This is a genomic window from Luteitalea sp. TBR-22, from assembly GCF_016865485.1.
GTDB lineage: Bacteria > Acidobacteriota > Vicinamibacteria > Vicinamibacterales > Vicinamibacteraceae > Luteitalea.
Genome location: NZ_AP024452.1, coordinates 1,622,918 through 1,680,588, shown reverse-complemented (window position 1 = coordinate 1,680,588; position 57,671 = coordinate 1,622,918). Strand labels below are relative to the sequence as shown.

The window sequence follows — 57,671 nt, the reverse complement described above, 5'->3', positions numbered from 1 at the left end:
GGGGGTGCTCAGGAGGTCGTCGAGTCGGGCCTCGTCGACGATCGAGGTGGGCCATGATGTACTTGAGGAAGACGCGTCGGGCATGTGGGGCGCATTCTAGATCGCCCACGGCCCCACCACTTGCCATGCCATTCAGATCCATGACCCAGGCCGACATCGACGCCGGCCTGCGCCTGTGCCGGCTGAGCCGGTGGAACCAGACCGCCCGTGACTGGGCCCGCTTCCTCGATGGCACCTCCGGTCGCGCGATCGTCGCGACGACCGCCGACGGCCATGTGACCGGCTCGGTGGCCACGACCCGATTCCGCAGGTGGCGGGACGATGCTGGCGTCGACTTCGGCGCCCGCCCGCCGATCCTCGTCCCGGATGCCGACGTCGCCTGGCTGTCGATGGTGCTGGTCGAGCCGGAGTCCCGCGGGCAGGGTCTCGGCACGGCGCTGCTCGAACGCGGCCTGGCCTCGGTGGCCGACGTGCCCGTCGTCGGCCTGGATGCGACGCCGCTCGGCCGTCCTCTTTACGAGAAGCTCGGCTTCGTCGAGGCGGGCACGCTCACGCGCCTCGAACGGCTGTCGCACGCGCCCGTGCCGGCCGGAAGCGTGACGGGCGTCCGGCCCGCGACGCCCGGCGACCTTGCCGCCATCGCCGTCGTCGACGCGAGGGCGACCGGGCTCGACAGGCGCGCCCTCCTCGCGTGGCTGATCGAAGGCGCCCCGGATCTGGCGTGGGTGCACGAAGGTCCGGCGGGCATCGACGGCGTGCTGCTGGGCCGACCCGGTCACCAGTTCACGCACCTCGGGCCGGTGGTGGCGCCATCGACGGGCGTGGCCCTCGGCCTGCTCCGCTCGTGCCTGGCATCAGCGGCTCCACCGGCGATCGTCATCGACATCGTCGGCGGCCGTGCCAGTTGGCGCGACGGGCTCGAGGCCCTGGGTTTTACCGCCCAGCGCCCGTTCACCCGCATGTACCGCGGCGATGGTCGTCCGGTGGCCGACCCTGCCCGACTCTTCGCGATCGTGGGACCGGAGTTCGGGTGACGTGTGACCCGCCAGGGTCCACCGGTGACCTCACGCGCTCACCGTCGAACGTCAACCGCCAACCGTCAGGCGCCGAACGTCAACCGTCAACCGTCAGCCGTCAACCGTCAAACGTCAAACGTTAAGCGTTAAGATCCCCCCCGTGATCGACGCTGCCCAATGTCCGTCTGCCATCGCCGCGCCCGGCACGGCCGTCTCGGTCGATGAGGTCGCCGCCGTCCTGGCGCGCACCTGCCCGGTCGACGAGTGGCGCGGCCAGCGCGTGCTGGCCATCGTGCCCGACGGCACGCGAACGGCCCCGGTGGGCCTGGTCTTCCGTCAGCTCTTCGATCAACTCGCCGGCGCCGTCGCCCGCATCGACGTGATGATCGCCCTGGGCACCCACCAGCCGATGTCCGAGGAGGCCATCTGTCGTCGCCTCGACATGACGATGGAGGCGCGGCAGACGCGGTATCGCGACGTGGCGTTCTACAACCACGAGTGGGACAACCCCGCGGCGCTCCAGCGCGTCGGCGTGCTCTCGGCCGCGCGCATCCACGAGCTCACCGATGGCGCGTTCGACATCGACGTGCCCGTCGAGATCAACAGGCGCGTCCTCGACTACGACCGCATCGTCATCATCGGGCCGGTGTTCCCGCACGAGGTGGTCGGCTTCTCGGGCGGCAACAAGTACCTGTTTCCCGGCGTCAGCGGGCCCGACATCCTGAACTTCTTCCACTGGCTGGGCGCCGTGGTGACCAACCCGATGATCATCGGCAGCAAGTGGACGCCGGTGCGCAAGGTTGTCGATGCGGCTGGCGCGCTGGTGCCGGTGCCCAAGGCGTGCGTGTGCCTGGTGGTGCGGCCCGACGGCAGCCTCGCGGGCATCGTGGGCGGCACGCCCGAGGCCGCCTGGACCGAGGCCAGCGAGGTCTCGCGGCGGACACACATCGTCTACAAGGACCGCCCGTTCCACACGGTGCTGTCGTGCGTGCCGCCGATGTACGAGGACCTCTGGACCGGTGGCAAGGGCATGTACAAGCTCGAGCCCGTCGTCGCCGACGGCGGGGAGTTGATCATCTACGCCCCGCACATCTCGGAGGTGTCGGTCACGCACGGGCGCTTGCTGCTCGAGGTGGGCTATCACTGCCGGGACTACTTCCGCGGCCAGTGGGATCGATTCAAGGGCAAGCCCTGGGGCGTGCTCGCGCACTCGACGCACGTGCGCGGCGTGGGCACCTACGAGGACGGCGTCGAGCGCTGCCGCATCACGGTGACGGTGGCCAGCCGGATCCCCGAGCACATCTGCCGGCAGATCAACCTGGGCTACCGCGACCCGGCGACGATCGACAAGGAAGCCTTCGCCGATCGCGAGGATGAAGGCGTGCTGCTGGTGCGCAAGGCCGGCGAGATGCTCTACCGCCTCAGCAACCCGCCGGAGTGGGCGCGAGGGTCGTAGGATGCGGCACTGCCGCGGTTGCCGGGATGCCGACCGGCCGTCGCAGGCCGGAGGCCGACCGACGCAGGCCGTCGCGGCTCACTTCACGCCAATCAACCGTTCGGCGTTCTTCCAGTAGAACTTCTCCAGCACCTCGCGCGGCAGCGCCAGCGCCTGGGTCTTCGTGGTGCCGTACTCCATCGGCCCCGTCCCTGCGTAGTACGCCCAGTCGCGCCGGTACTGCGCCTCGAGCGAGGCGGCAAAGGCGGCGCGCTCGGCGTCGGTCGGGACGACGGCCGGCGTCCGGTAGGGGCGCCACGACTGGTCGGTGCCGTAGAGGATCCGGTCCTGGTACTTCAGGAAGAATGCCCGCACCTTGGCAGACGACTGGCGCGCCAGAGATCGCGTCCGAGCCGACACCTCGACGTGGAAGTTCGGATAGCGATCGAGCCGCCGTGCGACCTCGTCCACGTCGTGCTCCATCGACCCGAGGTGCGCACCGATGACGACCAGCCCGGGGTGCTTCACCAGGATGTGGTCGCGCGAGTCCATCAGGGCCTGGTGGCTCGGGAACCCGCCCTTCCGGTACAGATGCCACTGGGGGTTCTTCGAGTAGTAGGCGTGATACGCGCCGCCGGGATCGAGCGGCAGCCACGCCTCGAGCGGCTCGGCCAGGTGCGCGAGCAGTGGCTTCCGTCGGTCGGCGAGATGGCGATAGACGGGGTCGAGCAGCGGGTCGTCCGGCAGGAGGAACGTCCCGTCGGGTCGCTTCAGCTCGAGCCCGACCTCCTTCCAGATCTTCACCATGACCGCGCCCTGCGCGAACGACTCGTCGAGTGCGGCCGCGACGCGCGCGCCGTACTGCGGCTGATCGCGCGTGGTGAGGTCGAAGGTCGACGCCCAGGAGAACTCGCGGGGGTGCGCCTGCACCAGTGAGGCGTTGAAGCGGTGCATCAGGTCGAGGAACCCGTCGGTCCCCGGGTTGCTGATGTTGACCAGGCGCAGGTTGATGCGCGCCAGCATCACCGTGACGGCCGGAATGTCCTCGTAGACGTGCGCATGCACGTCGATCTTGCGGATGGCTTCGAAACCGCCGGGCGCCGCCGGAGCCTGAGCCGACGGAGACGCCAGCCCGATCGACACCAGGACGAGGGCCAGGCAGGCAACGGCGGTGGGAAGCGGGAGTCGCGACATGGAGGCCTTGTAACGAAAACGGCCGCAGGACGAGTCCTGCGGCCGTGAGTGCTGAGGCCCGCCCAGGACTCAGGATGGCCCTGAGCCCTGAGCCTCGAGCCTGACCAGAACTCGCGAGGCGGCGTGACGCCGCCTCGCGAGAGCGTTGTCGACCGAGCTCGCGCGAGCGAGCGGAGGTCGACTAGAACTGGAAGCGGAGCCCCAGCTGCACCGTGCGCGGGCTGCGCGCCAGGGTGCGGATGCGCATGAAGTTGGGGTCGGTCAGCCCGGTCACCGGATTGGCCCACTGCGCGTGGTTGAAGACGTTGGCGGCTTCGGCGCGGAACTCGAGGCGGTAGCGGCCGAACGGGAAGGCCCGGAAGAGCGAGAAGTCGAGGTTCCAGTTCGACGGCCCGCGGAACGCGTTGCGCCCGCTGTTGCCCCACGCGTTGCCCGGCTGGCTGAACTGCGACGGGTCGTACCAGGGCTCGTCGGGGCCGGCCTCGCCGAAGCCGCCCTTCAGTTCGCCGGTGACGTTGGCCGACTGGAAGCCGCCCTGCTGCTGCAGCAGGCCGTTGTCGCCCCCGACCGAGAACGGCGTGCCCGACAGCCATGAGCCGATGCCGTTGATCTGCCAGTTCTTGATGAGGAGCGGCAGCACGCCGGAGGCCTCGCGCGCGAACGGCAGCTCGTAGACGAAGCCGAGCTGCAGCATGTGCGGGCGGTCGTAGCCCGCGTAGGCGTAGTTGCGCTCGAACTGCGACGGCTGGCTCCAGGTCACCACCGCGCGGCCGTCATCGTCGACCTGGTTGAGCGCCTTGCTCCAGGTGTAGGCGCCCTTGAGGAGCAGGCCGTTCTTGAAGGGACGGTTCAGCGCCACCTGCAGCGAGTGGTAGTTGGCGATCGCAAACGAGCCCCAGTCGAGGATGTTGGCGTTGTTGGCACGCGCGAAGTACTGGCGCGCTGCGTTGCCGCCCGACTCGGCGTAGTTCTGGTTGATGTCGGCGTAGCCGCCGCGGGTGGCCGTGCCGACGTAGCCGGCGCTCACCGCCAGGTCGAGCGGCAAGCGACGCTCGACGAACACGTTCCAGGAGTCGATGGTGCCGCGGTCGATGTTGTTCGGGTTGGGCGAGCGCATCGCGACGCCGCGCGGCAGCAGCACGTTGCCGCTCGCGATGTCGGGGTTGGGCGCTCCGGGGATGCCCGTGGCGAGGTTCCCTGCCGAGACGAACCCGTTGGCGCCGGCGCCGCTGTAGGCGATCACGAGCGGGTACGGGTCGCGGATCGGGCGCGACCACGGCATCGGGTTGAACGTCCGGCCGAAGCCGCCGCGCACCACGGTGTCGTCGTTGACGCGATAGGCGACGCCGAGGCGCGGCGCGAACAGCGTGTTGCTGGTCTTGAGGCCGAGGTCGGTCGGGTTGCCGCCGAGGCCGCCGAGCGCGACGTTGAACGTGTTGAAGTCGAGCAGTTCGAGTCCGCGATTGGCGCGGTGGAACAGCGGGTAGTTCTCGTAGCGCAGGCCGAGGTTCAGCGTCAGCTTCTCGTTGACCTGCCAGCGATCGGACACGTACACGCCGAACTGGTTCTCGCGCCCCGTCATCTCCTCGAACTGGACGCTCTTGCTGTAGCTGCCGAACTCGCCGAGCAGGAACGCCGCGTACGAGTTCCAGCCGCCGACGCCGGCGTAGCCCGGCGTGCCGGTGTAGCCGCCGGCGAAGGTCAGCGCGCCGCGCGGGTTGCCGATCTCGGGCTGCCAGTGCGTCAGCTCGAGGCGCACGAAGTCGAAGCCGGTGCGGATCTCGTGGCGACCGGCCACCTTGGTGAGGTTGACCGACGCGGTGTAGCTGCGTTCGTCACGCACCACGGGCGTCCACGTGGCGTTGTTGCCGAGGATGCCGAGGCCCGTCTCGAAGACCGGCATGCCGCTGTGGCGCTCGGGAACCGTGGCGCTGTTGCCGGTCAGGCCCTGCTGGTTCAGCCCGGGGATGCCGAACACGTCGGTGCCGTAGTTGGTGCCGTAGTCGGGCCCCTGCGACGCGTGCTTCATGATGTTGAAGCCGGCGTTGCCGTCGAGGATGAGGGTCGGGCTGAGCGTCCAGGTGTTGCCGACCGTGCCGAGGTACACCTGCGTGTCGCCGCCGCCGGCCTGCTCGAAGGGCAGGTAGAACAGATCCTGCACCGAGGCGTCCATCATCGAGTACTTGGCCCAGATCTGGTGCGCGGACGTGCGGTTCCAGTTGACCTTCACGTCGTAGTTGTCGCGCGTCGCCTCGGGGGATCGGGCGGCGAAGTAGTTGTTCTGCAGGCCGTTGTTGGTGCCCGCATTGTTGGGCGCCGGGTACAGTGCCTGGATCTGCCGCGAGATCGCGCTGATCCGGTCGGCCGGGATCACCGCTCCCGGGAACACCTCACGGCCGGCGCCGGTGGCGAGGTTGCCGGTCCTGGGATCGTAGATGCGGAAGTTCGGGTTGAACGCCAGCACTTCGCTGAAGTCGCCCTGCCGCATCTTCGCCGTCGGCACGGTGAACTGGTCGAAGCGGCTCTGGTTCTGGAGGTTGCGCTCCCAGCCGCCGAAGTAGAACAGGCGGTTCTTCACCACGGGGCCGCCGACCGTGCCGCCCATGATCGAGGTGCTGGCATCGAGCTTGACCGGATCGAAGTACCCCTGGCGCGCGTTGAACTCGTCCTGGTTGCGGAAGTAGAACGCCGAGCCACGCAGCTGGTTGGTGCCCGACTTGGTGGCCACCGACATCGCCGCGCCGCCGGTCATGCCCGAGGCCGCATCGAAGCTGTTGGTCGAGATGTTGACGTTCTCGATCGTCTCGGCGGGGGCGATGTAGCCGGCGTGGTGCGGCAGCCAGACGTTGATCGAGGCGGCGCCGTCGATGCGCGTCGTGTTGGTGTTGCGCGCCGTGCCGTTGACGTTGGTGGTGAGCGCGCGGCCCGGCGTGTCGGTCTGCGCGTTCTGCAGCGCCGGCGGTGTCGCGCCCGGCACCAGGTTCATCAGCGCCTGGTAGTTGCGGTACTGGTTCAACGGGAGGTTGACCACCTCCTCGGGACGCAGGTCGACGCTGACGTCGGCCTTGTCGGTCTTGAGCAGCGCCGCCTCGGTGGTCACGGTCACCGACTCGGTCAGCGCGCCCACCTCGAGCTTGGGCTCGACGCGGACGATCCCGCCGGGCGTCACCGGGATGCCCGTCTGCACGTACTCCTTGAAGCCCTGGAGCGAGGCGCGCAGCGTGTACGGCCCGGCCGTGACGTTGCGCACGGTGTACGCGCCGGTCTCGTCGCTGACGGCCTCGAGGCGCAGCCCTGTGGCTTCGTTGACCAGCGCGATGGTCGCGCCGGGAATCGCCGCCCCGGAGTCGTCGATCACCTGCCCGGTGACGGTGCCGTAGATGGCCTGTGCCTCGACGGGATGGGGAGCGATGCCTAGGACAGCCAGGAGCAGCAGGCCCACGATGGGCCTCAGCCAGGCAACGACGCGGAACATGAGCGCCTCCGGACGGGGGGGACTTCGACGCGGCGACGTGCCGCGTCGATCACTTGGAGTTGTCGCGCTCAAGGTACGGAGGAGCGACCGGCCTGTCAACGTGAAACGCGGCGCAGCGCGCCGTCGTTACTGATCGATCGTGCGGCCCCGCGTTTGTCACAACGTGGGGCGTGCGGGATCACCGCCGGTATTCGGCCTTCGGCCTCCGAGCCTCCGGCGTCGACCTCCACCTGCCGCCTGCCAGCCGCCTTGCGACATTCCGGCATTCCCGGCATTCCCGGCATTCCCGGCATTCGGCATTATTCTTCAGGCCGGCATCCGGAACGTCTTGCGCACGTAGGCGATGTTGGCCTTCGTGTCGGCCACGAAGTCCCCCGTCGGCGATCCGGTTTCCAGCACGTACCAGCCCCGGTAACCGATGTCGACGTACTCCTGCGCGAGGCGCGGCCAGTCGATCTCCTCGGGCTCGTGCATCAACCTGTCGCCGTTCTTCACGTGCACCTGGTCGATCCGCTTCCCGAGCTTCGCCGGCTCCCCGTACGGGTTGTGCCCGCGCCGCTTCAGGTTGCGCGTGTCGTGGTACACGCCCACGAAGTCAGACCCGATCCCGTCGAGGAGCCGCAGGTTGTCCTCGGCCGAAATCCAGTCCTCCAGCGCGATGACGACCCCGGCCTTCTCCGCGTAGCGCGCCACCTCACGCATCATCGCGATGAAGGTGTCCACCTGCGCCTGGCTGGTCATGTCGATGTGGCTGTCGCCGAGGATCGGCAGGAGGATGTTGGTGGTCCCGATGTTGCGCGCCACCTCGACGGCCTCCACGAGCAGCACCGCCGAGGCCGGATTGGTGTGGAACGGCAGCCGCGACTTGCCCGGATTGCCGATGGCCAGCGAGCAGATCTGCACCCCGTGCTGGAGCGCCGCGCGCCGGAAGGCCAGCTGCGTCTCCGGTTGCCGCAGGTGCGGCGAGCCGTCGGTGGGGAACGTCAGGCTCACCTGGATGCCATCGAGGCCCAGTTCGCGCGCCAGCGCGATCTTGGTGATGTCCCCGCGCTTGCCGAGGTTCCAGTCGGTCATGCCGACACGCACCGTGAGCGGCAGGCCGGCGGGCGACGGATTGGGCTCGGGCCGCGGGGCCGGACGCGGCGGCGCGCCGGCGGCGGGCGCCGGGGCCTGGGCGGAGACGAGTGATGGCACGGCCGCCGCGCCGAGCGCGGCTGCACGGGAGAGGAAGTCGCGACGTTGCATGGGTGCGACTGTATCGCACGGCCCGGGGGCTGGGGGCAGGAGGACAGGGGGGCTCGGGGCTGGCGACCGGGTGTCGGGCGGGTGTCGGGGGGCCGGGTACCTGCCGATACCGTGGGCCCGGCACCAACGCGGGCGGCGTGTGCGCTGAGGACCCGGCGGCCCTCCGCCTGACCGACGCGGCCGACTGCCGACCGCCGACTGCCGACTGCCGACTGCCGACTGCCGCTACTTCAGCTTGAGCAGCACCTTGTACGTGTCCACGTACAGGCCACCGTCGAACGGCGTCACGCGGTGGAACGACCACGGCTCCTCGGTCCGATAGGTGAAGTCCCACAGGAACTCACGCGTCGCCACGTCGATCGCGTGCAGGATGCCGTTGGCCTCGCCACGCGCCGCGTCGCGCGCCGGCAGGAACCCCTGGAAATAGAGCACGCCATCTGCAGCGGCCATGGCCGCGAAGCCGTCGCGGAAGGCGCCGTCGAGCTGCCAGGCGACGCGGCCGCTGCGCGGGTCGAAGGCCGAGATCTGCCCGCGACTCATGCCGAACACGTAGGCACCAGCTGACACGAGACCGAACAACGGCTCGCGGCGACCGTGGTCGCGCGGCTCGGCCCGGTACTTGTGCCGCCCGGTCTGTCGATCGATGCCATAGAGGTAGGCGTCGCCGGTGGCCACGATGGTGTCGCCCACCGGGACGATGGCGGTGAGGCACGTGCCGGCGTTGGGGTACTCCGGTTGCGGGTTGTAGCGCCAACGCTCCTGGCCTGTCTGCAGGTCGATCGCGTGCAGGAAGTAGTCCTTCTTCGCGTCGGCGGGCGTCTGCACGCCGCTGGCGACGTAGATCGTGCCATCGGCAATCACCGGCGCCGCGCCGCAGGCCCAGAACCGGGTCGTGATCTTCAGCGTCCACCGCTCGGCGCCGGTTGCGACGTCGAACGCGTGGAGCGATCCGTCGGTGCCGTTCTGCGCGATCACCAGGCCGTCTGCGAGCGCGATCGGGTTGGTCCGCACGAACCGGAACGGCACGCGCCACATCGGCTTGCCCGTCGTCACCGCGTACGCGGCGATCGCCTCGGCCTGCCACCACGGCATCACCACCACCCGGCCGTCGCTGACCGGCGCCTCCGAGCCATGCTCGGTGCCGACCCTCCACTTCACCTTGCCCGTCGCGTCGTCGACGGCGTACAGCCCGCCGCGGCCGTTGACGTTGGCGCCGATCACGAGGTCGCCGACCTTCACGACGGCTCCCCAGTCACGGAAGCCGGCCGTCGCCGCCCACGCGACCGTCGGGGCGGTGCGCAGCGGCGCCTGCGCCGCTGCGGGCGCCACGGCCCCGATCAGGACGAGGGACAACAGGCGGGCGACGTGGATACGCGGCATGCACGAGAGAACCATGGAGCACATTGTGCAGGTGGGATACCCGGCACGGGCCGGCCGCCCCTCCGGGCGGCGGACGGCCTCACACGGTAGCGAGGGGCGCGGGGACCGCGCTGCACACCGCAAGGGCGCGCGACGCCACGTCCGCTGCATCGGCGATGCAGGCGTTGATGGCCACGCCGCGATAGGCGTTGCCGGCCAGCAGCAGACCGGGCAGGGCGGCCAGCCGCGCCTCCGCCGCATCGAGCCGCGCGAGGTGGCCGACGGTGTACTGCGGGATGCCGAGCGCGTGCCGGAACACCTTGACGAACGTCGGCGCGACCTCGATGCGCATGATCCGGCGCAGGTCGCCGCGCACCACGTCGAGCAGTGCCTGGTCGTCGAGGTCGATCGCGCCGGGATCGGTCGCGCCGCCGAGCATCGCGCGCATCAGCACGTGCCCCTGCGGGGCGCGGCCCGGGTACACCGACGAGTCCCACAACACGCCCAGCGTCCTGATGCCCTCGCTGCGCGGCACCAGGTAGCCGAAGCCGTCGAGCGGCGCCGGCAGTTGGTCCTCGCGGAACCCCACGCACGCCACCACCATCGTCGCGCTGGGGATCGCGGCGAGCGTGTCGGCCAGCCCCGCGTCGAGGCCCCGCACCATGCGGGCGGTCGTCGCCGACCCGCTGGCCAGGACGACCGCATCGGCATGCAGCGGCGCGTCGCCTTCGATGGCGATGGTGTAGCCCTGCGGGTTCCTGGACACCGCCTGCACGTCCACGCCCGTCCGCACGACGTCGCCGAGGCGCGTGGCGAGTCCGCGCACCAGGTCTTCCGAGCCGCCGACGAACGACGTCAGCCGGCCGAGCGGCGATCCGATCGCCTCGCCGTTGCGGCGGGGATGCTGCCGTCGCCGTGCCAGAAGCGCCCGGAACAGCCCGCCGTGGTCGGTCTCGAGCTGCCACATCTTCGGGAAGCAGGCGCGCAGCGACAGGGCGCGCGCGTCGCCCCCGAACACGCCCGACACCATGGAGTCGATCAGCACGTCGGCGGCCTCGCGCCCGATGCGACGCGACGCGAAGGCGTGGATCGACTCGTCGCCGTCGGGACGACGGCTCGCGAAGGGTTCCATCGCGATGCGGAGCTTGCCGGGCCACGACAGCAGGCTGCTGGCGAGGAAGTCGATCGGACCGCCGGGCAGCGGGTGCAGGCGGCCGTTGCGCCAGATGAAGCGACGACGCGCCCGGTCGTCGCTCGGCTGCAGCCGTGGCCGCAGGCCGAGATCGTCGACGAGAGCGAGCGTGGCTGGCGCGTTGTCCAGGAAGCCGTTCGGCCCCCACTCGCAGGTGAAGCCGTCGATCACGTCGGTCCTGATGTTGCCGCCGGGTCGCTGGCCGCGCTCGAGCACGACCACCTCGACGCCCCGCGCGCCGGCCCCCTGTTGCCGCAGCGCGTGTGCCACCGCCAGCCCGGCGATGCCGCCGCCGACGATCGCGACGCGGGCCGGGCGCCCGGGGACGAGCGTGGTGCTCACGCCGTGACCAGCTGACGCGACACCAGGTCGGCCAGCGCCTCGATGAACAGCGGGTGCGTGTTGAGCGCCTCGCTGCGCCGATAGTCGACGATCCCGGCCGCCAGCGCGTCGTCGCGGAACAGCTGGTCGACCTCGTAGAGCGTCTCGATGTGGTCCGACACGAACGAGACCGGCACCATGAGCACGTCCTTCACGCCCTTGCCGGCCAGTTCGCGCAGCACGTCCTCGGTGCCCGGCCCGATCCACGTCACGGGCCCGGTCCGCGACTGGAAGCCGATGACGTGTGGATTGGGCACCTGCAGGCGGTCCAGGATGCCCTGCACGGTGCGATGGGTGTGCTCCACGTAGGGATCGCCCTCATCGATGAACTTCTGCGGCAGGCCGTGCGCGCTGAACAGGATCGTGGCGCCGTCGCGACGCGCCTCCGGGAACCCGGCCAGCGCGCGGCGCACCGTGTCGGCCATCGCGTCGAGGTAGCGCGGATGATCGGGATAGGCCTCCACGTGGCTGACCTCGAAGCGATCACGCCACTTCGGCTGCGCCAGCACGCGCTCGAACTCCTTGCGAGAGGACCCGGTGGTCGCCCGCGAGTAGTGCGGATAGAGGGTCAGCGTGACGATGCGCGACACGCCCGCCGCCGCGAGCCGCTCGAGCGCCTCCTCGGTGCCCGGCTGCCAGTACCGCATGGCCACCTCGACGACATGGCGGCGATCGCCGTCGCGATCGAGGCGGGCCTCGAGGGCCTGCGCCTGCGCACGCGTCAGCCGGAGCTGCGGCGAGCCGCCGCCGATCGAGGCGTAGTTGCGTCGCACGCCGTTGCCGCGCGCCTTGGCGATGATGCGCGCGACCAGGGGCTGCAGCAGAGCGCCCATCGGCAGCTCGATGATGTCGCGGTCGGAGAACAGGTTGACGAGGAACGGCTCGACGTCGGCCAGCGTGCCGGGGCCGCCCATGTTGAACAGCAGCACGCCCACCGGAGGAGCGTCGAACGCGTGCGGGACGACGGGCGCGTGGAGCGCGGGGGAGACGCCCGTGGCTTCGAGGAGTGCGGACATGCCTAGACGGTCCTGGAGAAGACCGGCGTGGCGGCGCGCTTCTCGCGCAGGTGCCGGTCGAAGATCATGCAGATGTTGCGGACGAACAGGCGGCCCCGCGGCGTGACGCGCAGACGCCCTCCCTCGTCGACGAGGAAGCCGTGGGCCATCGGGCCCTCGGCCAGCTCGCCGCGTTCCCTGGCGAAGTACCCGTCGAAGTCGACGCCGAAGCGACGCTCCACCTCTCGGGTGTCGAGGTGCAGGTTGCACATCAGCTGCGTGACCACGTGGCGACGGAGATGGTCGTCCTCGTCGAGGGCGTAGCCGCGCTCGACCGGGAAGCGCCCCTCGGTGATGGCCGCGTAGTAGGCACTGAGCTTCTTGGTGTTCTGGGCGAACGCCCCGGCCACGTCGCCGATGGCCGACACGCCCAGGCCGATCATGTCGGCCGCCGGGCGGGTCGTGTAGCCCATGAAGTTGCGGTGCAGCCGGCCGGCCGCCGCGGCATGCGCGAGTTCGTCGCCGGGCAGCGCGAAGTGGTCCATGCCGATCGGCACGTACCCGGCCGCGAGGAAGCGGGCGCGCGCGTCGACGAACAACTGCAGCTTGCGGTCGGCCGAGGGCAGCTCCTCCACCTTGAGCAGCTTCTGGTGGGCGCGAATCCACGGCACGTGCGCGAACGAGTACGCCGCCACGCGGTCGGGACGCAGGCCGATGACGGTGTCCACCGTGCGCGCGAACGAATCGAGTTCCTGCCTCGGCAGGCCGTAGATCAGATCGACGTTGATCGAGCCGAACCCGAGGTCACGGGCGCGCTCGACCAACGCGCGAGTCGCCTCGACGCCCTGGATGCGGTTGACCGCTTCCTGCACGCCCGGGTCGAAGTCCTGGACGCCGAGCGACAGGCGGTTGAAGCCGAGGGCCCGCAGGGTCTCGAGCTGCTCGAAGGAGGTGACGCGCGGGTCGACCTCGAGGGCGAGCTCCCCCGACAGGTCCAGGTCGAAGTGCTCGCGGACGGCCTCGTGCAGGACGCGCATCTGCGAGGGCAACAGGTAGCTCGGCGTGCCGCCGCCCCAGTGGTACTGCACGACGCGACGACGGCCGCGCAGAGCGGCCGCGACCATCCCGATCTCGCGCACCAGGTACCCGAGGTACTGCTCGGCGACGTGGCGCTTCTTGGTGACGATCACCGAGCAGCCGCAGAACGCACAGCGCGACTCGCAGAACGGCAGGTGCACGTACAGCGAGAGCGGCGCGTCGGGCTGCGCCGCGGCGCGCGCCAGGTGCGTGGCGTAGGCGTCGGCGCCGAAGCCTTCGTGGAACTCGACCGCCGTCGGGTACGACGTGTACCGGGGCCCCGGTCGGTCGTACCGACGAAGGAGGTCGAGCGTGACGGCCTGTCCATCGAGGTCGCCGGGCACGGGGAGCGTGCCCGGCGTGGACAGGGAGGAGACACCGTGCTGGATCAGGCCTGGCACGACCTCCCTTCGTGCAAGGCACGGGCCACAGGCCGAATGCCGGGAATCCGGCAGATCCAGCCGCTGTCGTGGCCCCGGCGCGGGGGATTCTCCGCGCGCGCCGCGAGGTTCCCCGCGCCTGTGCGTGATGCAGTTCGGCGCCGCTCCGCCGATAACCCGGGGGTGGAGACCTCGCCCAGCGCCGCCGCGCCGATGACCGATGGCGAGCGCCTCGAAACCCTGGGCCTGCTCGCCGCGGGCCTGGCGCACGAGGTCGCCTCGCCGCTGCAGGCCCTCGTTCACAACCTTCGCTACCTCGAGGACGGCCTGGCCGTGGTGAGCGAACTGTGCGCGCAGGCCGAGCGCCTGTCGCCCGAGGCCGCACCGGCCGACCTCGCCGCCCTCCAGCAGGCCCTGTCGGCCCTGAAGGATCGGTACCCACCCGACGAACTGCAGGCCGCCCTGGCCGACTCGGCTGACGCAGCCCAGCGCGCATCCGCCGTCGTGCGGGCCATCGCGGAATTCAGCCAGGCGGGCACCGCCGAGCAAGCCGTCGACCTGGGCACGCTGGTCCCCTCGGTGACGACGCTCACCCGAAACGCGTGGAAGTACATCGCCGAGGTCGACACGGTGCTGCCCCCGGACCTTCCCCGGGTGAAAGGCAACCCGCGAGCAATCGGCGTGGCGTTCGCTCGCGCGATGCTCGAGGCCGCTCGTCGCCTCGCAGAGCGTCGTGGCGGCATGACCGTCGAGGCAAGCCGCATCCTCGTCGACGCGGTGGTTCGCGGTCCGGTCGTGGAACTCGGGGTCACGGCCGAGGGCCAGCGCGAGTCGCTGGCGCTGTCGGTGGCGGAGGCCTGAGCGATGGTGGCGCGAGCCGGACGGCGCGGCCGGCCCCGGCAGTCCGGCACGTCCGGCATCCATGTGCTGCTGCAGGCAGCGTCGCCGGCCCGGCGCGACGCGCTCGGCCGCGAACTGGCGCGCGTGCCAGGGTGGCAGGTGTCGGTGGTCGACAGCGTGGACGAGGCGCTCTACGCCCTGGAGACGCTCGAGATCGACGCGGCCGTGTGCGAGGTGGTGCCCGGGGAGCCGCCCACGGTGCTCGCGCACGCCCAGGCCCACCATCCCGAGGTGCTCCGCGTGGCGCTGGCCCTGGCCGACGCGCCACGGGCCGTCGACGCGCTCCGCCATGCGCACACCTGCCTGCCCCGCGACACCCGAGCCGGGGCCGTCGCCCTGGCGCTCCAGCAGTCGCTGCGGGTGCGGGGCCTGCTGTGCGACGAGACGCTGAAGACGCTGGTCCTCGGCCTCGAGGTCCTGCCCAGCGTGCCGCAGGTGCTGCAGCAGTTGCTCGCGGAACTCCGCGGCCCCGATCCGTCGGTCGCGCGAGTCGGGGCGCTCGTCGAGCAGGATGCCGGGGCGACCGCGGAACTGCTGCATGTCGTCAACAGTCCGCTCCTCGGGCTGCGGCAACCGGTGAGCGACGCAGCGCTGGCGGTCACGCTGCTCGGGCTCGACACTGTGGGCGCCGTGCTCGTGCAACAGCAGTGGCTCTCGCAGGCCGACGCGCAGACGCTCGAGCGCCTCGGCCTGGCCCGCCTGTTCTCGCACGGCCTGCGGACGGCGCGGCGCGCCGCCGCGCTGGGCCACCACTTCCGCCTCGGGCACGACGCGATCGGCGCCGCACGCGCCGCGGGCCTGCTGCACGACGTCGGCAAGCTGGTGCTGGCGATCAACTTCCCCGACAAGTACCGCCAGGCCCAGGACCTGGTCGAGTCCGGCGAGGTGCCGCTGCGCGTCGCCGAGACGATCCTCATCGGCGCGCCGCACGACTGGGTCGGCGGGCACCTGCTCGCCCTCTGGGGCCTGCCCGACGCCATCGTCGAGGCCGTGGCCTTCCATCACGATCCGCGATACGGCGGCGCGTCGGCGTCGGTGGCGCTCGGGCTCGTCCACCTCGCCAACCGGCTCGAGCACGCCCGCGACGCGGCGACGCCGAACGAGCTCGATGGCGACTACCTGGCGGCCATCGGGTGCCCCATCGACGGCGCCACGTGGCCGCGCCTGCTGGAGCTCGAGTCGTGACCGCCCCGTGGCTGGTCCGCCCGCGCGTGCTGCTGGTCGACGACGACCGGCTGGTCCGCACGGCCTACCATCGACAGTTGAAGGCGCAGCTCGACGTGTCGGTGGCCGCCACGGCCAGCGAGGCACTCGCGCTGGTGGAAGCCGGCCCGCCATTCACCGCGGTCTTCACCGACTACCACATGCCGGGCATGAACGGCCTCGACCTGCTGGTCCGCATCAAGGCCCTCGCCCCCCGCACGGTCCGCATCCTCTTCACCGGCAAGGCCGACCTGCTGGAACTGGTCGCGGCGGTCAACGAGGCCGAGATCTTCCGGGTGCTGCTCAAGCCCTGCGCGACGCCGGCGCTGTGGGCGTGCATCGAGGCCGCCATCGCCAGGTACAACGCCACGTCGACGACCGCCACGCCCGCGGACGCCTCGCTGGCGACCGCCCTGCAGGCGCTCGTGACGAGGACCAATCCGCCGCTCGAGCACTGGCTGCGCCGGCTGCAACGGGCGGTGCGTCACATGTGCGACACGCTGTCGATCCCCGGCGCCGATCGCTACGAGCTGGCGGCGGCCCTGGCCGGCCTGGGCGCGATCGGCTTCGACAAGGCGACCATCGATCGCTTCGTCGCCGGTCACCCGGCCGATGCGGCCGAGCGCCAGCAGTTCGAGGACGTGACACACACGACCGCGATGCTGCTGGCGACGCTGCCGGGACTGCAGGACGTGGGGGCGATGATCACCGGGGCGACCGACGCCGGGCCGGTGGCCACGCCCCTCGACGCGATGCGCCCGGAACAGCTCGGGGCGCAACTGCTGCGCGCCGCGATGCTGCTCGACACGGCGGTGGCGCGTGGCGAGGACCGCGACCAGGCGATCGACGCCCTGCGGGCCCGCCAGCTCGCGCCGGCGCGACTGCTCGACGCGCTGCTGACCTACCGGCTGACCGGCGCGGGGTCGCACGTCGTGAGCGTGAACGTCGCCGACCTCGAGGCAGGGATGGTGCTCGAGGAGCCGGTGCGCGCCCACGGCGGCCTCACCCTGGCGCCCGCCGGCCAGGTGATCTCGCCGGCCCTGCTCGAGATCCTGTGCGGGTACGTGCGCACCATCGGCATCGCCGAGCCGCTGCTCGTGCGGGTGCCGGGCACGCATGACGTTTGACGTTTGACGTTTGACGTTTGACGTTTGACGTTAGACGTTAGGAGCTTGCTGAAGAACTGGCCATGAGGGCTATCTTCCACGTGCTGACCGCGGCCGACACGGCCGATCCGCGCCCGCACGCGGCCTCGTCGCGACCGGCGCGGCGGGTCGCCGCGCGGTCGGCGGCCGCGTCACGCGGTCGCCGGCACGCCGGCCATCAGCTTCGGCAGCCGCCGCAGGTTGAAGGCGGCGCAGGCAAACACGAACAGGCTGTCGACCTTCTCAAGCCCCCGGAGTTTCACCTTGCGCAAGCCGGCCAGCGGTTTCAGCCAGCCGAAGACGCGCTCGATGCGCGGCCGACACGCCTGACTCCTGGTGTAGCCGTCATGGCGGGTGGTGCGGCCATCGATGGCGCTGCCGCCGCGTCGCTTCACGTTCTGGCTGATATGCGGCGTGTACCCGAGCTGCCGCGTGAGGCCCACGAAATCGTGCGTGTCGTACTGCTTGTCGGCGCCGACGGTCCGCGCGCGACCGGCGCGCGCGTGCCGGTGCAGCAGGAGCAACGCGGCATCGCGCTCGGCGTGGCCATCGGCGGTGGTGGCCATGCCGTCCACGATCAGGCCGTGCCGGTTCTCCATGAGCACATGCCCGAGGTACGCCAAGCGCGCCTCGCCCTGAAACGTCTTGCGGTACAGCCGCGCATCAGGGTCTGTCTTGGACGCGTGCGTGTCGTTGGTGCGCGTCTGGCCGCGGAAATCGCGCCCGTCGCCGCCGCCCGGCGGCCCGTCCTTCGGCTGAAAGCTCTTGTGGCTGGCCCACGCCTCCAGCAGCGTGCCATCGACCGAGAAGTGCTCGTCGGACATCCAGGCCGACGCGCGCTCGACGACGCGCCCCAGGAACTGGCGCGCGACCTCCTGATTCAGCACGCGGTCGCGATTCTTGGTGAACACCGTCGGCACCCAGATCGGCTCGTCCATCTCGAGGCCGACGAACCAGCGAAACAGGATGTTGTAGTCGAGCTGCTCCATGAGCAGCCGCTCGCTGCGGATGGAGTAGAACAGCTGGAGCAACTGCGCCCGCAGCAGGCGCTCCGGCGGAATCGACGGGCGGCCAACACGGGCATACAGCCCGTCGAAGTCGCGCGACATGTCACGGAGGATCTCGTCCACCAGCGCGCGGATCGGCCGCAGCGGATGGTCTTTGGGCACGCGGTCCTCGGCCGACACATAGCTGAACATCGACGTGGGCTGACGGTCGTCTCCGCGCATGTCCGCCATCGTAGTACCCGGGATCGACGGTGTCGATCCCTCGGGCTTAGTTTTTCAGCAAGCTCTTAGACGTTAGACGTTACTCAGACGTCACACAGCCGGCCGACGGCCGCGAGGAGTGCGTCGGGGTCGAACGGCTTGCTGAGCACCACGTCGGGCGCCTGGCCGCGTGGGGTCGCGCGATCGAGCAGGCCGCTCATCAGGATGAACTTGACGTCCGGTCGGATCGCGCGAATCGCGGCCAGCATCGCCAGCCCGTCCATCGCCGGCATCATCATGTCGCTGATCACCACGCGGACCTCGGCGGCCCGCAGCGCGAACAGCTCTGCCCCCTCGCGCCCGTGGCCTGCCACGGCCACCTTGTATCCGTGCGACACCAGGCAGCGGCGCACACTGCTGCGCACCGTCGCCTCGTCGTCGACCACCAGCAGCAGCTCGCCGCGTCCGCGGCGCGGCGCCGCCGACTCGGACGCGGCCGTGGCCTGCGGCGCGACGGCCGGCGGGAAGTGGACGGCGAACGCGGTGCCGACGCCGGGCGTGCTCGCCACGGTGACGAAGCCGCCATGGCTGCGCACGATGCCCCGCACCGTCGCCAGGCCGAGCCCGGAGCCCTTGCCGATCGGCTTGGTGGTGTAGAAGGGTTCGAAGATGCGCTCGATCTGGGCGGCGCTCATGCCGGCGCCGGTGTCGCGCACGCAGACGCGGACGAAGGGGCCCGGGGCCGGGGAGGAGGCGCCGTCCTGCGGCGGATCGACCACCGTGACGTTGGCGGCGTCGAGGGTGAGCGTTCCGCCCTCCGGCATCGCGTCGCGCGCGTTGACGCAGAGGTTCATCAGCACCTGATGGACCTGCGTGAGGTCGCCCTGGATGGCCCAGACGTCGTCTGGCACCTCCACGTGCACGGCGATGTTGCGCGCGAAGGTCTCGCGCGCGATCTTGGCCATGTCGCGGCAGACGTCGGCCACGCTCACGGGCTTGCGTTCGCCAGGGACGCCGCGCGCGAACATCAGCAGACGGCGGATGATGTCGGCGCCGCGCCGCGCGCACTGCTCGGTCGTGTCGAGCAGTTCCCTCGCCGCGGCGTCGGTGACCGCAGCGCGCACCTGGGGCGTGTTGATGAGGATGGGCGTGAGCACGTTGTTGAGGTCGTGCGCCAGCCCACCGGCCAGTTGGCCGAGGGCCTCGAGCTTCTGCGAGTGCCGCAGCTGCGCCTCGAGGTGCGCGCGCTCGGCCTCGGCGGCCCGCGCCGCCGTCACGTCGCGGACGACGGCGATGAACCTCGGCCCCTCGCCCTCGGTGACCCGCTTGCGGGCAATCGACATGTCGAACCACCGCGCACCGCCGGCCAGTTGCAGTTCGTAGCAGGTGCCCGACGAGTAGCCAGTGCGGTGCGCTTCGTCGAGGGCCGCCTCGATCTTGCCGACCACGGCGGGCGGCATCGTCTCCTGCATGGTGCGCCCGAGGAACGCCTCGGGGGGCACCGCCAGCAGGTCGACCCGCGGCGAGTGGTAGTTGTAGAAGCGGCCGTCGAGCCCGATCTCGAAGATCAGGTCGGGCATGGCGTCGATGGTCGCCTCGAGCTGGGCACGCGTGGCGTCGGCCTCGCGTTGCATCCGTCGCCCGGCGGCCTCGCGCGCGAAATGGTCGAGCGCGAAGTTCACGTCGTTGACCATCATGGTCAGCAGGCGTTGCGTGTCCTCGTCGAACGCGCCGGTCTGGCGCATGTAGAGCGTGAGCGCGCCGACCGCCTCGCCGTTGCGGCGCAGCGGCAGCGCGGCGGCCGAGCCCCATGGCGGGCCGTCAGGGCAGCGATCGCGCCAGGGGAGCGTGCCGGGGTCCTCCATGAACTGCTGGCACCAGTACGGCCGGTTCTCGCGGATGGCGGTGCCGGTCGGCCCGTGGCCGTACGGCGTGTCGGCCGACGCCGACACATGGATGCCCTCGAGGTAGCCCCACTCGTCGCCGTAGGCCGCCTGCGGCTCCACGGCGCCCGACACCTCGTTGATCATCGCCACGAACGCCATCGTGAACCCGCCCGACACGACAGCCGCCTGGCAGAGCCGCAACAGCAGTTCCTCCTCTGATCTCGCGTGGACGATGGCGTGGTTCAGTTCGCTGAGCGTGGCGTACGAGGCGGCCAGGTGCCGCAGGCGCGCCTGCTCGGCACGCGCCTCGGTGACGTCGGCGATGATCACCGTCATGTGACGGCCGCGCCCGTCCTTGTCGACGGTCAGCGTGCGGCCGATCGCCCGGAACGTCCCCCACGACCCGTCGACGCGCCGCAGGCGGAAGTCCTGCGCGGGCTCCATGAGCCGGCCCGCCGCCACCGTGGCCCGCAGCACCTCGAAGTACCGGCGGTCCTCTTCGTGGACCAGCGCGCACCACTGCGTCCAGTGGCCGATGGTCTGCCCGGGTGGCAGGCTCAGCCTGCCGAGGAACTCGGGCGACAGCGACACTTCGTCGGTGACCAGGTCGTGGTCGAGAATTCCCTGCGCCGCAGCGCCGAGCGCTTCGTGGAGGCGGGAATGAGCGAGGGAGCTGGCGTCGAGGGTGGGCATGCGCGGCGCCGGCGCGCGGAGGACGACGGCCTGTGATCGGAATCGGCGCGCGGTGGATCGGCTTGAAGGGCCCGCGCGCCGGGATGCCGCTGCTGCACGCGCCGACATCCTGTAGCCGATCAGGACGACGCCGCATCCGTCGGCGGCTCCTTTCCCGTACCTTTTGTCGCCCCGCGCCGCTTGGCTCCGGCCTTGCAGTGGCAGTGCTCGAACCTCCGAGGTTCATTCCCCAAGGAGCACGAGACAATGCCGATGTCAGGATCCCTTCACGACGCCTTCCTCGACGAGCTGCGCGACGCGTTCGACGCCGAGAAGCAGATCACGCGGGCCCTTCCCCGCGTCGCCAAGGCTGCCAGTTCCCCGCAACTGCGCGCCGCCTTCGAGCAGCACATCCAGGAGACCAAGGCGCAGGTCGAACGCCTGACGCGGGTGTTCGAGAGCCTCGGCGAGAAGCCCCGCGGCAAGCACTGCGACGGCATGGCCGGCATCCTCGAGGAAGCCAAGAGCGCGCTCGAGGAAGAGACCGAGGACGCCACCATGGACGCGCTGCTGATTGCCTCGGCACAACGCGTCGAGCACTACGAGATGGCCGCGTACGGCACGCTCGTGGCGTGGGCCGAGGCGATGGGCCACGACGAGGCGGCTCGCCTGCTGCGCGAGACGCTCGACGAGGAGAAGGCCACCGACGAGAAGCTGACGGCGATCGCCGAAGGGGGCATCAACCGCGACGCCGCCTCGAGCTCGACCGACGACGAGTCGGAAGCCGAGGAGGCCCAGGCCGAGCCGCAGGGACGCTCCGCGACGGGCGGCCGGCGCGCGACCGGGACCGGGGCGTCGGGGCGCACGGTCGCGGCGGCGACGACCCGCGGCGGCGGACGCAGCACGTCGCGCAGCACCACGAGCCGGACCAGCGCTCGCGGCGCGAAGGCGACCGGCGCACGCAAGCGCTAGGATCGGCGGGCCAGCGCCCGCCGTGCCCGCATGGGGCGCGGGAGCAGGACCTCCCGCGCCGTGCCATCTGCCGCGCACCCGCCCCTCCCGCGGTGTGGCTGCCGTCGGTGCAGAAACGCTGGGCAGGGTGCGACGCGGCTGCCCTACAATCCGCGTGCATGACCAACCCGTTCAGCGACGTTCGCATGGCCGCCGGGTACGCCGCCGCGCGACCGCCCGTCCACCCCCGGGTCCTCGCCCTGTTGCACGACTGGCTCGCCGGTCGGCGACACGACGTGGCCGTGGACGTGGGGTGCGGCGCCGGGCTCTCGACGCAGCCGCTGCGGACCCTCGCGACCACGTGCGTGGGGTTCGACCCGGCCGAGGCGATGGTCCGCACCGCGCGTCGCCTGCACCCCGATCTGTCATTCGTCGCCGCGGCCGCCGAGGCCATGCCCTTCCAGACCGGCTCGGTCGACCTGCTGGCCGCCGCGGGGTCGCTCAACTACGCACGTGATCTCGAGGCCGTCTGGCCGGAGGCGCGGCGCGTGCTCGCTCCCGGCGGCTGCCTGGCCGTGTACGACTTCGCCACCGCCCGCAGCTTCGCCGACGGCGACGGCCTCGAATCGTGGTTCGAGACGTTCACGACGCGGCATCCCTACCCGGCCGGGCAGGCCACGCCGCTCTCGCCGTCCATCCTGGCCGAGCGGGCGCGCGGCTTCCGCGTCGAGCGCGGCGAGGACTTCGCCATCCCGATCACGCTCACCCCCGACTTCTTCGTCGATTACATGCTCACCGAGACCAACGTGCGGGACGCGGTGGGACGAGGCGCCGTCGTCGACGACATCCGCGCGTGGTGCGGGGCGACGATCCCCGGCGCCTTCGGGCAGCGCGCGCGGCCGGTGCTGTTTCGCGGCTACCTCGCCGTGCTGAGGGTCAGCAAGGCCTGAGGCGGCCGAACGCTCAGGGCCGGGCGCCCGACGGTGCACCGAACGCGCGCTCCAGGGCATCGGTGGCCGCCTGCACGAACGCCTGGCGTCGCCCCGCATCGGTCCCGCCGCACGCGGCACGTGCCGCGAGGCTGGTCGGCCACTCGGCGTCGACGTGGGTCGCCCCCGGGATGCGGATCACCTCGACCCGATCTCCCAGCGCCGCGACGAGGCTGCGGGCGTTGCCCCTCCCGTTGCACGCCGAGGGCTCGGCCTGCAGTACCACGGCACGAGCGCGCAGGCGCGCCGCGGCCCGCACCCCCAGCCCATCGCGATCCACGGGGTCGAGTCCGACCCACACGAGGACGCTCGGATCGTCGGCGGCGGCCAGCAGCGCCGCCAGCCCTCCGGCCGAGAACCCCACGAGCGCCACGCGGGCCCGGTCCATCGGCACCGCATCCGGCGGCCACGCCAGCAGCGAGGCGACGAGGGCCTGCAGGGCGCGGCCGTTGCGCGCGTGATCGGACCACGCCGGCAGGTCGGGGACGGCGACGACGTAGCCCTGCGTGGCGAGGTGTCGCCCCCAGCCGGCCATCTGCGCACGACTGCGCCAGAACCCGTGCGCGACGACGACGAGCGGACGCGGCCCGGCGGGCAAGGTCGCGGGCCGGTAGAGGTCGAAACGCACGCGTCCGGCCGGCGTCATCATGTCGCGCAGTTGTCGCGAGACCGCCAGCGAGGGTGCCGGGGCCGACTGGTCAGGCGCGCCCGCCAGGCCCGCAGTGGCCGGCGCGACGACGGGGACGCCGCCGGCAACCACGCAGAGCGCCAGGCATGCCGTGCGCCACCAGGCGCTCAGGGAAGGCCGGTCGGTGTCGGCATGCAAGGCGACGGCCTCAGGTGTCGGGTGTCGGGCATCGCGGCGGCCAGATCAGGGCCGTGCCACCTCGCTCCAGGCCTGCGCGACGACCGGCTTGACGACGGCCGAGATGCGCTCGTAGGCCGGCGGCAGGTAGTGCAACCGGTCGGCGAGATAGAGGTCCATCAGCGGCTCGCCCCGCTCGTCCTGCAGCGCCGGATTGAGGTCGATGTAGCCACGACCCGGTGCCGTGTCGGCATGGGCGCGCACCAGCGCGTTGGCGCGGTCGACCACGTCCCAGCGATCGCGCTTCTGGGGCGCCTTGATGATCGAGGCGAAGTACACGCGCGTGCCCGGCAGGGCCGTCCGCACCCGCTCCGAGAACTGCTCGACGCGCGCGGCGATGGCTTGGGCGGTCTCGCCGGCGTTCACGTCGTTGCTGCCGCAGTAGTACACGATGACGCGCGGCCGATAGGGCAGGACGATGCGCTCGAAGTAGTGCAGCTGCTCGGGGGTGCGCGACCCGCCGAAGGCACGGTTGATGACCGGCAGCGGCGCCATCTGCGTGGGCAGATCCTTCCACAGGCGGAAGATGCTGCTGCCGACGAACAGGATGGCCCCCTGCGGCGGAGGCGTCGCGCGATCGGCGGCCTCGAATGCGAGGATGTCCTTCTCGAAGCGACTGAGGTCGAGGGGCTGGGGCGTGGCAGGCGCCAGCGCGGCCTGCGCCTCGGCGCGTGGCGACGCGCATGCCAGCACCGTGAGCAGCAGCGCCAGCGAGGCTGCCAGTCGAGGGGATGTGGCCATGGTGCCGCATCATGGCACGCGCCGCGCCAGATGTGCCGCGCCACGCGTGCCAGCTCTCCCCTGGCACGCGTGACATGCGGCACGCCTGGCGCGAGCCAGGCGGCTGGACGCGCGAACGTCCACTCCCCCGCCATCCATCCCTAACGATGGTCAGCCTTCGATCGCACAACCGGTGACGGCTCCCTGTGGTGCACGACGCCCCCGATGAGGTAGAGTGACGAGGCTCCCCGTTCATGCGACACCGACACGTCCTCGTCCTCGCCGCCCTGTTTGCGTCGTGCCCCGTCGTGGCCAGCGCCCAGGATGCGCCGGTGGTCGCGACCGTCGCCGACGTCGGCGGCAACGCGGCAACGCCGGCGACGTCGATCTCGCCGGCCACCACCGACGGGGACGCGGCGCCGGCTGATGCGACCACGGCGGCTTCGGCGGCCGGCGACACGACGGCCGTTGCGCCAGGCAGGCCCCTCCGGATGCCGTCGATGGCCTCGCTCGTCACGAGCCTGCGCGGCGACCTGCGGCAGACCGCCTCGGTGGACAACGCGGTCATCATGCTGACCGCAAGCGCTTCGGCAGCGCTGATCCACCCGTACGACTACCGCATCACCGAGTACTTCTCGTCGTCGCCCACGCTGGCCACCGTCCTCGGACCGGGCAAGGTGCTGGGCGGCTTCGCCGTGCAGTTCGGCGGGGCGTGGGTCACGTACGGCATCGGTCGGGCGCTGAAGCACGAGCGCGCGGCCGTGGTCGGCGCCGATCTGGTGCGCGCGCAGCTGGTGAACACGGTCTTCACGCAGGGTCTGAAGCTCTCGGTGAACCGCACGCGGCCCGACGGCACCGACTGGTCGTTCCCGTCAGGACACGCGTCGGGCACGTTCGCCAACGCCGCCGTGCTCCACCGGCACTTCGGCTGGAAGGTCGGCGCGCCGGCGTACGCGGTGGCCACCTACGTCGCGGCATCGCGACTGCAGGCCAATCGCCACTTCGCCAGCGACGTGATCTTCGGCGCGGGCGTGGGGCTCATCTCCGGCCGTGCGGTCACCGTCGGCCGTGGCGCGCAGCGCTTCGCCGTGGGCCCGATGGCCGTGCCGGGCGGCGGCGCCGGCATCTCGTTCACACGCATCGATTGACGTGCGGCCGGCGCCCTCGCCGTCAGCCCCCCTTGATGTGCCTGACGATCGCCTGGACCACGGCCGGGTCCTCGGGCAGGCTGCCGTGCGTCGTCGCCGTCGCGACGCGCTGCCCGGCCGGCGTCACGCCACCGGGCGAGGCCTGGCGTATCGTCCGGCTCCCCCACTCCCGCTCGAGGATCGCTGGCGCCAGGTGCGCCTCGAGCCCCAGTAACGGCGTGCCCGGTTCCTCCTCGAGCACCCGTGACACCAGCCACAGCAACGAACGGCCGTAGGGTGCGCACGTCGCGTCACTGCGCTCGGCCGCGTCGGTGAGGTGAGCGACGAGCAGGCGGACGTCGCGGGCCGCGAGGGCCGGCCCGGCCACGCTGGTGAACGTCTCGACGCCGACGGCCGGGGCGATCAGCGACATGGTGCGCAGGTCGAGCCGTCGCCTGGCGATCTCCGGGACGGCATGCGTCGCCACGAGCGCGCCAGCCGAGTGCGCCACCAGGTGCAACCGCAGCGGTGGCAGCGACCGCCGCCGGGCCCGCGCCCGCAGGCGCTCGGCCAGCGTCAGGAACGCCGCGTCCCCGGCCGTCGCAATGGCGACGGCGTGGTCATGGACCTCGCGCCAGAGCGCGCGCCCGGGCTGCCGGAGCCGCCCCTCGATCCGCTCGTCGTGCCAGGCCAGCAACGCCGACGGCGTGACCGCGCGCCACGGCATCGGCCTGGCCGGCGCGTCGTCGGACGCCACCTTGGCTTCGAGCAGCTTGCGCACGCCGCCGGCGGCATCGGTTTCCCAGAGCAGGAACACGGGCAGGATGGCCGCCGAGTACATCGTCGGGATCCAGTGCAGGGCGCGGCCGATCGCACCGTCCTCGCCGGTCAGCCCGTCGTGCGCGATGATCGCGACATCGACGCCGTCGGCACAGCCCCAGCGGTCGCAGGCGCGGGGCAGGTGCTCCTCGACGAGCAGGTCGACGTCGTCGGCGTTGGTGCGGAAGCGGCCCCGCGTACAGAACCGGCCCTCGGCATCCACGGTCACGACGAAGGGGGCGATCTCGTGGGTCGCCAGTTGCGGGTTGCTCGAGAGCTCCACGCGTCCGGAGGCGACATCGACGCGGAGGGTGGGCGCCTCGGCGACGGCCCGATGCTCGTCGGTGACGACACCGAGTTGGGCCACCCAGCAGTCCATCGCGTTCTGCCGCCAGTCGGCGTACGACAGGATGGCAAAGCCACCGGCGCCCCAGCGGTCACCCCAGGAGTTGTGCACGACGAACCCGTGCTCGGTGTAGCCCACGATGGCGAAGGCATGCCCGGCGTCGGGCAGGCCCTCGCGTGGCTCGATCACCGGGATTGACTCGACGGTGGCGGGCACCGGCGTCGCGGTGGCGTGATGCAGGGCGTCCCAGCCGGCGTGGGTGAGGGCGCTGGCGTACAACACACCGGTCTCGGCCAGGGCGCTGTGCATGTCGGGGACCATGTCGGCCTGGACGCGGAAGTACGCGCCCAGCGGCCGCTTCACGGCATCGAGCCACCAGTCGTCGTCGTCGAGGCTGGCGCCCGGCATCGACGCGCCACGCCAGAGCGAGGCGGCGCTCGCGCCGTGGTAGTACCAGCCGCGCAGCGCGCCACGCAGCGACGACCCCTGATCCTGCGCGTCGTTGTCGGCCCACTCGTCGTAGCGGCGGGCCATGTCGTAGAGCATGTGCCCCGAGATCGTCTCGACCTGGCGCCCGGCGCGGTCGAGCAGGTACTCGATCACGGTGGCCAGCGCGAATCCCGTGCAGGCGCTGGATCGCCCCTGCTGCGAGACGGGACGCAGGCGTGCGGGCCAGCACGAGGCCGGGGGCGCCTGGCCGACGCGCGGTCGGTACGGCCAGTCACGCAGGTCGAGCGCATCGGCGCGCACCAGACGCAGCAGCGGCGCGCGCGTCGCAACCGACGAGGACGGCGCGATCGGCCTGCCCGGCGGGCGTGACGCGCCGCCGCGCGCCAGCAGTCCCTGCATGGTCCGGTGCCCCCGCGGCGAGGCCGACGCAGCAGCCACCCACGCGTCGTAGGCACGTGACAACTTCACGTCGTACTGGTTCTCGGCGTAGCCGGGCCCGTTGTACCGGCGGGCGAAGGTCGCCCAGTCCTTCGCGCGCAGCGGATCGAGGTACCAGGCGCGCCCGATGAATCGCGTGAAGCACTCCAGTTGCGTGTCGGCGCTGGTCCACTGCGCCGTGACGAACGCTTCCACGTCGACGCACCCGGCGTCGGCGAAATTCGCGCCCATGATCTGGAACGCGCCCCAGCTGGCCGACTGCAGGGCCGCGGCGCGGTCGAGCGCGATCGCCTGATCGAGCCGCGCCCACTCACCCAGTCCGGTCCTGGCGTAGTACTTCCGCGTCCATTTCGGAAAGCTGAGCGTCGGGTGCGACGCGGAGAACCGTCCGCCGGTCAGCCTGTGGAAGTAGTGGCCTTCGAAGAGCACCTTCGGCCGCGGCGGTTGCGTGTCGAGGAAGCCCGAGCCGCCCGACTCCACCTGCGCCACCGCCTGCAGGACGGCCTTCTCCACCTGCAGCACCTCGGCGAGCGCGGTCCACGTCTGGTCGGGAATGGTCAGCATCGCAAGCCTCGTCAGGAACGGTCAGGATGCGGCGGCGCCGTGCTCGTGGGCACTGGCAGGCCGCTCGAGCACGTCGGCCAGGACACGGGCGCGAGTCAGGCGCTGGCGGCGATCGGGGTGAAGCGCGGCCGCGAGCGCCTCGGCCAGCCAGGGCGGGGTGGCCGGCGCCCAGTGGCGCACGTCGATCGTCGGGTGCGCCCGCACGCGGTCCGCCACCGCGTCGAGCGTGTCGGCCCGGAAGGGATGCACGCCGGTGATCAGCTCGACGATGACGAGTGCGAGCGCCCACACGTCGTCGGCGTCGCCTGCGGGGTGACCGTCGAGTGCCTCGGGAGAGAGATAGAGGGGCGTGCCGGCGAGCGCGCCGCTGCGGGTGCCGTCGGCAGGTCGAACCGTGCCCGACCCGCCCGGCCCCGGCGCCGCCATCGCGTGCCAGCGCGTGAGACCGAAGTCGAGCAACTTGGGCACGCCGTCGCGGGTGAGGCCGATGTTGCTCGGCTTGATGTCGCCGTGCAGCCAGCCGCGGGCGTGCAGCGTGGCCAGCGCCTCGGCGAGGACCCGCGCGAGCACCACGACGTCGCCGGGACGCATCGGGCCGGTCGCGATGCGCGAGGCCAGCGTGCCGCCCGCGAGGTACTCCACCACGAGCACCGGCGTCCCCCGCCATCGCTCGAGCCCGTACAGCGACGCGATCGACGGGTGCTCGAGCGCCGCCATCGCGCGCGCCTCCGCCTGCAGGGCCTGGGCCGCCGGCGGTGCCAGCGCCGGCAGCGTCTTCAGGGCCACGAGTCGATCGAGGCGCGTGTCGTACGCCCGGTAGACGACGCCCATGCCGCCGCGGCCGATGCGGCGTTCCAACGCGAAGGCCTCGTTGAGGACGGCCGGCAGCGCCGCCAGGACCGTCGCCCCGCCACACGCGCAACGTGCCGCCTCCGGCGACAGCCGCCCGCAGGCCTGGCATTCGTAGGGCAGTTCGTCGGCGGCGGCGCACACCCGTGGCGCATCGCCCCCGGCCGTCGTCGCCAGCGTCGCGAGCGCCACGCCGGCCGTGCCCGCCGCTGCGGAGACGAACGCGAGCGCGCGACGCGAGCTGGCCCGACCGTCGGCCCGCGTCCCGACCAGGATGGCGCCGACGGTGTGCCCGTCGGGTGCCGCCAGGCGCGCCACGACGGCCACGCCGGCCTCGACCACCCAGCGCCGGTCCGCCTCCGGCAGCCACGCGAACATGCGCGAGGCGGCGTCGACACGGACCGCATGGTCGGTGCCTTCGAGCAGGGCCACCAGCGCCGACGCGGCCGGCAGTGTCACCGTGTCGCCGGCGAGCGGCAGCCATGCCGGCCTGTCCGGCACCAGGACGAAGGCCCGCGATGCGCCCGTCACGTCGACGACGTGTCGGGCCAGCTCTGACGCGATCTCGCGCGGCGTGCGCGCCCGGTGCACGGTGGCCGTGAGTGCCGCGAGCCGGGACGTGTGGGTGCCGCGCCATGCCGCCAGCGCATCGAGCAGCGTCGCCCTCAGGGCAGCCGTCCAGCTGCCGGCCACGCGCGAGGCCTCCCCCGGCAGGACCCGTTGCTGCAGACCTCCCCAGCGCCAGAGCACGACCAGCGAAATCAGCGCCCACACGCCGGCACACGCCAGCGTCGCCCAGGGGAACCGGGCCGCCGATGCAGCCGGCGCCAGGGCAACCGACGAGCCGACCGCAAGGAGCGCCAGCGCCCGGCTGGCGCGCTCGCGCCACGTGAAGCGCGGGCGCGTCGTGCGCGCGAGCGCCACGCCGATGAGCAGGACGGGCAACGCCGCTTCGACGTGCAGCACGCGGAGAGGTGCCACCAGGAGCGCCCACGTGGGCGAGGAAGCGGCGAGCGCCTCCATCGGCCCGCGCGCCGCCCAGGCGGCCAGCAGGAGGCACAGGTCCGATGCGCCGGGCGCCTGCCGGGGCCGAAGCCGCCACGCCAGGCTGGCCAGCAGCGCGAGCGCGAACGGCAGCACCGCGTGCCACGCCGCCGAGCCACCGGCCCAGGCCAGGACGATCACGGCGCTGATCCCGGCGAACCACTGCAGGGTCGCGATTGCCGCAATCGCAACGCACAGGCGATGCAGCCCGGAGGACAGCGTCGCGCCGTCGCCCGGCGGGTCGAGCCCGACCAGCAGCGTCAGGTCACGCAGCCGGCGGGTCATGCGCCGTTCGAGCGGCGTCCGTCCGCGCTGCTCCGCGTCGTCCCACGCAACCGGCCGGCCATCGACGACCGCCGCCACCGCCGCCCGTACCGTGGGGACGGTGTCGCCTGCCCGTCGCGTCCGCCCTGCCGGTGGCAGGGCGGCAGTCTGGTCAGGCACGCGCCATCTCCAGCGCGAGCCGCTCGAGGGCGCGCCGGAGGGCAACCCGCGCGGTGTCCACGCGCGGGCGGTTGGTCATCAGGGCGAGTTGTTCGAGCGAATACCCCAGCTCGACGCGCGCCACGACCAGTCGCCGATCACCCGGGCGCAGGCGAGCGAGCGCCTGGCGATAGCGGGCCTCGGTCTCCTGCGCCACGGCCTCCTCGAGTGGCGAGGGCCGCGTGTCGGCGTGCGCCTCGTCGAGGGTCGCCGCAAGGCCACGACGGGCGATACGCCGGAACTCGTCATGGATGCGGTTGTCGACGGCGCGGCGCAGGTAGGCCTGCAGCGCCTGGTGGCCCTGCGGCTCGAAGTCGCCGAGCCGACGCAGCGTCTGCACGAGCGCCTCCTGCACGAGATCGGCGGTGTCGGCCACGGTGCGCGCCCAGCGGGGCAGGCGACCACGGGCCCAGCGCCGCAGCGGCCCGACATGCTGCGCGAAGAGCAGGTGCAGCGCCGAACCGTCGCCATCCTGTGCACGGCGCATCAGGTGACGGAACGCTTGCTGCGTGCTCGGCGGCGGCGGCGCGGGCGAGGCGTGGGAGCGGTGGATCGTACTCACGGCGCGCCTCCCGGAGACGTGGGCACGCGCGACGAGCGACGAGGAAGGCGTGTCGCCTGCATGGGGCTCCCTGCCACGCTCCGCCTCGTGCGGACCTGATTCCTCACGGCCGCCCCGGGATGGGACTCGGGAACGGCTGGACGTGGCTCGTGTCCTATCCAACGACGGTGCCGTGACGGACCGAACGCCGTGACGACACCGGGTTGCAGGTTCCCGGGGCCGGCTCCTCGGCCAGCCCCGGCCGGCAGGTCACCGTGGGGCGAGGTCGAGCCGCACCGGGCGCCCCTGCCGTGCCGACTCGTAGGCCGCCATGGCCACGACGAACGAGTCGCGCGCGTCGCGGATGGTCGCCGCGGGCGTCACGCCCTGCTCGACGCACGTGATCAGGTGATGCAGCGGCATCGGCGTGGCCGGGCCGAAGGCCTCCTCGCTGACGCGCTCGAACACCCAGTCCTCGGCGCCCGCCTTGAGCACGGCGCCACCGGGCGAGCGGAACCACTGCTCCATCAACTCGCCCCGCGTGCCGACCAGTTCGAGTCGCACCACGCTGTTGCGCTTGGGCGAGGGGCCCGTCACCCGCGGCGCGTTGATCGTCCACGACGCCTCGAGCGTCGCCGTGACGCCGTTGGCGAACGTGAACACCGCGAACCCCCAGTCCTCCACCGGCAGGTCGCGATGGACGATGTTGCGCATCCGTGCATCGACCTCCACCACCTCGCTGCCCGCGAGCCACCGGAACAGGTCGATCCAGTAGATGCCCTCGTCGATGAAGGCGCCGCCGGGGACCTGCGCGGGATCGACGAACCAGCCGGGCGTGCCCGACATGTACCAGTCCTCGGCGATCGCCCACCGGCCGGTCTGGTGCATGACGGCCAGGTCGCCGATCTCGCCGGCCGCCACGCGGGCCTTGATGGCCTGGTGCCGGAGCCGCATCAACCCCTGGAAGGGCACGCACGTGACGCCGCTGGCCTCGACGACGCGGACCATCTCGTCGGCTTGCGCGACGGTCATCGCCATCGGCTTGCCCATCACGATGTGCTTGCCGGCGCGGGCCGCCCGCATGGTCAACTCGGGGATGTCGCGCACCGGTGCCGCGATGTGCACGATGTCGACGTCCTCACGCGACAGGACGTCGGTGTAGTCGGCGACGGCCTCGCAGCGGAACGTGTCGCAGTAGGTGGACAGCCGCCGCGGGTCGGGATCTGCGGCCGCGACAAGCGTCGCCTGCGGGTACTCGGGCAGCGCGCGCGCGAGCCCGTAGGCGGAATACCAGTGGCCGAGGCCGAGGACGGCGACGCGATGGATCATGGCTACAGGCTACAGGCTCCAGGCCGCCTGTCGCGCGCTATTCGAGAAACGGCGCCACCAGCGTGTTCCAGAGCGCGTAGCCCTTCGCCGAGAGGTGCAGGCCGTCCTGGATGAACAGGTCGGGCCGCGGCTTGCCGTCCCAGCCGAGCATCGGCCCGTCGACGTCGACGTAGCCGAGGCGATCGTCACGGTCGCACTCGGCGCGCACCAGTCGGTTCGCCTCGCGGACCTTCGCGATGAGCGCCCAGCGCGCCAGGCTCGGCTTGATGGCAATGAACGCGATGCGGGTGCGCGGCAACGCGGTGTGGACCCGGGTCACGAAGGCATGGAAGTCGGCCTGCACCTGTTGTGGCGTGCGACCGGCGGCGAGATCGTTGTCGCCGGCGTAGAAGATCACCGTCGCCGGCCTGTGCCGCAGGACGAGGCGCTCGACGTGCCTGACCGAGTCGCCGATCTGCGTGCCGCCGAAGCCGCGGTTGAGCACCGGCCGCCCCGGGAAGGCCGTGGCGAGGTCCCAGAGCCTGATGCTGGAACTGCCGACGAACACCGTGCCGCCCTCGGGAAACGGGCGGGTGGCGTCCTCGGCCTCGAACGCCGCGATCTCCTTCGCCCAGCGGTCCTCGGCGACCGCGACCTGCGCCCACGCCGGCACCGCAAGCCCGGCGACAGCAACTGCGACGAGGACGGCCCCCTTGAGGGCGGCGCGGCGGCCTCGAGGAGCGGCGCCCGACGCCCTCTTGGCCACTCCCCACTCCCGATTCCCGACTCCCGCCAGTGGGTTCACTTGCCCCGCTCCGGCGCAATCATGTCCGGCGTCGTCACGCCGCCTGGAAGTTCCATGATCCAGGCGTTGCGCCACTGGATCGGCGCGCCCTCGGCCTCCATGCACAGGTAGCCCTTGCGGCGCGACGAGTTGCGGATGCCGTTGACGAACTTGCCGTTGACCGACAGCTTGGCGACGCCATCCACGGCGACCAGGTCGTAGACGTTCCAGTTCTCGCGCGGCAGGGCCCGCTTCTCGATCGACTTGCTGCGCGGACCGCGCGGGTTGTCGGGGATGATCTGCACGCCGCCGACGCCGAACAGCTCGCCATGCACGTAGTCGTCGGTCGGCATCACGCCGTCCTTCACGTGCAGCTTCGGCCAGTCGACCTCCAGCATCTGCACTTCGAGGCCGTCCGGCAGGCGCCCCTCGGGTGAGGGACGCGCGGCGCTCCAGATGAACACGCCGGAGTTGCCGCCGGCCTCGTGGTGCATCCACTCGATGTGGAGCACGAAGTTCTCGTACATCTTGTCGCTGCACATCACGCCCAGCGGCTTGCCCGTGGTCATCAGCATGCCGTCCTTCACGAACCAGGTGTCGGGGTCGGTGTTGATGTTGGTCCAGCCGGTGAGGTCCTTGCCGTTGAACAGCGGCGTCCACTCGGGACGCGATTGGGCGGCGGCAACGGTGGGGATCAACAGGCCGAAAGCGAGGGCGAGGAGAGGGCGCATGGGGGGAACTATAGAATGCCGCGATGCCGAATTCCGAATTCGTCATGGCTCATGGCTCATGCCCCATGCAGGGACAAAGGGCCAGGGCTGAAGGTCGAAGTCTTCACGCACCAAGGCCCAAGGCCGAATGACCAAGGCCGTCGAGAACATACCCATGCCGACCCGACGCTCGTTCCTCGCCAGTGCCGCCGCGGGCCTGGCGCTCCCTGCCTTCGCCGCGAGTCCCGCGCACGCCTCGGTCGTGCCTGGGTTTCCCGCGCGGCATCAAGACGAGCTGCAACCTGTACTCGTTCAACGGCCCGCTCACCAGCGGCCAGATGTCGCTCGAGCAGGTGATCGAGTTCTGCGCCGAGATCGGCTTCGACGCAGTGGACCCGACCGGCTACTACTTCAAGGGCTATCCGGCGGTACCCGACCACACGCTGATCTACCGGATCAAGCACCTGGCGTTCAGCCTGGGGTTGGCGATCAGCGGGACCGGCGTGCGCAACGACTTCGCGGTGCCAGACGCGGGCAAGCGCGATGCCGACGTCGCGCACGTGACCCGCTGGGTCGATGTCGCCGCGAAGCTTGGCGCGCCGGTCCTGCGCGTGTTCGACGGGCGCGTGATGCCCGACGGCGTGCCGAAGGCACAGGTGATGGACTGGATCGTCGACGGGATCCAGCGCTGCGTGACGGCCGGCGAGGCGCGCGGCGTGATGATCGTGCTGCAGAACCACAACGACGCGCTGAAGGTCGCCGCCGACTACCTGGAGATCCGCCGGCGCATCCCGTCGCCGTGGTTCGGCCTGAACGTCGACATCGGCAGCCTGCGGACCACCAACGACCCCTACGCCGAGATCGCGATGCTGGCGCCGTACGCCTACACGTGGCAGGTGAAGGAACTGGTCTACCGGAACAACAAGGAAGAGCGCGTCGACCTGAAGCAGATCGCGCGCATCCTCAAGGACGCGCGCTATCGCGGCTACGTGCCGATCGAGACGCTCGGGCCGGGCGATCCGAAGGAGAAGGTGCGGCGCTACCTGGACGAGTTCCGCGCTGCGCTGGCAATGTGAAATTCGACATTGGAACTTGACCTGCGGGTGGCCTCCGGCCATCCCGCGCGCGACATCCCGAGGGGCGCCGGCGGAGCCGCGCCCCACGAGAGTTTCCAATCTCGAATGTCAAATTGCCGGGCTCAGCCGAAGTACGGTTCGAGCACGTTGCGCGACACGCGCAGCGCGCTCTTGCGGCCCTCGAGCGTGTTGCCGAACGTCGCGTCCTCCACCTCGATGCAGACCGGACCGCGGTAGGTGGTCTGCATCAGCGCTCCCATGAAGCGCGCCCAGTCGATCTCGCCGTAGCCAGGAATGCGCGGCTGGTGCCACTCCAGCGGGTGCGCGAAGATGCCGACATCGTCGATTCGGTCGCGGCGGATGCGGATGTCCTTCGCGTGGACGTGGAACAGCCGGTCCTGGAACTCCTTGAGCGGGCTGACCGGGTCCATGTGCTGCAACGCGAAATGCGACGGGTCGTAGTTCAGGCCGAGGTTGTCCGCGCCGAGGTCCTCGAACGCGCGGCGCCAGATGACCGGCGTGGTGAACAGGTTCTTGCCGCCCGGCCACTCGTCCTTCGTGAACGACATCGGGCAGTTCTCGATGCCGATGCGCACGCCATGGTCGGCGGCCAGCTTCAGGAGCGGACGCCACACCTCGAGGAAGCGCGGCCAGTTGTCGTCGACGCTGCGCGTCCAGTCGCGTCCCACGAACGTGTTGACGGTCTTCAGGCCGAGCAACGGCGCGGCGACGATCACCCGCTCGAGTTGCGCGCGCGCGACGTCGGCGACCACCGGGTCCGGGTCGAGCAGGTTCGGGTAGTACCCGAGCGCCGAGATCGAGACGCCGTGCTTGGCGCACCGGGCGAGCACGTCCTCGGCGTGCGACTTCGTGAAGTCGGTGACGTCGACGTGCGTCACGCCGGCGTACTTGCGCTCGGCCTTGCCGACCGGCCAGCACATCACCTCGACACAGGCGAACCGCTCGGCGGCTGCAAAAGCCAGCACCTCGTCGAGCGACAGTTCAGGGAGGATGGCGGAAACGAATCCGAGTTGCATCGGGAGCCTCGAAGAATTTCAGAATTTCAGAATTTCAGAATTTCGGGATTTCAGGACGCCGCCGTCGGTGTCGGCAGCGCGACGTCTGGCGGCGCCTCTGCAATTCTGCAATTCTGCCATTCTGCAATTCCCGATCAGGGGATCTTCGTGCTCTGCCAGCTCACCATCTGCCAGCGGCCGTCGCGCTGCACCCAGACGTTCGTGTACCGCAGCTGGTTGTCGAGCTTCTCCCCACGGGCCGTCACCTGGAAACGGCCGGCGCCCGTGATGACGGCGGTCGTGCCATAGACGCGGACGACCACGTCGCGCGGCTCGATCGACTCGTACTTGACCGTCCCGCTCCGCATGCTTTCGATGAAGCTCGCCTTGCCGTCCACCGCCGCGCTCGAATGCGTGTACACGAGGTCGTCGGCGAGCAACTGGCCGAGGGCCGCGAAGTCATTGCTGGTCTGCGCCTTGAAGCGCGCCAGGTCGGCCGCCTTGACCGCGTCGGCCGCCGCCGATTGGGCCTGCGCCATCCCACCCACCAGGAAGAGGGCGACCATCGTCGCCGCGAGCGTCTTCAGCATGGGCACATGGTAGGGGAAGAGCCGGGAATCGGGAATCGGGAATCGGGAATCGGGGGGACGGCAGTCGGCAGTCGGCGGTCGGCAGTCGACCAACGGCACTGACTTCGTTCAACGAGGCCGCCCGCGACGTTTCAATCGTGAGATGACGAGCCAGCGGCGCGGCGGTCTGCTCACGCGGGCCAGCACCACCCTTCAGCGGACGTGGCGGCAGTTCTGGTGGCGCCGCGGCGGGCGCGACGCTGCGGCGCGGGCCGCGGGGGGCGGAGAGGCCGCTCCACCCAGCCCGCGGCGGCACGTGCTGCAGGTCGAGGACCTGCTGCTGGCGCTGTGGATCTTCGTGCTCGAGGAAGGCCTGCGCCGCTGGATCGGCGACCCCGTCAGCCTGCTGACCCTCGGCGATCCCATGGCCCCGCCGGGCGTGGTCATGGTGCCGGCCGGGGCTGGCTGGCTCGAGACGGTCGCGGCGCTGCCTCCCGGCGCCCTGCTGCTCGGCGGGCTGTGGCTGTTCGTGCTGCTCACGCGCGGCCCCGAGGACACCGATCGCGACGTGGCCCTCGGGCGGCGCTGGCCGATGCTGGCGCTGGGGCTGCCGCTGTTGTCCATCTACGCCCTGATCGCGTCGGCCATCCAGTCGGCCGTCGGGCTGATGCCCGCACGCGCCGACGGCGCCGAGCCGCCCTGGCCCGGGCCCTTGGTGCCGCGATGGCTGCGCCGGACGGCGGCGCTGCCGCTGGCGCTGGTCGGCGACGCTCTCTTCCGCGGCGGCACGGTGTCGATCACGGGAGCGGAGACGATCATGTCGGCCGGCGAGTTGCTGTCGCCACGCCTGATCGTGGCCATCCTCGCCACCGTGTTCCCGTTCACGCTGCTGGTGGCCGGACCACGCATCGCGGCTGGCGCCGAGATGGCCTGGACGCCGTGGATCGCCCGGTTCGCGTTCCTGCACGCCGCCTCGTTCACGCATTTCTGGAGCCGCTGGTGACCGACGACATCAATTTGTGGACCGAAGCCGGCCACGCCGAGCGCTACCTGCAGATTGCCTACCGCATCCCGCGGCGGGAGGAAGGCGAGGCGGCGCTGCTCGAGTGCATCCCGGCCCGGACGCGGCGGGTGCTCGACCTCGGCAGCGGCGAAGGTCGCCTCATCGGGCTGGTCCTGGACTACCTGCCCGAGGCGACCGGTGTCGCCGTCGACTTCTCCGACACGATGCTGGCCCGCCTCGACGCACGCTTCGGCAGCGACCCGCGCGTCGAAGTGCGGCGGCACGACCTCGACACGCCGCTGCCCGACCTCGGCACCTTCGACGCCATCGTCTCGAGCTTTGCCATCCACCACGTGCCCGACGCGCGCAAGCAGGCGCTCTACGCCGAAATCCACGACCGCCTCGTGCCGGGCGGCGTGTTCCTGAACCTCGAGCACGTGGCCTCGGCCACCCCCGCGATGCACGCGTGGTTCCTGCACGCGCTGGGCGTCACCCCGGCCCAGGACGACCCGTCGAACAAGCTGGCGCCGGTGGAGATGCAACTGCAGTGGCTGCGCGCCATCGGGTTCATCGAGGTGGACTGTCACTGGAAGTGGCGCGAGCTCGCCCTGCTGGCCGGCGTGAAGGCCGACTGACCGGTCGCCGCGGCGCGTCGTCGCCGTCCACAGAAGCGGGAGTGCCCCCGGGAACCCGTTGCGTGTACGATGCCGCCATCTAGAACGGGTTTGCACGCGGCACGCACGTCCCGATCCGGCCCCGCCGGCTCGGCTCGCTCGCACCGACGAGCCCACGCAGGACCAGTCGGGTCGCCCCCCCCCTCCTTCATGGCGACCGGCGGGTGCTCGCCGCGCGTCGATGTCCCCGCGCCACCCCCGAATCCACGTCCTCGGGAGACGACATGTCCAGGCTGGTCGCCGGCGCGGTGTTCCTCGTCCTCACGGTATTCCTGCCGCGTTCGCTGGCTGCGCAAGGGCTCTCGCAGGCGACGGTCGCCGGGACGGTGCGCGACGGCTCGGGCGCGGTCGTCGCCGCGGCGACCGTGTCGGTGGCCAGCCCGCAGCTGATCGGCGGCACTCGCGTCGTCTCCACCGGGGGTGACGGGCAGTTCCGGACCGCCGACCTCCCTCCGGGCACGTACGACATCGAGGGCGTCGCCAGCGGCTTCCGGGTGACGCGCCGGACCGGTGTGCGACTGGCGGCAGGCGGCACCGCGATCGTCGACATCACGCTCGAACCGGCCGGCGTCGAGGACTCGGTGATCGTGGAAGGCACGGCGACCGGCGTCGACGTGAAGAGCGCCGCCGCTCCCGTGCGCCTCGACCAGGACCTGCTCTTCAACCTGCCGACCTCGCGCGACGTCTCCCGCCTGATCAACCTCGCGCCGGGCATCGCCGCCGACGTCGCCTTCGGCGGCAGCCAGCGGAGCAACGCGCTGTTCGTCGATGGCACGAACATGACCGATCCCTCCTTCCAGGATCCCCAGTTGAAGGTGAGTCACAACTGGGTCGAGCATGTACACATCTCCGGCCTGGGCGCCGGCGCCGAGTATGGCGGCTCGACGGGTGTCGTGGCCAACACCGTGCTACGCTCCGGCGGCAATCGCACGTCCGGCCTGGGTGAGGTCTGGACCATCCAGCCGGAGTGGCTGGCCAACAACACGCGCGATCTCGAGCAGCAGTTGCAAACGTCGTTCGCCCCGCGCCAGGTGAACGCGTGGTGGGAAGGCAGCGGCCAGGTGGGCGGCGCCATCCTGCGCGACCGGCTGTGGTACTTCACGGGGCTGCAGGGCGCGCGACACGACGACCGGCCGGCCGGCTTCCTCGGCGAGGGCTCCCGCGACGAACGCGAATGGCAGTGGCTCGGCAAGGTCACCCACACTCCTGCGAAGGCGCTGCGCCTCGAGGGCTTCGTCCAGACCGGGGTGCGCGAGGTGGCCGGCGAGTACCTCGATCGCCTGACACCGATCGAGGCGTCGTCGGACATCCGCTACGACCAGTCGGCCTGGAACCTTCGTGCGTCGTGGACGCTCGGCGATCGCTCGCTGCTCGAGGTGCGCTACAGCGGCTCGGACGTGGACTCGTACGAAGGTCCACACGCCCCGCGGACGCGCGAGAACGACTACGCGATCTACGACCTGCAGACGGGCATGACGAGCAACGCCGCCTTCTACTACTTCGACAACCTGACGGGCCGGCAGGAGCTCACGGCCACGCTGTCGCGCTACCTACCTACGCGCGCCGGCGCGCACGACCTCAAGGCCGGCCTCGAGTTCGATGCGACGGAGGCATCAGGATTGTTCGGCCCGAACGGCGGACAGACCGTGTACATGAACGGCAGCGAGCCGTACGGTATCGAGTCTTCGGCCGGTGACGTGTCGCTGGCCACGACACGCCGCCTCTCGGCATTCGTGCAGGATGCCTGGTCGTTGCCGTGGCGCCTCACGCTCTCGGCAGGCCTGCGCATCGACATCAACCGCGGCAGCGTCCCGCAGATCGACAACGTGTTCGCGACGACGCCCGTATCGCCTCGCGTCGGTCTGGCGTGGGACGTGCGCGGCGACCATCGCACGGTGGCGCGGGTCCACTACGGCCGCTATCACGACACCATCTTCAGCAGCCGCATCGCCCAGGCCGACGTCAGCGGCATCAGTCCGTACACCTTCTCGCTGTACGTCGACGGCGTATTCGTGCCGCAGGTGATCACGCCGCGGCCCGGCTTCCGGGTCGCCGACGACCTCAGGCACTCCGGCGTCGACCAGTACGTCGTTGGCGTCGATCACGAACTGCCCTGGAAGGTCGTGCTCACCGCGCAGGGAATCGTGCGTCGCTTCGACGACTTCCTCGGGATGCTCGACGAGGGGTCGACGTACACCCCCGTTGAGCGGCGGGATCCCGGCCCCGATGGCCGGCTCAACACGGCAGACGATGGCCAGCTGCTGCAGGTGTTCGCGTTGACCAACCCGGGCAACCGCAGCTTCGTGTACGGCAACCCGGACCAGGCCTACAACCACTATGCGGCAGCGCAGGTGATTGCGCGGCGACCGTTCAGCCGCAACTGGCAGATGCAGGCGTCGTACACGTGGTCGCGCAACGAGGGCACGGTGGGCAACCGGTGGCACGTGAACGCGGCACGCTTCGACCTCGGGAGTCCCGGCCGCTTCGTGAACCCCAACTCGTTCATCAACGCGGACGGGCGCGCCACGTTCGATCCCACGCACGAAGCCAAGGTGCTCGGCACGGTGAGGCTGCCGTGGCTGGGCGGCGCGAACATCAGCACCGTGTACCGCTACACGACCGGCAACGCGTGGGGACGACGGGCGCGGATCACGGGACTGCCGCAGGGCCAGGAAGGCGTGCGCGTCGAGCCGCAGGGCACCAGGCGCGCCGAGGCGATCAACCGACTCGACCTGCGCGCCGAGAAGACGTTCCGCCTCGGCGGCGCGGGGCGCACGCTGGGCATCTTCCTCGAGGGCTTCAACGTCACCAACCAGGCGGTGGCCGATTCCGACACGGGCCAGCCCTACGTCGAGCAGTCCGGCGCCACCTTCGGCCAGCCGCTGAACTGGGTGAGCCCGCGGCTGCTGCGCGCCGCGGTGCGCTACACGTTCTGAGCTGGGGGCTGGGGGCTGCGAGCTGGGAGCCGGGCGCTGCTTCTGTGCAGCCGGACTCTTTGGGCCCTTTGAGCCCTGAGCCTACTTCAGCCCGTACAACGCCAGGCGGCCGTACAGCTGCTTGCGCGACAGGCCCAGGCGCCGCGCCGCGCGCGCCTTGTTGCCGCGCGTCTCCTCGAGCGCCCGCACGATCAGCTGCCGCTCCATGGTGGCCACGTCGGTGGCCGCCGGCGGCTCGCTGCGCGCAACGGGCTCCAGGGCCAGGTGCTCCGGCGTGATGAGCCCGCCCTCGGCGACGATGGCGGCGCGCTCGAGCGTGTTGCGCAGTTCCCGGACGTTGCCGCGCCAGTGGTGCGCCAGCAGCGCCACCTTCGCCTCGTGCGTGATGCCGGCGGGCGCCCGCCCGAAGTGCTGCCCCAGTTCCTCGAGCAGGTGTGCGGTGAGGGCGACGATGTCTTCGGGGCGCTCCCGCAATGGCGGCAGGTGGATGCCGAAGACCTGCAGTCGGAAGTACAGGTCCTCGCGGAAGTCGCCGCGCGCCACGGCCGCGCGCAGGTCGCGATTGGTGGCCGCGATCACCCGCACGTCGGCCTTGACCGGCCGCGTCCCGCCGAGGCGCGTGAACTCGCGCTCCTGCAACACCCGCAGCAGCTTGGCCTGCGCCGAAGGAGCCATCTCGCTGACTTCGTCTAGCAGGAGCACGCCTCGGGCGGCCAGCTCGATCTGTCCCGGCTTGCGCTGCAGCGCGCCGGTGAACGCGCCCCGCTCGTGACCGAACAACTCGGACTCGAGCAGCGGCTCCGGTAACGCCGCGCAGTTGACGGCCACCAACGGCCCGAGTCGCCGGTCGGAGGCCCGGTGGATGTAGCGCGCCACCACCTCCTTGCCGGTGCCCGACTCGCCGGTCAGCAGCACCGTGGTGTCGGTGGCGGCCACCTGCGTGGCCGAAGTGACGACGCGGCGCCAGGCCGGAGACACGCCCACCATGGGCGACCGGCCACGCTCCGAGTCCAGCGCCTGCGACAACGCCTCCACGCGACGCGCCAGGGCCTTCGCCCGACGTCGGGCCGCCCGCGCTGCCTCGCTGACCTCGACCAGCTGCTCGTGTGAGAGACCCAGCGCGAGGTGCAGGGCGATGTGACGCGCCAGTGGCGCGTCGGCATCCGAGTAGGCCGCGGCGCGCCGCGACCAGAAATGCAGCGCACAGCGCTGGTGTCGCCCGCGCACGAGCACCGACAGGAACGACCGGTAGCCCGCGTCGGCGATGCGCGCCGCGTAGTCGGGAGGGCTGATGTCGGCCCACGGCGCGCCGGTGGCCGTTCGCACGTCGTCGACCACCCGATACCACCCATCCTGCAGCGTCTCGATCTGCGTGCCGCTCAGCCGCACCAGGTCCGGACCGTCGTCGTTCGAGAACGCGTGCGAGACGAGCGCCTGGGCACCGTCGTGGAGGGTCATGGTCAACCGGTCGTGGGCAAGGACGGGCTGAACGACGGCCGACACTTCGGGAAACACCTGGCGGATGTCGAGCACCGAACCCACGAGGCGGAGCAGTTGCTCGGAGACCTCCGGCGTCAGCATGCCCGCAGCCATGCGAGGCACTGTGCCACAGAGTGTGCCCACAGGAACACAATGTGCCTGGAGACACACTTTTCGTTGTCGGGCTCCAAGCGTCTCGAATGCTTCAAATCATTGCGCCTGCACCACTTGCCAATTGTTCAGGCGAATGTGGCCGGCGGATTGCTTCACCGATGAACCATGAACGCGCGAACTTACTGCGCCGTGGCCGCTATCGGAATCCTTCCCTTGCTGCTCACCGCCTGTGCGACCAACGAGGCAGCACCGGCGCCGCCTCCCCCGCCGACCGTCCCCGTCGTCCAGGTTGCGCCCGAGACGGTGCAGGTCTCGAGCGAGTGGATCACCACGCTCGACGGCCAGGTGAACGCCCAGATCCGCCCGCAGGTGTCGGGGTACCTCGTCCGGCGGGCCTATCAGGAGGGCGGACGCGTCCGCAAGGGCGACGTGCTGTTCGAGATCGATCGTCGCCCGTTCGCGGTGGCGCTCGCGCAGGCCGAGGCCCGGCTTGCCGAGACGCGGGCGCAGTTGGCGCGGGCCGCGCAGGACGTCGCCCGCAACACGCCGCTGGCCAGGGAGCGCGCCATCGCGCAGAGTCAGCTCGACAACGACATCCAGGCGCAGCGGGTCGCGGAGGCGGCCGTGAGCGCAGCGCAGGCCAGCGTCGAGGGAGCACGACTGAACCTGGAGTTCACGCGCGTCCGCTCGCTCGTCGACGGCATCGCCGCGATCGCGACCGCGCAGATCGGCGACCTGGTCGGGCCGCAGACGTTGCTGACCACGGTGTCGCAAGTGGACCCGATTCGCGCCTATTTCTCGCTCAGCGAACGCGAGTACCTCGAACTGGCCGAGGCCATCAACACCAACGGCCCGGCGCGGCGCCTCTGGGCCGCCGGTCCTGGCCTGACGCTGGTGCTCGCCGACGGGTCGGCCTATCCCCTGCCAGGCCGCTTCCAGGCCGCCGACCGGCAGTTCGATCCGAGGACCGGCACGATGCGGGTAAGCGCCGTCTTCCCCAATCCGCGGGGCGTCCTGCGGCCCGGCCAGTACGGTCGGGTGACGGTCACGACGCGGCGGCTCGACGGCGCGCTGCTGGTCCCGCAGCGGGCGGTGTCCGAATCGCAGGGAGGCACGCAGGTCCGGACCGTGACCCGTGAGGGCACCGTGCAACTGCGCCCCGTCACCACCGGGCCGCGGGTCGGGGCGCGCTGGGTCGTCGAGCGCGGGCTGCAGGCGGGCGACCGGGTCATCGTCGACGCCGGACAGTTGGCCGAGGGCACCAGGGTGAACACCACGCCGTTCGTGGACGTCGCGTCGACGGGCGCCGCCGCCAGCACGTCGGTCGCGCCACCCGAGGCGCCTTCGGCGTCGCCGGCCGCGGGCACAGGGGGCCACTGACGTGTCCACCTTCTTCATCCGTCGCCCGATCGTCGCGATCGTCATCGCGATCGTCACCGTCATCGGCGGCATCGTCTCGTTGCAGGGGCTGCCGGTGGCGCAGTTCCCCGACATCGTGCCGCCCCAGATCATCGTCACCGGCACCTACACCGGCGCCGACGCCGAGACCATCGAGCAGTCGGTGGCGACGCCGCTCGAACAGCAGATGAACGGCGTCGACGACATGCTGTACATGCAGTCGACCAACGGCAACGACGGCTCGATGCAGCTGACGGTCACCTTCGACATCGAGACCGACCCGAACATCGACCAGGTCAACGTGCAGAACCGGCTGGCCCAGGCGCAGCCCAACCTCCCCACCGAGGTGACGCAGTTCGGCTTCACCCTGCGCAAGTCCACCGGCCTGCCGATGATGCTGGTGTCGCTCTACTCGCCGTCCAACAGTTACGACGCGCTGTACCTGGCCAACTACGCCAACATCAACGTCGTCGATGCGCTCTACCGCGTCAACGGCGTCGGCGACGTGCGGATCTTCGGCGCCGGCGAGTACGCGATGCGGATCTGGCTGCAGCCGGATCGACTCGCGGCGATGTCGATGACGGTGCCCGAGATCGCGCAGGCGGTGCGTCAGCAGAGCACGGTCAATCCGGCCGGGCAGATCGGCGGCCGGCCGGCCCCGGCCGGCCAGGAGATGACCTACACGGTGCGCGCCGCCGGGCGACTGCGCACGGCCGAGGAGTTCGGCAACATCGTCCTGCGCTCGGAGCCCGACGGGTCGACCGTGCGGCTGCGTGACGTCGCGCGCGTCGAACTGGGCGCCCTGAACTACCAGCAGATCGGGCGGTCGAACGGGCAGCCAGGGGTCGGCATCGCCGTCTTCCAGGCGCCCGGGTCGAACTCGCTGGAGGTCGCCCGCGGTGTGCGCGAGGTGATGGCGACGCTGCGCGACCGCTTCCCGAAGGGCGTCGACTACCGGTACACCCTCGACACGACGGCACCGGTCTCGGAGGGCATCAAGGAGATCCTCAAGACCCTCGGCGAGGCGATGGTGCTGGTCATCCTCGTCGTCTTCCTCTTCCTCCAGAACTGGCGCGCCACGCTGATCCCGATGCTCGCGGTGCCGGTCTCGCTGATCGGCACCTTCGCCGTCTTCCCGCTGCTCGGCTTCTCGGTCAACACGCTGTCCCTGTTCGGGCTGGTGCTCGCGATCGGCCTGGTCGTCGACGATGCGATCGTCGTCGTCGAGGCGGTGGAACAGCACATCGAGCACGGGATGAGCCCGCGCGACGCGACGATCAAGGCGATGCACGAAGTGTCTGGCCCGGTGATCGGCATCGCCCTGATCCTCGCGGCGGTGTTCATCCCGGTCGGCCTGATGGGCGGCATCCAGGGACGGCTGAATCAGCAGTTCGCGATCACCATCGCCGTCTCGGTGCTGATCTCGGCCTTCAACGCGCTGACCTTGTCGCCGGCCCTGTCGGCCATGCTGCTGCGGCCGCGCACGCCGTCGACGGGGGTGATGGCGCGGGTGTTCGGCGCGGTCAACCGCGGCCTCGAACGGACAACGCGCGGGTACGTCAGCCTGAGCCACGGCCTGATCCGCAAGCCGCTGATCGCGGTGGCGATCCTGGCGCTCTTCGCGCTGGCGACGGCCGGACTCGGGAAACGACTGCCGGCCAGCTTCCTGCCCGAGGAGGACTACGGCTACTTCCTGCTCAACGTCCAGTTGCCGCCTGCCGCCGCCCTCGATCGGACCGACGCCGTGGCCCGCAAGATCGACGCGATGCTGCAGAAGACGCCGGGCGTGGTCAACTACAACACGATCGTCGGCTTCAGCCTGCTGACCCGCGTCACCGCCTCCAACAACGCCTTCTACTTCGTGCAGCTCGCGCCGTGGGCGGAGCGGGAGCACGACGGCATGGACGCGCGGTCGATCGTCAACCGGGTCAACGGCGCCCTCCGCACGACGGCGCCGGAGGCGGTGGCCTTCGCGGTGATGCCGCCGGCGATCCCGGGCCTCGGCTCGCAGGGCGGGTTCTCCCTGTGGCTGCAGGATCGTGGCGGCTCGTCGATCGCCGAGGTGGACCAGCAGCTGCAGCGCTTCCTGGCCGCGGCCCGCAAGCGTCCCGAGCTGGCCGGCGTGACCTCGCCGTTCAGCGCCAGCGTCCCGCAGGTGTTTGCCGACGTCGACCGCGAGAAGGTGCTGCGGCAGGGCGTCGCGCTCGGCGACGTGTACCAGACCATGCAGGCCTACCTGGGCGGCCTCTACGTGAACCAGTTCAACCGCTTCGGCCGGCAGTGGCGCGTCTTCCTGCAGGCCGAGGGCGACACCCGCGCCAGTCCCGATCAGGTCGGGCAGTTCTACGTGCGCAACGACGCCGGCACGATGGTGCCGCTGTCGACGGTGCAGTCGATGACGCCGACGTTCGGGCCGCAGTTCACCAACCGGTTCAACGTCTATCGGGCGGTGCAGGTCACCGGCGCCGCGGCGCCCGGCTACAGCTCGGGTGAGGCGATGCAGGCGCTCGAGGAGGTGGCCCGCGCGACGTTGCCCGCGACGTTCGGGTACGACTGGGCCGACCTGTCGTTCCAGGAGCGGCGGGCCGCCGGCAGCACGAGCACCACGTTCCTGCTCTCCCTGGTCTTCGTGTTCCTGATCCTGGCGGCCTTGTACGAGAGCTGGTCGCTGCCGTTCTCGGTGCTGCTGACGGTACCGGTGGCGGTCTTCGGGGCCTTCCTCGGCCTCCTGATGCGCAAGTTCGATCTCGACATCTACGGGCAGATTGGCGTGGTCATGCTGATCGGCCTGTCGGCCAAGAACGCGATCCTCATCGTCGAGTTCGCCAAGTACCGCCTCGAGGAGGGGATGTCGATGGTGGAGGCGGCGCTCGAGGGCGCGCGGCTGCGGCTGCGGCCGATCCTGATGACCTCCTTTGCCTTCATCCTGGGCTGTGTGCCGCTCTGGGCGGCGCAGGGATCGGGGGCGGCGGCTCGGCGCATCCTCGGCACGGTGGTGATCAGCGGCATGCTGGTCGCCACGCTGATCGCCGTCTTCCTGATCCCGGTGCTGTTCGTCCTGTGCGAGCGGCTCGCCCTCAGGTTCAAGGGCCGGGCCAGTACCCAGGAGCGCGCGGAGTTCGCATCATGACCCGCAGCCTCGACGCGCTGAGGCGCCCGCAACTGCTGGCCGCCGCGGCCCTGGCGGTGACGCTGGCGGGCTGCAAGACGGTGGGGCCCGACTACACGCGGCCGGCGACATCGACACCGGACAGCTTTCGCGGTGCCGACCCCACGGCGGTCGGCCGCTCGATCGGCGAGGAGTCCTGGGCGGCGGTCTTCCCGGACGACGTCCTGCGGCAACTGATTGCCGAAGCGCTCGCCAACAACCTCGATGCCAGGATCGCGGCGACGCGCATCCTGCAGGCCGCGGCACAACTCGGGGTCACCCGCGCCGATCAGTTGCCGACGGTCACCGGGCAGCTCGGCGCCCAGGGGCAGCGCGGTGCGATCTTCGGTGGCACGCGGGTCCCGACGATCGGCGTCGCCCAGGCCAGCGTCGGGCTGTCGTGGGAGATCGACTTCTGGGGCAGGTATCGCCGCGCCACCGAGGCCGCACAGGCCGATCTCGCCCGCACCGAATGGGGGCAGCGCGCGATCGTCACCAGCCTGGTGAGCGAAGTGGCGTCGCAGTACTTCGTGCTGCGGGCGCTCGACCTGCAACTGGAGATCGCGACGCGCACCCTGGCCTCGCGCCAGGAATCGCTGCGGCTCACCGAGCTGCGCGAACGCGGCGGCGCGACGCCGCTCGTCGACGTGCGCCAGGCCGAGCAGCTCGTGCTCGGGGCGCGCGCCCAGATGTCCGACGTGCAGGGCAGCATCGCCCAGGTCGAACACGCGCTGAGCCTCCTGCTCGGTCGCGTGCCTGGCCCGATCGCCCGCGGCCAGGCGTTGATCGACCAGCCGCGGCCGCCGGTGCTGCCGGCCGGCCTGCCGGCCGCGCTGCTGGAGCGACGCCCCGACGTGCGGCAGGCCGAGCAGCAGTTGGTGGCCGCCACGGCCCGCATCGGCGTGGCCGAGTCGTTCAGATATCCGCAGATCGGTCTCACCGGCTCGGGCGGCGTCGCCAGCACCTCGTTGGCCAACCTGCTGTCGTCGGGCACGTGGTCGATCGGCACCAACCTCGTGCAGCCGATCTTCAACGCGGGCCGCAACCGCAACCGGGTGGCCCTGGCCGAAGCGGAGGCCTCGGAGGCGGCTCTCGTGTGGCAGCGCGCCGTGTTGCAGGCGCTCCGCGAGACCTCGGACGCGCTGGTCGGATACGCGCGGCAACGCGAGGTGCGCACCACCCAGGAGGCGCTCGTGGTCGCGGCCGCCGACGCGCGCCGGCTCGCCGACCTCCGCTATCGCGGCGGCGCCACCAGCTATCTCGAGGTGCTCGACAGCGAAACGCGCCTCTACGTCGCCGAGCTCGGCCTGGTCCAGGCGCGGCTGGCCGAACTCACCGCCTACGTCGAGGTCTACCGGGCCCTCGGCGGCGGCTGGACGTCCTGAGGAAGCCTCGATGTCACAACGCAACGTGGAGTGGTTCCTCGGCCGCCTGCTCACCGACGAGGACCTGCGTACCGCCTTCCTCGGCCGCCCGCGCGAGACGCTCCTGACCCTGCAGCAGCAGGGACTGGATCTCACGCGTGGCGAGGTCGATGCGCTCGTGGCGGCCGACCCCGCCATGTGGCGCGACCTCGCGAGTCGCGTGCCGTCGTGTCTGCGGCGGTGCAGCCTCCGGACGGAGTGAAGCAGGCTCAGGGCTCAGGGCTTACGGCTTACGGGCGGACGGCTACAATGGCCGCGTCAACTCCCCCACTTCCCGGAGTCGTGCCCATGTCCGCGAGTTCCTATCCCGATCGTCGCACCTTCCTGTCCACCGCCGGCGCGGCCGCTGCCGCTCTCGCCGTCGGCGCGTCCCCATCGCGGGCGCAAGGGGGCGACAAGCTCCGCGTCGCGCTGATCGGCGTCGGTGGGCGCGGCGGCGCGCAGCTGAAGGGCCTCGGCGGCGAGCAGGTCGTCGCGCTGTGCGACGTCAACCAGGAAGCACTGGACAAGGCGAAGGCGCTGTTTCCGCAGGCCCGCACGTTCAAGGACTTCCGGCGCGTCTTCGACCACGCCAGCGAGTTCGACGCCGTCGCCGTCAGCACCGCCGAGCACACCCACGCCTTCGCGACGCTTCCGGCGCTGCAGTTGAAGAAGCACGTCTACTGCGAGAAGCCGCTCACCTACAACGTGCACGAGGCTCGCGTCATCCGCGAGACCGCGGCGCGCATGGGGGTGGTCACGCAGATGGGCACCCAGATCCACGCCGGCGACAACTACCGCCGCGTCGTCGAGCACGTCCAGGCGGGGGTGATCGGCAAGGTGACCGAGTGCCACGTGTGGGTGTCGCGGGCCTGGGGGTGGCACGCCAGCGAGGCGGAGGCGACCGCGGCCAAGGACATCGTGTTCGTGCAGGATCGCCCGACGACCGCCGACCCGGTACCGCCCACCCTGGACTGGGACCTGTGGCTCGGCCCGGCGCCGGCGCGCCCGTTCAACAACGTCTACGTGCCCGGGCCGAAGTGGTATCGCTGGTGGGACTTCGGCAACGGCACCATGAGCGACCTCGGGAGCCACTGGATCGACCTGCCCTTCTGGGCGCTGAAGCTGAAGCACCCGAAGACGATCGAGGCGTCGGGTCCGCCGGTCCATCCCGAGCTCGCGCCCGCGTCGATGCAGGCGCGCTACACCTATGAGGCCGACGGCGAGCAGCCCGCGCTCACCCTCACCTGGTACCAGGGCACGCGCAAGCCGGAGATCTGGACGCAGAAGGGCATCCCGCAGTGGGAGAACGGCGTGCTCTTCATCGGCGACAAGGGCATGCTGCTGGCCGACTACTCGAAGTTCGCGCTGCTGCCTGAGGAGAAGTGGGTCGGCTACACGCCGCCCCCGCAGTCGATCCCGAAGTCACTCGGGCACCATCAGGAATTCATCCACGCCTGCAAGACCGGCGCGCCGACGACGTGCAACTTCGCGTACTCGGGTCTGCTGACCGAAGCCAATCACCTCGGCAACGTCGCGTACCGCGTCGGGCATGCGATCACGTGGGATCACAAGGCGATGCGCATCACCAACGCGCCCGACGCCGAGCGGTTCATCAAGCGCCCGAAGTACCGCGACGGCTGGAAGCTGGCGTAGGCCAGCTCGAACGAAGGCAGGGCGGGGTGGGCCACCCTGCCCTCATCCACGGGCGGCGCGTGGCGACACGACGCCCTACCGGCGGGTCGTGTGCCGCCGTCGCGTGGCGCCGACGGCCAGCGCACCGCCGAGCAGCGCCAGCGTCGACGGCTCCGGCACGGTGCCGCCATTGCCGCCATTGCCGCCGTTGCCGCCGTTGCCGCCGTTCCCCCCGTTTCCACCGTTGCCACCATTTCCACCGTTGCCGCCGTTGGCGCCGAGGGCGTGGATGTTGTCGATGCCCACGCTCGCCGCGATGGGCGGGACAGACTGCCCTGACGGCCCGAAGAGCGGCGCCGGATTGTGGAACAGGCGGAGCGCACTCACCTCGCTCAACGCGCCCGCCGCGCTGCCGAGGGTGGCGTTCAGGGCCCCGGGGGACAGGGAGAACGTGTACCGCGTCCAGCCGGCGCCGGTGGGCACCGTGGCGCCATCGAACGTGACCGCGACGTCAGTCGGCCCGACGCTGCCGAGGGTCACCAGGGCGAGCCGTAGCACGACGTCCGCGTTGCCGAGGTTCCGGATGTCCATGCTGATGCCGGTAATCCCGGCCGCCACGTAGTCACCCGCCCACTGCGCGTCGTTGAAGGCGGTGAGGCGGCTGCCCGGGCCGGCGAGTCCGATCGATGTCAGCTGCAGGTAGTTGTCACCAGCTCCCCCCGGGCCGCCGTCGGTGACGTTGCCCGGCGGCACCGGCGGCGCCGCCTGCATCGGGCCTCCGCCGGCGCCCCACCCTGCCGTGCTGCCGTCCTCGAACGTGTCCACCTGGCCGAGGATCGGCGTCGCCCCCGCCGGCGCCGTCAGGGCGCACACCGTCATGACAACCATGGCCAACAACACCTTCGAGCGCCGCACGCGTCCTCCTGGCTTACCGGGATTGGTAGCGGTTAGACGGCCGGACCACCGACGAGGGTCCCGGATGAGCCGGATTCTGGCGCCTCATCCCCGAACACGACACGAGGGGCGCCGCCCCGATGGCGAGCGCCCCTCGCGTGGCCCTGAGCGGGTGGTCGGCTAGAACGTGAACCGCGCCGACGCCCAGATCGCGCGGCGGCCGCCGTCGGTGCCCCACTGGTTCAGGAAGTTGGTGGAGGTCACGCGGCCCTCGGGGATGCCGAAGTTGCGCGTGTTGGTCGCGTTGAACATCTCCAGGCGGAACTGCAGGTTCGTGCGGCCGAACCGCGTGTTCTTCATGAAGCCGACGTCGATGTTCTGGATGCCGTCGGCGCGCAGCGTGTTGCGGCCGACGTTGCCGACGCGCTCGCCCTGGCAGGTCGCGCTCGGGTTGCCGCACAGGGTGCGGAACAGGCTCGATCCACCGGCCGCGATGATCTCCGGGATCGTCATGTTGGCCAGGTCCATGTCCGTGTTGATGTTCGGACGGATGGCGCTGCCCACGAGACCGTCGATGCCGGCAAGGGCGCCCGTCGGGTCGGACCCGTTGAGCACGGTGAACGGCGCGCCGCTCTGCAGCGTGAACGCCGAGTTGACCTGCCAGCCGCCGAGGATCTTGCCGACGATGCCCTCCTGGCTGCGGAAGAACGGCAGCTCGTACACGAAGTTGCCGGTGAACCGGTGCGGCCGGTCGTACGTCGACACGGCGCGATCCGCCGCGATGTTGAACGAGTCCTGCGGCACCGCGACCTCACCCGACGAGGGGTTGAAGATCTCCGAGGCGGTGTCGATGAACTTGCTCCACGTGTAGTGCACCTCGGCCGCGAAGCCGCCGCGCAACCGCTTCTGCAGCGACGTCTGCAGCGAGTGGTAGCTGGACGAGGCGGTGTTGGAGCGCTCACGGACCGTCGCCAGCGTCGAATCGACGCGCACCGCCGAGAACGGCTGGCGCGGGTTGCCGTCGAGCGTCTGGAACAGGTCGTTGCCCTGCGTGCCGACGTACCCGACGCGCCACACCACGTCGCTGGTCAATTCCCGCTGGAACTCGAGGCTGAACTGGTCGGCCGACGGCGACCGGAAGTCGTTCGACACGATGGTGCGCGCGAACGTGTTCGGGTTCAGCCCGGTCAGCTGCACGTTGGGCAGCGTGACGAATGCGTTGGGCATGTTCGGCTGGTTGAACGCCGCCACGAACGGGAACGCGCTGGCGATGTTCAGGTTGATGTTGATGAACGCGTAGTCGTTGGTGCGGGCGTAGCCACCGCGCACGACCATCCTGTCGCCGCCGGTCAGGAAGCCCAGCAGGCCCTCGCCGCTCGTCCTCGGGTTCCAGTTGAAGCCGATGCGCGGCTGGAAGTTGTTCGTGTCGCGCTCCGGCCGCGTCGTCATGCGGTACCGCGGGTCACCGCCGGCCTCGGCGACGATCGAGTCGTTGAGCGGGTAGAGGCTGGCGATCGAGTTGCCGGGCGTCTCGTAGCGCAGGCCCAGGCTCACCGTGAGGTTGTCGGTCGCGCGCCACTCGTCCTGGATGTAGGCGAACACGTCCGTCCAGTCGTACAGCTGCACGGCCTCCCCGCCAGGCAGCGGCTTGTTGATGGTGGCCGTCTCCGCGTTGTCGTCGATCAGGCGCTGCAACGTCGGGTACACGAGGCGACCGCGGATCGTCGGGAGGAAGAAGCTCTCGACGTTGATGCGGCGCACGTCGATGCCGGTCTTGAAGGCGTGGCGACCGCGCACGTACGAGAGGTTGTTGATGTACTGGAACGTGTCGTTGATGCGGTACTGCGGCAGGTTCACCGCCAGGCCGATGGCGGTGCGGCTGGTGGCGGCGTTGAAGCCGGTGAGGCCGAGCTCGGGGATCTCGATGGACGGGATCGCCTCCGACGAGGGATCGGACGCCGTCGTCGTGCTGTTCAGCTTCTGGTAGCCGAAGCGGAACTCGTTGACGACGTTGGGCGAGAAGACACGGGTCCACCAACCGGTGAACGAGTGCTGGCGCGACGGGCTGAAGGTGGTGAGGCCCTGCGGCGTCACCTGGCCGGTGCCGTCCTGCACGCTGTCGTTGATCATGTAGCGGCCACCGAGGTTGTCGTTGCCGCCGAACTGCTGGTCGATGCGGCCCGAGCCCTGGTGGTTGTCGAACACGCCAGCCGCCGAGCCGGTCAGCGACCCGATCGGGATCGCGTACGACTGGCCGTTGACGGTGATCGGCACGGTACGCCCGAGCGGCGTCTGGGCGGGCGGCAGGTACTTGAGCAGCGCCGCGACCTGCGGACGCGTGCCGGCCACCGACTCGAGGATGCGACGCCCCTCGTCGGTCGGCGCGCCGTTCAGCGTCGTGCCCGAGCCGAGCAGGTCCTGCGTCCACTTCTGGTACGACCCGAAGAAGAACGTGCGGTTGCGAAGGACCGGGCCACCGATGGTGCCGCCGAACTGCTGCTCGCGGTAGAACGGCGCCTCGGTGCGGCCAGCCGCCTTGTCGAGGTTGCTGCGCGCATTCAGGCTGTTGTCGTTGTGGAACAGGAACGCCGATCCGCGGAACTGGTTGGTGCCGCTCTTGGTGATCACGTTCATCACCGAGCCGGCCGCGCGCCCGTACTCGGCGGCGAACTGGTTGGTGATCAGGCGCACCTCCTGCACCAGGTCCGTGTTGTTCATCGGCTGCTGGCGCCCGGCGACGCTCGGGTCGTTGGAGTCCTGCCCGTCCATCATGAAGTTGTTGGACCGCAGGCGCATGCCGTTGACCGAGAAGTTGGTGCCGGCGGCGAAGCCGGTCTGGCCCGAGCCGAGCTGCGACACGCCGGCCGCCTGCAGCGCCAGCGAGAAGATGTCACGGCTGTTGATCACGGGCAGTTCCGCGACGCGGCGCGTGTCGAACCGCACGCCGACTTCGGCATTGGTGGTGTTGAGCAGCGGCGTGTCGGCCGTGACCTGCACCGATTCGGAGACGCTGGCCGGCCGCAGCGTCACGTCGATGACCGCGTCCTGGTTCATCGAGAGGTTCAGGCCCTCCTGCTTGTACGAGCCGAACCCGGTGAGCTCGACGGTGAGCTCGTACTGGCCGACCTGCAGGTTGGGCAGGCGGTACTGCCCCGCCTCGCCGGTCACCGCCGTGCGGGTCTGTCCCGTGCCGACGTTGCGGATGGTCACCGTGGCGCCGGGCACGACCGCGTTCTGGTCGTCGCGCACCACCCCCTGAATCGTGCCCGTGGTCGTCTGCGCCGCTACCGGCGCGGCCGACGGCCCGAGCAGGAACGCACCCATGGCGAGCGCCGAAGCGGCGAGCCACGCGCGTCGAAAACGCACCATACGACCTCCTCCACACGACCCGCGCGCGGCGGGCCGACACATGTCCGAGAACAGGAACCGGCAGCGAACAGGGCCCGGATGCGGCGCTGCTGGCAGTCGCGCCGCGGCACCGCCCCCGAGACCTCGTGGGGCGTTCTGCCTCTCCATGGCCGAGCTTGCTCCGGACGGGCGAGAATAGCAGGCTTTGTATTCACGAAACAAGTTTCGTGATTTCCGTGTCCCATTTGAGGTCATCGACCGTGGGCGACGCCTCTGCGCGATGACGAGGCGTCCGAGGCCAGGACGCTGTCCTCGATCGCGTGCAGGAAAGGCCGATGTGTGTCGGATGTTCGCCCGGCCTTTCGCGAACGTTAGAGCACGCATGAGCTCAACGTCTCGCCGGTTCCTCGTCCCGCTTCGCCTGCTGGCGCTTGCGAGCGCACTGCTGGCGACCCCCGTCGCTGCCCAACCTCCCGAGCCTGTCACCTTGCAGTTCCTCACCATCTCGGACTGGCACGGGCAGCTCGATCCGCTGAACGTGGCTGGCGTCGGTGCGGTCGGTGGAGCCGCCGTGCTGTCGACGTATTTCCAGCAGGAGCGGGCCACCAACCCGAACAGCCTGACGATGACGGCAGGCGACGCGGTCGGTGCCTCTCCCCCGATCTCGTCGTTCTTCGGTGACGTGCCGACCATCGAAGCGATGCGCCTGATGGGGTTTTCGGCAGACGCGCTGGGCAATCACAATTTCGACCGCGGCATCGCGCACCTGCAGCAACTGATCGACGTCGCGAGCGCCTCCTCGGGACAGGTCGGCGCGAGGTTCCAGTACGTGTCGGCCAACCTGGCCAACCGCGACGCCAATCTCAGTGGCGTGAAGGACTTCGAGATCTTCGAGGTCGGCGGCGTGAAGGTCGCCGTGATTGGGCTCACCAACCCTGAGGCGCCGACCCTGGTCGCGCCTGGCGCGTTCGGGACCATGAGCGTGACCGACCCCGTGCAGGCCGCCAACAAGGCACGGGCGCGAGCACGACGGGCCGGCGCGAAGGTGTTCGTGGTGTTGATTCATGCCGGCATCACGGGCCGGGACGCGAGCGGCGCGGCTGTCGGGCCACTGGTGGACTTCGCCAATGCGGTCGGCGGGTTCGACCTCATCGTGGGCGACCACACCGACCAGCAGTACGCGGGCGTGCACAACGGCGCGGTGGTCGTCGAGAACCTCAGCCGCGGCGCCACCTATGCGCGGGTGCAACTCACGGTCGACCCTCGCAACGGACGGCGGATCAGCGACTCGGTGACATTCGTCACCCCCCTCGCAAGTGCCGTGACGCCCGACCCGGCGGTGGCAGCCCTGGTCGATTCGTACCGGGCCCAGCTGGTGCCGATTCTCAACACGCAGATCGGCAACGCGACCCGCGTGATTCCGCGCTCGGATGTCTGCGGCCGTGCCGACGGGCGTCTCTGCGAATCGCTGGTCGGCAACGTCATCGCCGACGCGATGCGGGTGCGCTACGGCACCGACATCGCCATCACGAACGCCGGTGGAATCCGGGCCAGCCTCACCTGCCCCACGACCGACAACGCGAGTGATTTCTGCCCGGCGTACGTGCCGCCGCCCTATCCCATCACGCGAGGGCAGGTGCTGACGGTGCTGCCATTCGGCAATGAGGTGGTGACCGTCGCAATTTCTGGCACCGAACTACTGACGTTCCTGGAAAACGGCGTGTCGGCGATGCCCGGCGCCAATGGCCGTTTCCCGCAGCTGTCCGGGCTGTGCTTCACGTACGACGTCGCGGCCCCGGCGGGGAACCGCGTGGTCTCGGCGGTTCGCCAGGCGGCCGATGGCACGTGCACGGGTGCGTCCATCGACTTCACCGCCGCGGCCTGGTATTCCCTGGCCACCAACGACTTCATGGCGACCGGCGGCGACGGCTATCCCACGGTGATCTCGAGGGCGGTCACGCGCGACCTGATGGACGAGGTGCTGGCTGACCACGTCAGCGCGTCTTCCCCACTGTCGCCCACGAGGCAGGGTCGGATCACCTGCACGTCCTCTGGTCCGGTGGCCTGTCCGGTCGTCATCGAACCCTGAGGTACGACCCTCCCTGAAGCTACAGCTTACGTCTCCACGAGCCCGGGGTGCTGTTCTGGCGCGCCGGGCCCGTCAGAGCGGCACGGACTGTCGCGTCAGGTCGGCGCTGTGCCTCGCTACTGTGCCGTCCAGCCGCCGTCGAGTGCCAGCGACGTACTTCTCCAAGTCGTTCAGGAGCTGCCGGTTCATTCGATGCGAACGGTCTGCGAACGGGGATGTTGTCACCCCCAGACCCCACTGCTGTCTGCTATCGTCACGAGTTCATCCGCGACGGACGCTGCGGCGTGCATTGGATTGGCGTCAACGGACGTATCGCCCACAGAGTCAGTCGAGACCTGGCGGCCGCCGCCGGGAACAGAGGCCCCGATGATTCGCCATCAACTCGTCGTGTTCGTCGCCCTGGCCACGCTGGCCGGAAGGTCCGCGGCCGCGCAGCCGGATCTCGTGACCCGCATCGACGCGATCGTCGAGGCTCCGATCAAGGCCGGCACGATCGCCGGCGCGTCGGTTGCCGTGATGAAGGGCGGCAAGACGCTCGTCAGCAAGGGCTACGGCCTGGCCGACCTCGAACTGAATGTGCCGACGCCGCCGGGCGCCACCTACGAGATTGGCTCGGTGACCAAGCAGTTCACGGCCGCCGCGATCCTGCTGCTGAAGGAGCAGGGTGCGCTGTCGCTCGACGACGAGATCACGACGTTCCTGCCCGACTACCCGACGCAGGGTCACCGGATCACGCTGCGCCGCCTGCTGAACCACACGTCGGGCATCATGGGCTACACCGAGATGCGTGAGTTCGGCGACTTCTCGAAGCTGAAGCGGCCGCGCCAGGATCTCGTGGCGCTGTTTGCCGCGCAGCCCTTCACCTTCGCGCCCGGCGAGGAGCAGATCTACAGCAACTCCGGGTTCTTTTTGCTCGGCCTGGTGATCGAGAAGGTGTCGGGGATGCCCTACGAGACGTTCGTGCAGCAGCGCCTGTTCGACCGCGTGGGGATGCCGAACTCGTACTACTGCAGCGAGCGCACGGTGCGCAGGAACCACGCGCACGGCTACGACACCGCAAAGGGTGTGCTCGTGCACAAGGGCTATGTCGATCACACCTGGCCCTACGCGGCCGGATCGCTGTGCTCGAACGCCGAGG

General features: G+C 70.6%; 42 protein-coding genes (2 of these 42 running past the window's edge). 19 read left to right on the top strand and 23 right to left on the bottom strand.

Annotation, left to right across the window (positions count from 1 at the left end; all coding sequences use genetic code 11):
- A protein-coding gene (locus tag TBR22_RS06840) for an NAD(P)-dependent oxidoreductase (protein WP_239492216.1) crosses the window boundary here: on the bottom strand, window positions 1-84 show its start. 975 nt of this gene lie to the left of the window's left edge; 84 of the gene's 1,059 nt are visible here — the first part of the coding sequence; it begins with the start codon at window positions 82-84; the stop codon falls past the left edge of the window.
- A 41-nt stretch (window positions 85-125) separates the two neighbouring features.
- On the opposite strand from TBR22_RS06840, the gene TBR22_RS06835 reads away from it, so the two are divergent.
- Complete coding sequence (locus TBR22_RS06835; RefSeq protein WP_239492215.1) at window positions 126-1,034, top strand: GNAT family N-acetyltransferase; 909 nt, start codon at window positions 126-128, stop codon at window positions 1,032-1,034.
- Window positions 1,035-1,176: 142 nt separating this feature from the next.
- Window positions 1,177-2,472: a lactate racemase domain-containing protein gene (locus tag TBR22_RS06830; protein WP_239492214.1), complete on the top strand. Its 1,296-nt coding sequence runs from the start codon at window positions 1,177-1,179 to the stop codon at window positions 2,470-2,472.
- Between the two features lie 78 nt (window positions 2,473-2,550).
- On the opposite strand, the gene TBR22_RS06825 is transcribed toward TBR22_RS06830, so the two are convergent.
- The 7 genes from TBR22_RS06825 to hemN form a co-directional block, all read right to left on the bottom strand.
- Window positions 2,551-3,645, bottom strand: coding sequence for an amidohydrolase family protein (locus tag TBR22_RS06825; protein ID WP_239492213.1), 1,095 nt, complete (start codon window positions 3,643-3,645; stop codon window positions 2,551-2,553).
- 181 nt (window positions 3,646-3,826) lie between these two features.
- Entirely contained in the window at window positions 3,827-7,120 is a 3,294-nt protein-coding gene (locus TBR22_RS06820; RefSeq protein ID WP_239492212.1) for a TonB-dependent receptor domain-containing protein, read from the bottom strand.
- Window positions 7,121-7,426: 306 nt separating this feature from the next.
- Window positions 7,427-8,365, bottom strand: a complete 939-nt coding sequence (locus TBR22_RS06815; RefSeq protein ID WP_239492211.1) for a sugar phosphate isomerase/epimerase — start codon at window positions 8,363-8,365, stop codon at window positions 7,427-7,429.
- A 225-nt stretch (window positions 8,366-8,590) separates the two neighbouring features.
- Entirely contained in the window at window positions 8,591-9,760 is a 1,170-nt protein-coding gene (locus tag TBR22_RS06810; protein WP_239492210.1) for a PQQ-binding-like beta-propeller repeat protein, read from the bottom strand.
- A gap of 64 nt (window positions 9,761-9,824) precedes the next feature.
- The gene (gene hemG, locus TBR22_RS06805; RefSeq protein ID WP_239492209.1) at window positions 9,825-11,258 is read right to left on the bottom strand and encodes a protoporphyrinogen oxidase; all 1,434 of its coding nucleotides are present in this window, start codon (window positions 11,256-11,258) and stop codon (window positions 9,825-9,827) included.
- Window positions 11,255-12,211 (bottom strand): ferrochelatase, encoded by a 957-nt coding sequence (hemH, locus tag TBR22_RS06800; protein ID WP_370651495.1) that lies wholly within the window; start codon window positions 12,209-12,211, stop codon window positions 11,255-11,257. Before hemH ends, hemG begins: the two co-directional genes overlap by 4 nt.
- 104 nt (window positions 12,212-12,315) lie before the next feature.
- Window positions 12,316-13,770, bottom strand: a complete 1,455-nt coding sequence (hemN, locus tag TBR22_RS06795) for an oxygen-independent coproporphyrinogen III oxidase (protein ID WP_239492207.1) — start codon at window positions 13,768-13,770, stop codon at window positions 12,316-12,318.
- A gap of 162 nt (window positions 13,771-13,932) precedes the next feature.
- Here hemN and TBR22_RS06790 point away from each other — a divergent pair, with 162 nt between their 5' ends.
- From TBR22_RS06790 to TBR22_RS06780, 3 genes are read left to right on the top strand one after another with little or no spacing between them, the layout of a single operon-like run.
- Entirely contained in the window at window positions 13,933-14,610 is a 678-nt protein-coding gene (locus TBR22_RS06790; RefSeq protein ID WP_239492206.1) for a hypothetical protein, read from the top strand.
- 3 nt (window positions 14,611-14,613) lie between these two features.
- On the top strand, window positions 14,614-15,834 hold the full coding sequence (locus TBR22_RS06785) for an HDOD domain-containing protein (protein ID WP_239492205.1): 1,221 nt from the start codon (window positions 14,614-14,616) through the stop codon (window positions 15,832-15,834).
- Window positions 15,831-16,979, top strand: a complete 1,149-nt coding sequence (locus TBR22_RS06780) for a response regulator (protein WP_239492204.1) — start codon at window positions 15,831-15,833, stop codon at window positions 16,977-16,979. The genes TBR22_RS06785 and TBR22_RS06780 overlap by 4 nt, the downstream gene beginning before the upstream one ends.
- A 170-nt stretch (window positions 16,980-17,149) precedes the next feature.
- Here TBR22_RS06780 and TBR22_RS06775 read toward each other — a convergent pair whose 3' ends face one another.
- Window positions 17,150-18,226, bottom strand: a complete 1,077-nt coding sequence (locus TBR22_RS06775) for an IS5 family transposase (RefSeq protein ID WP_239492203.1) — start codon at window positions 18,224-18,226, stop codon at window positions 17,150-17,152.
- Between the two features lie 83 nt (window positions 18,227-18,309).
- Window positions 18,310-20,784 (bottom strand): ATP-binding protein, encoded by a 2,475-nt coding sequence (locus TBR22_RS06770; RefSeq protein WP_239492202.1) that lies wholly within the window; start codon window positions 20,782-20,784, stop codon window positions 18,310-18,312.
- Between the two features lie 252 nt (window positions 20,785-21,036).
- On the opposite strand from TBR22_RS06770, the gene TBR22_RS06765 reads away from it, so the two are divergent.
- Complete coding sequence (locus TBR22_RS06765; protein ID WP_239492201.1) at window positions 21,037-21,735, top strand: ferritin-like domain-containing protein; 699 nt, start codon at window positions 21,037-21,039, stop codon at window positions 21,733-21,735.
- A gap of 158 nt (window positions 21,736-21,893) precedes the next feature.
- Window positions 21,894-22,664: a class I SAM-dependent methyltransferase gene (locus tag TBR22_RS06760; protein ID WP_239492200.1), complete on the top strand. Its 771-nt coding sequence runs from the start codon at window positions 21,894-21,896 to the stop codon at window positions 22,662-22,664.
- Window positions 22,665-22,677: 13 nt separating this feature from the next.
- On the opposite strand, the gene TBR22_RS06755 is transcribed toward TBR22_RS06760, so the two are convergent.
- Window positions 22,678-23,529, bottom strand: a complete 852-nt coding sequence (locus tag TBR22_RS06755) for a dienelactone hydrolase family protein (RefSeq protein WP_239492199.1) — start codon at window positions 23,527-23,529, stop codon at window positions 22,678-22,680.
- 45 nt (window positions 23,530-23,574) lie between these two features.
- Window positions 23,575-24,309, bottom strand: a complete 735-nt coding sequence (locus TBR22_RS06750; RefSeq protein ID WP_239492198.1) for a GDSL-type esterase/lipase family protein — start codon at window positions 24,307-24,309, stop codon at window positions 23,575-23,577.
- A gap of 233 nt (window positions 24,310-24,542) precedes the next feature.
- On the opposite strand from TBR22_RS06750, the gene TBR22_RS06745 reads away from it, so the two are divergent.
- Window positions 24,543-25,436, top strand: coding sequence for a phosphatase PAP2 family protein (locus TBR22_RS06745; protein WP_239492197.1), 894 nt, complete (start codon window positions 24,543-24,545; stop codon window positions 25,434-25,436).
- 22 nt (window positions 25,437-25,458) lie between these two features.
- Here TBR22_RS06745 and TBR22_RS06740 read toward each other — a convergent pair whose 3' ends face one another.
- The 6 genes from TBR22_RS06740 to TBR22_RS06715 form a co-directional block, all read right to left on the bottom strand.
- Entirely contained in the window at window positions 25,459-28,032 is a 2,574-nt protein-coding gene (locus TBR22_RS06740; protein WP_239492196.1) for an N-acetylmuramidase domain-containing protein, read from the bottom strand.
- A 21-nt stretch (window positions 28,033-28,053) separates the two neighbouring features.
- The gene (locus TBR22_RS26905; protein WP_370651493.1) at window positions 28,054-29,259 is read right to left on the bottom strand and encodes a serine/threonine-protein kinase; all 1,206 of its coding nucleotides are present in this window, start codon (window positions 29,257-29,259) and stop codon (window positions 28,054-28,056) included.
- A 1,102-nt stretch (window positions 29,260-30,361) separates the two neighbouring features.
- Window positions 30,362-30,970: an RNA polymerase sigma factor gene (locus tag TBR22_RS06730; RefSeq protein ID WP_239492194.1), complete on the bottom strand. Its 609-nt coding sequence runs from the start codon at window positions 30,968-30,970 to the stop codon at window positions 30,362-30,364.
- Window positions 30,971-31,219: 249 nt separating this feature from the next.
- Window positions 31,220-32,278: a Gfo/Idh/MocA family protein gene (locus tag TBR22_RS06725; protein WP_239492193.1), complete on the bottom strand. Its 1,059-nt coding sequence runs from the start codon at window positions 32,276-32,278 to the stop codon at window positions 31,220-31,222.
- Window positions 32,279-32,315: 37 nt separating this feature from the next.
- Entirely contained in the window at window positions 32,316-33,023 is a 708-nt protein-coding gene (locus tag TBR22_RS06720; RefSeq protein ID WP_239492192.1) for an SGNH/GDSL hydrolase family protein, read from the bottom strand.
- Window positions 33,024-33,058: 35 nt separating this feature from the next.
- A complete protein-coding gene (locus TBR22_RS06715) occupies window positions 33,059-33,772 on the bottom strand; it encodes a DUF1080 domain-containing protein (protein ID WP_239492191.1) in 714 nt (237 codons plus the stop codon).
- 182 nt (window positions 33,773-33,954) lie between these two features.
- Between TBR22_RS06715 and TBR22_RS06710 the strand changes: the two genes are divergently transcribed.
- Complete coding sequence (locus tag TBR22_RS06710; RefSeq protein WP_239492190.1) at window positions 33,955-34,827, top strand: sugar phosphate isomerase/epimerase; 873 nt, start codon at window positions 33,955-33,957, stop codon at window positions 34,825-34,827.
- Window positions 34,828-34,949: 122 nt separating this feature from the next.
- On the opposite strand, the gene TBR22_RS06705 is transcribed toward TBR22_RS06710, so the two are convergent.
- On the bottom strand, window positions 34,950-35,864 hold the full coding sequence (locus tag TBR22_RS06705) for a sugar phosphate isomerase/epimerase (protein WP_239492189.1): 915 nt from the start codon (window positions 35,862-35,864) through the stop codon (window positions 34,950-34,952).
- Between the two features lie 134 nt (window positions 35,865-35,998).
- The gene (locus TBR22_RS06700; protein ID WP_239492188.1) at window positions 35,999-36,433 is read right to left on the bottom strand and encodes a nuclear transport factor 2 family protein; all 435 of its coding nucleotides are present in this window, start codon (window positions 36,431-36,433) and stop codon (window positions 35,999-36,001) included.
- Between the two features lie 142 nt (window positions 36,434-36,575).
- On the opposite strand from TBR22_RS06700, the gene TBR22_RS06695 reads away from it, so the two are divergent.
- From TBR22_RS06695 to TBR22_RS06685, 3 genes are all read left to right on the top strand, one after another.
- Window positions 36,576-37,415 (top strand): hypothetical protein, encoded by an 840-nt coding sequence (locus TBR22_RS06695; protein ID WP_239492187.1) that lies wholly within the window; start codon window positions 36,576-36,578, stop codon window positions 37,413-37,415.
- Window positions 37,412-38,050: a class I SAM-dependent methyltransferase gene (locus TBR22_RS06690; protein WP_239492186.1), complete on the top strand. Its 639-nt coding sequence runs from the start codon at window positions 37,412-37,414 to the stop codon at window positions 38,048-38,050. The genes TBR22_RS06695 and TBR22_RS06690 overlap by 4 nt, the downstream gene beginning before the upstream one ends.
- A 263-nt stretch (window positions 38,051-38,313) precedes the next feature.
- Window positions 38,314-41,025, top strand: coding sequence for a carboxypeptidase regulatory-like domain-containing protein (locus TBR22_RS06685; RefSeq protein ID WP_239492185.1), 2,712 nt, complete (start codon window positions 38,314-38,316; stop codon window positions 41,023-41,025).
- Between the two features lie 81 nt (window positions 41,026-41,106).
- Here the strand turns inward: TBR22_RS06685 and TBR22_RS06680 are convergent, their stop codons facing one another.
- Entirely contained in the window at window positions 41,107-42,618 is a 1,512-nt protein-coding gene (locus tag TBR22_RS06680; RefSeq protein ID WP_239492184.1) for a sigma-54-dependent Fis family transcriptional regulator, read from the bottom strand.
- Between the two features lie 189 nt (window positions 42,619-42,807).
- Here TBR22_RS06680 and TBR22_RS06675 point away from each other — a divergent pair, with 189 nt between their 5' ends.
- The 5 genes from TBR22_RS06675 to TBR22_RS06655 all read left to right on the top strand — a co-directional run bounded on the left by TBR22_RS06675 (window position 42,808) and on the right by TBR22_RS06655 (window position 50,223).
- Window positions 42,808-43,998, top strand: coding sequence for an efflux RND transporter periplasmic adaptor subunit (locus tag TBR22_RS06675; RefSeq protein WP_239492183.1), 1,191 nt, complete (start codon window positions 42,808-42,810; stop codon window positions 43,996-43,998).
- A 1-nt stretch (window position 43,999) separates the two neighbouring features.
- The gene (locus TBR22_RS06670; RefSeq protein ID WP_239492182.1) at window positions 44,000-47,146 is read left to right on the top strand and encodes an efflux RND transporter permease subunit; all 3,147 of its coding nucleotides are present in this window, start codon (window positions 44,000-44,002) and stop codon (window positions 47,144-47,146) included.
- Complete coding sequence (locus TBR22_RS06665) at window positions 47,143-48,549, top strand: efflux transporter outer membrane subunit (RefSeq protein ID WP_239492181.1); 1,407 nt, start codon at window positions 47,143-47,145, stop codon at window positions 48,547-48,549. The genes TBR22_RS06670 and TBR22_RS06665 overlap by 4 nt, the downstream gene beginning before the upstream one ends.
- A gap of 10 nt (window positions 48,550-48,559) precedes the next feature.
- Complete coding sequence (locus tag TBR22_RS06660) at window positions 48,560-48,790, top strand: Os1348 family NHLP clan protein (RefSeq protein ID WP_239492180.1); 231 nt, start codon at window positions 48,560-48,562, stop codon at window positions 48,788-48,790.
- Between the two features lie 86 nt (window positions 48,791-48,876).
- Complete coding sequence (locus TBR22_RS06655) at window positions 48,877-50,223, top strand: Gfo/Idh/MocA family protein (protein WP_239492179.1); 1,347 nt, start codon at window positions 48,877-48,879, stop codon at window positions 50,221-50,223.
- 75 nt (window positions 50,224-50,298) lie between these two features.
- Here the strand turns inward: TBR22_RS06655 and TBR22_RS06650 are convergent, their stop codons facing one another.
- Both TBR22_RS06650 and TBR22_RS06645 read right to left on the bottom strand, forming a co-directional pair.
- Window positions 50,299-51,117: a PEP-CTERM sorting domain-containing protein gene (locus TBR22_RS06650; protein WP_239492178.1), complete on the bottom strand. Its 819-nt coding sequence runs from the start codon at window positions 51,115-51,117 to the stop codon at window positions 50,299-50,301.
- Between the two features lie 159 nt (window positions 51,118-51,276).
- Entirely contained in the window at window positions 51,277-54,465 is a 3,189-nt protein-coding gene (locus TBR22_RS06645) for a TonB-dependent receptor (protein WP_239492177.1), read from the bottom strand.
- Between the two features lie 466 nt (window positions 54,466-54,931).
- On the opposite strand from TBR22_RS06645, the gene TBR22_RS06640 reads away from it, so the two are divergent.
- Together TBR22_RS06640 and TBR22_RS06635 are read left to right on the top strand one after the other, a co-directional pair.
- Window positions 54,932-56,533: a bifunctional UDP-sugar hydrolase/5'-nucleotidase gene (locus tag TBR22_RS06640; RefSeq protein ID WP_239492176.1), complete on the top strand. Its 1,602-nt coding sequence runs from the start codon at window positions 54,932-54,934 to the stop codon at window positions 56,531-56,533.
- Between the two features lie 366 nt (window positions 56,534-56,899).
- Window positions 56,900-57,671, top strand: the 5' portion of a protein-coding gene (locus TBR22_RS06635) for a serine hydrolase (protein ID WP_239492175.1). Its footprint extends 605 nt past the window's final position; 772 of the gene's 1,377 nt are visible here — the first part of the coding sequence; it begins with the start codon at window positions 56,900-56,902; its stop codon lies beyond the right edge, outside the window.

Excerpts from the sequence above, each read along its gene's own strand:
- TBR22_RS06810 (WP_239492210.1), bottom strand. The coding sequence starts at position 9,760 with ATGGTTCTCTCGTGCATGCCGCGTATCCACGTCGCCCGCCTGTTGTCC.
- TBR22_RS06825 (WP_239492213.1), bottom strand. The coding sequence starts at position 3,645 with ATGTCGCGACTCCCGCTTCCCACCGCCGTTGCCTGCCTGGCCCTCGTC.
- TBR22_RS06745 (WP_239492197.1), top strand. The coding sequence starts at position 24,543 with ATGCGACACCGACACGTCCTCGTCCTCGCCGCCCTGTTTGCGTCGTGC.
- TBR22_RS06815 (WP_239492211.1), bottom strand. The coding sequence starts at position 8,365 with ATGCAACGTCGCGACTTCCTCTCCCGTGCAGCCGCGCTCGGCGCGGCG.
- TBR22_RS06770 (WP_239492202.1), bottom strand. The coding sequence starts at position 20,784 with ATGCCCACCCTCGACGCCAGCTCCCTCGCTCATTCCCGCCTCCACGAA.
- TBR22_RS06655 (WP_239492179.1), top strand. The coding sequence starts at position 48,877 with ATGTCCGCGAGTTCCTATCCCGATCGTCGCACCTTCCTGTCCACCGCC.
- TBR22_RS06645 (WP_239492177.1), bottom strand. The coding sequence starts at position 54,465 with ATGGTGCGTTTTCGACGCGCGTGGCTCGCCGCTTCGGCGCTCGCCATG.
- TBR22_RS06665 (WP_239492181.1), top strand. The coding sequence starts at position 47,143 with ATGACCCGCAGCCTCGACGCGCTGAGGCGCCCGCAACTGCTGGCCGCC.
- TBR22_RS06740 (WP_239492196.1), bottom strand. The coding sequence starts at position 28,032 with ATGCTGACCATTCCCGACCAGACGTGGACCGCGCTCGCCGAGGTGCTG.
- TBR22_RS26905 (WP_370651493.1), bottom strand. The coding sequence starts at position 29,259 with ATGTTCGCGTGGCTGCCGGAGGCGGACCGGCGCTGGGTGGTCGAGGCC.
- TBR22_RS06820 (WP_239492212.1), bottom strand. The coding sequence starts at position 7,120 with ATGTTCCGCGTCGTTGCCTGGCTGAGGCCCATCGTGGGCCTGCTGCTC.
- TBR22_RS06750 (WP_239492198.1), bottom strand. The coding sequence starts at position 24,309 with ATGGCCACATCCCCTCGACTGGCAGCCTCGCTGGCGCTGCTGCTCACG.
- TBR22_RS06695 (WP_239492187.1), top strand. The coding sequence starts at position 36,576 with ATGACGAGCCAGCGGCGCGGCGGTCTGCTCACGCGGGCCAGCACCACC.
- TBR22_RS06685 (WP_239492185.1), top strand. The coding sequence starts at position 38,314 with ATGTCCAGGCTGGTCGCCGGCGCGGTGTTCCTCGTCCTCACGGTATTC.
- TBR22_RS06835 (WP_239492215.1), top strand. The coding sequence starts at position 126 with ATGCCATTCAGATCCATGACCCAGGCCGACATCGACGCCGGCCTGCGC.
- TBR22_RS06775 (WP_239492203.1), bottom strand. The coding sequence starts at position 18,226 with ATGCGCGGAGACGACCGTCAGCCCACGTCGATGTTCAGCTATGTGTCG.
- TBR22_RS06660 (WP_239492180.1), top strand. The coding sequence starts at position 48,560 with ATGTCACAACGCAACGTGGAGTGGTTCCTCGGCCGCCTGCTCACCGAC.
- TBR22_RS06715 (WP_239492191.1), bottom strand. The coding sequence starts at position 33,772 with ATGCGCCCTCTCCTCGCCCTCGCTTTCGGCCTGTTGATCCCCACCGTT.
- TBR22_RS06700 (WP_239492188.1), bottom strand. The coding sequence starts at position 36,433 with ATGCTGAAGACGCTCGCGGCGACGATGGTCGCCCTCTTCCTGGTGGGT.
- TBR22_RS06705 (WP_239492189.1), bottom strand. The coding sequence starts at position 35,864 with ATGCAACTCGGATTCGTTTCCGCCATCCTCCCTGAACTGTCGCTCGAC.
- TBR22_RS06680 (WP_239492184.1), bottom strand. The coding sequence starts at position 42,618 with ATGGCTGCGGGCATGCTGACGCCGGAGGTCTCCGAGCAACTGCTCCGC.
- TBR22_RS06725 (WP_239492193.1), bottom strand. The coding sequence starts at position 32,278 with ATGATCCATCGCGTCGCCGTCCTCGGCCTCGGCCACTGGTATTCCGCC.
- TBR22_RS06785 (WP_239492205.1), top strand. The coding sequence starts at position 14,614 with ATGGTGGCGCGAGCCGGACGGCGCGGCCGGCCCCGGCAGTCCGGCACG.
- TBR22_RS06760 (WP_239492200.1), top strand. The coding sequence starts at position 21,894 with ATGACCAACCCGTTCAGCGACGTTCGCATGGCCGCCGGGTACGCCGCC.
- TBR22_RS06765 (WP_239492201.1), top strand. The coding sequence starts at position 21,037 with ATGTCAGGATCCCTTCACGACGCCTTCCTCGACGAGCTGCGCGACGCG.
- hemH (WP_370651495.1), bottom strand. The coding sequence starts at position 12,211 with ATGGGCGGCCCCGGCACGCTGGCCGACGTCGAGCCGTTCCTCGTCAAC.